Annotated in this window: 44 protein-coding genes and 1 riboswitch (1 of these 45 cut by a window edge); of the genes, 37 read left to right on the forward strand and 7 right to left on the reverse strand. The window is 29.8% G+C overall.

The window, feature by feature from the left end; translation table 11 throughout:
* From argH to T483_RS0105295, 4 genes are all read right to left on the reverse strand, one after another.
* Positions 1 to 779, reverse strand: partial view of an argininosuccinate lyase gene (argH, locus tag T483_RS0105280; protein ID WP_026885903.1) — the 5' portion only. It extends 607 nt beyond the left edge of the window; only the first 779 of its 1,386 coding nucleotides appear in the window; the start codon lies at positions 777 to 779; the stop codon falls past the left edge of the window.
* Entirely contained in the window at positions 779 to 2,002 is a 1,224-nt protein-coding gene (locus T483_RS0105285) for an argininosuccinate synthase (RefSeq protein ID WP_026885904.1), read from the reverse strand. The genes argH and T483_RS0105285 overlap by 1 nt, the downstream gene beginning before the upstream one ends.
* Before the next feature lie 345 nt (positions 2,003 to 2,347).
* Positions 2,348 to 2,728 carry a DUF4363 family protein gene (locus T483_RS0105290; protein ID WP_026885905.1) on the reverse strand — a complete coding sequence of 127 codons (381 nt, stop codon included), beginning with the start codon at positions 2,726 to 2,728 and terminating at the stop codon, positions 2,348 to 2,350.
* A complete protein-coding gene (locus tag T483_RS0105295; RefSeq protein ID WP_026885906.1) occupies positions 2,725 to 3,423 on the reverse strand; it encodes a DUF421 domain-containing protein in 699 nt (232 codons plus the stop codon). The genes T483_RS0105290 and T483_RS0105295 overlap by 4 nt, the downstream gene beginning before the upstream one ends.
* A 395-nt stretch (positions 3,424 to 3,818) precedes the next feature.
* On the opposite strand from T483_RS0105295, the gene T483_RS0105300 reads away from it, so the two are divergent.
* From T483_RS0105300 to sdaAA, 9 genes are all read left to right on the forward strand, one after another.
* The gene (locus T483_RS0105300; protein ID WP_026885907.1) at positions 3,819 to 5,474 is read left to right on the forward strand and encodes a nucleoside kinase; all 1,656 of its coding nucleotides are present in this window, start codon (positions 3,819 to 3,821) and stop codon (positions 5,472 to 5,474) included.
* Between the two features lie 652 nt (positions 5,475 to 6,126).
* Positions 6,127 to 6,840: an MIP/aquaporin family protein gene (locus T483_RS0105305; RefSeq protein WP_026885908.1), complete on the forward strand. Its 714-nt coding sequence runs from the start codon at positions 6,127 to 6,129 to the stop codon at positions 6,838 to 6,840.
* A gap of 84 nt (positions 6,841 to 6,924) precedes the next feature.
* Entirely contained in the window at positions 6,925 to 7,482 is a 558-nt protein-coding gene (locus T483_RS0105310) for a glycerol-3-phosphate responsive antiterminator (protein WP_012060666.1), read from the forward strand.
* 293 nt (positions 7,483 to 7,775) lie between these two features.
* The gene (glpK, locus tag T483_RS0105315) at positions 7,776 to 9,275 is read left to right on the forward strand and encodes a glycerol kinase GlpK (RefSeq protein WP_026885909.1); all 1,500 of its coding nucleotides are present in this window, start codon (positions 7,776 to 7,778) and stop codon (positions 9,273 to 9,275) included.
* Between the two features lie 331 nt (positions 9,276 to 9,606).
* Entirely contained in the window at positions 9,607 to 11,034 is a 1,428-nt protein-coding gene (locus tag T483_RS0105320) for an NAD(P)/FAD-dependent oxidoreductase (RefSeq protein WP_012060664.1), read from the forward strand.
* 17 nt (positions 11,035 to 11,051) lie between these two features.
* The gene (locus tag T483_RS0105325; RefSeq protein ID WP_012060663.1) at positions 11,052 to 12,305 is read left to right on the forward strand and encodes an NAD(P)/FAD-dependent oxidoreductase; all 1,254 of its coding nucleotides are present in this window, start codon (positions 11,052 to 11,054) and stop codon (positions 12,303 to 12,305) included.
* A gap of 1 nt (position 12,306) precedes the next feature.
* On the forward strand, positions 12,307 to 12,660 hold the full coding sequence (locus T483_RS0105330) for a DUF1667 domain-containing protein (RefSeq protein ID WP_026885910.1): 354 nt from the start codon (positions 12,307 to 12,309) through the stop codon (positions 12,658 to 12,660).
* A gap of 283 nt (positions 12,661 to 12,943) precedes the next feature.
* The gene (sdaAB, locus tag T483_RS0105335) at positions 12,944 to 13,624 is read left to right on the forward strand and encodes an L-serine ammonia-lyase, iron-sulfur-dependent subunit beta (RefSeq protein ID WP_026885911.1); all 681 of its coding nucleotides are present in this window, start codon (positions 12,944 to 12,946) and stop codon (positions 13,622 to 13,624) included.
* A gap of 1 nt (position 13,625) precedes the next feature.
* The gene (gene sdaAA / locus T483_RS0105340) at positions 13,626 to 14,504 is read left to right on the forward strand and encodes an L-serine ammonia-lyase, iron-sulfur-dependent, subunit alpha (RefSeq protein WP_026885912.1); all 879 of its coding nucleotides are present in this window, start codon (positions 13,626 to 13,628) and stop codon (positions 14,502 to 14,504) included.
* Between the two features lie 452 nt (positions 14,505 to 14,956).
* On the opposite strand, the gene T483_RS0105345 is transcribed toward sdaAA, so the two are convergent.
* Positions 14,957 to 15,241, reverse strand: a complete 285-nt coding sequence (locus T483_RS0105345) for a putative quinol monooxygenase (protein WP_026885913.1) — start codon at positions 15,239 to 15,241, stop codon at positions 14,957 to 14,959.
* A 419-nt stretch (positions 15,242 to 15,660) separates the two neighbouring features.
* On the opposite strand from T483_RS0105345, the gene T483_RS0105350 reads away from it, so the two are divergent.
* The 25 genes from T483_RS0105350 to T483_RS0105470 all read left to right on the forward strand — a co-directional run bounded on the left by T483_RS0105350 (position 15,661) and on the right by T483_RS0105470 (position 51,049).
* The gene (locus tag T483_RS0105350; RefSeq protein WP_026885914.1) at positions 15,661 to 16,350 is read left to right on the forward strand and encodes a response regulator transcription factor; all 690 of its coding nucleotides are present in this window, start codon (positions 15,661 to 15,663) and stop codon (positions 16,348 to 16,350) included.
* Positions 16,347 to 17,903 carry a sensor histidine kinase gene (locus tag T483_RS0105355; protein WP_026885915.1) on the forward strand — a complete coding sequence of 519 codons (1,557 nt, stop codon included), beginning with the start codon at positions 16,347 to 16,349 and terminating at the stop codon, positions 17,901 to 17,903. Before T483_RS0105350 ends, T483_RS0105355 begins: the two co-directional genes overlap by 4 nt.
* A 283-nt stretch (positions 17,904 to 18,186) precedes the next feature.
* The gene (locus tag T483_RS0105360) at positions 18,187 to 19,191 is read left to right on the forward strand and encodes an FAD:protein FMN transferase (RefSeq protein ID WP_080696921.1); all 1,005 of its coding nucleotides are present in this window, start codon (positions 18,187 to 18,189) and stop codon (positions 19,189 to 19,191) included.
* A 427-nt stretch (positions 19,192 to 19,618) separates the two neighbouring features.
* Positions 19,619 to 20,851: a 4Fe-4S binding protein gene (locus tag T483_RS0105365; RefSeq protein ID WP_026885917.1), complete on the forward strand. Its 1,233-nt coding sequence runs from the start codon at positions 19,619 to 19,621 to the stop codon at positions 20,849 to 20,851.
* Positions 20,852 to 20,916: 65 nt separating this feature from the next.
* Positions 20,917 to 21,027, forward strand: a riboswitch (TPP riboswitch).
* Positions 21,028 to 21,217: 190 nt separating this feature from the next.
* The gene (thiW, locus tag T483_RS0105370; RefSeq protein WP_026885918.1) at positions 21,218 to 21,757 is read left to right on the forward strand and encodes an energy coupling factor transporter S component ThiW; all 540 of its coding nucleotides are present in this window, start codon (positions 21,218 to 21,220) and stop codon (positions 21,755 to 21,757) included.
* A 30-nt stretch (positions 21,758 to 21,787) separates the two neighbouring features.
* Positions 21,788 to 22,594 carry a bifunctional hydroxymethylpyrimidine kinase/phosphomethylpyrimidine kinase gene (gene thiD / locus T483_RS0105375; RefSeq protein WP_026885919.1) on the forward strand — a complete coding sequence of 269 codons (807 nt, stop codon included), beginning with the start codon at positions 21,788 to 21,790 and terminating at the stop codon, positions 22,592 to 22,594.
* A gap of 116 nt (positions 22,595 to 22,710) precedes the next feature.
* A complete protein-coding gene (gene thiC, locus T483_RS0105380) occupies positions 22,711 to 24,021 on the forward strand; it encodes a phosphomethylpyrimidine synthase ThiC (RefSeq protein WP_026885920.1) in 1,311 nt (436 codons plus the stop codon).
* A 217-nt stretch (positions 24,022 to 24,238) separates the two neighbouring features.
* On the forward strand, positions 24,239 to 25,069 hold the full coding sequence (gene thiM, locus T483_RS0105385; protein WP_026885921.1) for a hydroxyethylthiazole kinase: 831 nt from the start codon (positions 24,239 to 24,241) through the stop codon (positions 25,067 to 25,069).
* Positions 25,070 to 25,158: 89 nt separating this feature from the next.
* Positions 25,159 to 25,788, forward strand: coding sequence for a thiamine phosphate synthase (gene thiE, locus T483_RS0105390; protein WP_026885922.1), 630 nt, complete (start codon positions 25,159 to 25,161; stop codon positions 25,786 to 25,788).
* Positions 25,789 to 25,988: 200 nt separating this feature from the next.
* A complete protein-coding gene (gene torT, locus T483_RS0105395; RefSeq protein ID WP_026885923.1) occupies positions 25,989 to 27,320 on the forward strand; it encodes a TMAO reductase system periplasmic protein TorT in 1,332 nt (443 codons plus the stop codon).
* 10 nt (positions 27,321 to 27,330) lie between these two features.
* Positions 27,331 to 29,280, forward strand: a complete 1,950-nt coding sequence (locus T483_RS0105400; protein WP_026885924.1) for an ATP-binding protein — start codon at positions 27,331 to 27,333, stop codon at positions 29,278 to 29,280.
* Positions 29,281 to 29,352: 72 nt separating this feature from the next.
* Positions 29,353 to 31,059 (forward strand): hybrid sensor histidine kinase/response regulator, encoded by a 1,707-nt coding sequence (locus tag T483_RS0105405; RefSeq protein WP_026885925.1) that lies wholly within the window; start codon positions 29,353 to 29,355, stop codon positions 31,057 to 31,059.
* A gap of 234 nt (positions 31,060 to 31,293) precedes the next feature.
* The gene (locus T483_RS0105410) at positions 31,294 to 32,517 is read left to right on the forward strand and encodes an FprA family A-type flavoprotein (protein WP_026885926.1); all 1,224 of its coding nucleotides are present in this window, start codon (positions 31,294 to 31,296) and stop codon (positions 32,515 to 32,517) included.
* Between the two features lie 310 nt (positions 32,518 to 32,827).
* Positions 32,828 to 34,081, forward strand: a complete 1,254-nt coding sequence (uvsE, locus tag T483_RS0105415; protein ID WP_026885927.1) for a UV DNA damage repair endonuclease UvsE — start codon at positions 32,828 to 32,830, stop codon at positions 34,079 to 34,081.
* A gap of 112 nt (positions 34,082 to 34,193) precedes the next feature.
* On the forward strand, positions 34,194 to 36,728 hold the full coding sequence (locus T483_RS0105420; RefSeq protein ID WP_026885928.1) for an FAD-dependent oxidoreductase: 2,535 nt from the start codon (positions 34,194 to 34,196) through the stop codon (positions 36,726 to 36,728).
* A gap of 336 nt (positions 36,729 to 37,064) precedes the next feature.
* Complete coding sequence (locus T483_RS0105425; protein ID WP_026885929.1) at positions 37,065 to 37,583, forward strand: hypothetical protein; 519 nt, start codon at positions 37,065 to 37,067, stop codon at positions 37,581 to 37,583.
* A gap of 417 nt (positions 37,584 to 38,000) precedes the next feature.
* Positions 38,001 to 39,287 (forward strand): GntP family permease, encoded by a 1,287-nt coding sequence (locus tag T483_RS0105430; RefSeq protein ID WP_026885930.1) that lies wholly within the window; start codon positions 38,001 to 38,003, stop codon positions 39,285 to 39,287.
* Between the two features lie 75 nt (positions 39,288 to 39,362).
* A complete protein-coding gene (locus T483_RS0105435; RefSeq protein ID WP_026885931.1) occupies positions 39,363 to 40,505 on the forward strand; it encodes a glycerate kinase family protein in 1,143 nt (380 codons plus the stop codon).
* Positions 40,506 to 40,958: 453 nt separating this feature from the next.
* Positions 40,959 to 41,987, forward strand: coding sequence for a CdaR family transcriptional regulator (locus tag T483_RS0105440; RefSeq protein WP_026885932.1), 1,029 nt, complete (start codon positions 40,959 to 40,961; stop codon positions 41,985 to 41,987).
* A gap of 500 nt (positions 41,988 to 42,487) precedes the next feature.
* Positions 42,488 to 44,269 carry a DNA helicase RecQ gene (recQ, locus tag T483_RS0105445; RefSeq protein WP_026885933.1) on the forward strand — a complete coding sequence of 594 codons (1,782 nt, stop codon included), beginning with the start codon at positions 42,488 to 42,490 and terminating at the stop codon, positions 44,267 to 44,269.
* Positions 44,270 to 44,885: 616 nt separating this feature from the next.
* On the forward strand, positions 44,886 to 45,896 hold the full coding sequence (locus T483_RS0105450; RefSeq protein ID WP_026885934.1) for a glycoside hydrolase family 43 protein: 1,011 nt from the start codon (positions 44,886 to 44,888) through the stop codon (positions 45,894 to 45,896).
* Between the two features lie 373 nt (positions 45,897 to 46,269).
* A complete protein-coding gene (locus T483_RS0105455; protein WP_026885935.1) occupies positions 46,270 to 49,020 on the forward strand; it encodes a calcium-translocating P-type ATPase, PMCA-type in 2,751 nt (916 codons plus the stop codon).
* A 264-nt stretch (positions 49,021 to 49,284) separates the two neighbouring features.
* Positions 49,285 to 49,905 carry an HD-GYP domain-containing protein gene (locus tag T483_RS0105460; RefSeq protein ID WP_026885936.1) on the forward strand — a complete coding sequence of 207 codons (621 nt, stop codon included), beginning with the start codon at positions 49,285 to 49,287 and terminating at the stop codon, positions 49,903 to 49,905.
* 156 nt (positions 49,906 to 50,061) lie between these two features.
* Positions 50,062 to 50,634 (forward strand): HD-GYP domain-containing protein, encoded by a 573-nt coding sequence (locus T483_RS0105465; RefSeq protein WP_431603142.1) that lies wholly within the window; start codon positions 50,062 to 50,064, stop codon positions 50,632 to 50,634.
* A gap of 157 nt (positions 50,635 to 50,791) precedes the next feature.
* Positions 50,792 to 51,049 (forward strand): hypothetical protein, encoded by a 258-nt coding sequence (locus T483_RS0105470; protein ID WP_026885938.1) that lies wholly within the window; start codon positions 50,792 to 50,794, stop codon positions 51,047 to 51,049.
* 93 nt (positions 51,050 to 51,142) lie between these two features.
* On the opposite strand, the gene T483_RS0105475 is transcribed toward T483_RS0105470, so the two are convergent.
* Positions 51,143 to 51,835, reverse strand: a complete 693-nt coding sequence (locus tag T483_RS0105475; protein ID WP_026885939.1) for a PHP domain-containing protein — start codon at positions 51,833 to 51,835, stop codon at positions 51,143 to 51,145.
* Positions 51,836 to 52,306: 471 nt separating this feature from the next.
* On the opposite strand from T483_RS0105475, the gene T483_RS0105480 reads away from it, so the two are divergent.
* The 3 genes from T483_RS0105480 (at position 52,307) to T483_RS0105490 (ending at position 55,840) form a co-directional block, all read left to right on the forward strand.
* Positions 52,307 to 53,269: a CAP domain-containing protein gene (locus T483_RS0105480; RefSeq protein ID WP_026885940.1), complete on the forward strand. Its 963-nt coding sequence runs from the start codon at positions 52,307 to 52,309 to the stop codon at positions 53,267 to 53,269.
* A gap of 628 nt (positions 53,270 to 53,897) precedes the next feature.
* On the forward strand, positions 53,898 to 54,605 hold the full coding sequence (locus T483_RS0105485) for a GntR family transcriptional regulator (protein ID WP_026885941.1): 708 nt from the start codon (positions 53,898 to 53,900) through the stop codon (positions 54,603 to 54,605).
* Between the two features lie 368 nt (positions 54,606 to 54,973).
* Entirely contained in the window at positions 54,974 to 55,840 is an 867-nt protein-coding gene (locus tag T483_RS0105490) for a Cof-type HAD-IIB family hydrolase (RefSeq protein ID WP_026885942.1), read from the forward strand.
* Between the two features lie 127 nt (positions 55,841 to 55,967).
* Here T483_RS0105490 and T483_RS0105495 read toward each other — a convergent pair whose 3' ends face one another.
* Entirely contained in the window at positions 55,968 to 57,671 is a 1,704-nt protein-coding gene (locus T483_RS0105495) for a methyl-accepting chemotaxis protein (protein WP_026885943.1), read from the reverse strand.

The raw sequence follows: 57,671 nt of genomic DNA on the forward strand, positions 1-57,671 counted from the left end.
GTACACCAAAGAATTATTTCTTCTGAAAATCTTGATAAATGCATCATTATCATTGAAAGACAAGAAAGTGTTTCAATGGCGTAATCTCTATCAGATACAGAATCTAAACTGTTTAGTGTAACTTTTGAAAAACCAAGATCACGAGCAACAGCTTCTCTATCAATAGGGTATGTGGATGTTGCTAGTGCTCCAGATCCAAGTGGCATCTCATCAACACGCTTATAACAATCAGAAAGTCTTCCTAGATCTCTTTTAAACATTTCAGCATAAGCTAAAAGATGATGAGCAAATGTAATTGGCTGAGCCTTTTGCATATGAGTATACCCAGGCATTATTGTATCTATGTTTTCCTTAGCTTTTTCTAAAAGAACTTCTTCCAAAGCTATGATATCTTGATTTAATGACTTTATAGCTTTCTTTAAATATAGTCTTAAATCTAAAGTTACTTGGTCATTTCTACTTCTTCCAGTATGAAGCATTTTTCCATATTCACCAATGTAATATGTTAAAGTACCTTCAACAAAACTGTGAATGTCTTCAGAAGTTTCATCAATTTCTATAACTCCATTGTCCATTCTTTTTAATATTTCTAGAAGACCAGAAGTAATTCTATCGCTAGCTTCCTTAGAAATTATATTTTGATTTCCAAGCATGGAAGCGTGAGCGAGACTGCCTTCAATATCTTCTTTATACATTCTGCTATCAACATTTATAGAAGAATTAAAATCATTAACTAATTTGTCAGTGCCTTTTTTGAATCGTCCGCCCCAAAGCTTCATTACATTTCCTCTTTCTTAATTTTTTCTTGCATTTTAGCTTTTACAACTGTTGGTAGACCGTATAAATTAATGAATCCAGCAGAATCCTTTTGATCGTATACTCCATCTTCTCCGAAAGTTGCATATTCTTCACTATATAGTGAGTATGGGCTAGTCATGCCGGCATTGACAATATTTCCTTTGTATAATTTTAATTTTATTTCTCCTGTAACTGTTTCTTGAGTTTTATTAACAAATTCAGTTAATGCTTCTCTAAGAGGAGTAAACCATTGACCGTTATATACTAAATCAGCAAATTTTAAAGCTATTTGTTCTTTATAATGAGCTGTCTCCCTATCTAAGCAAAGTTCTTCTAAATCCTTATGAGCTTTGTAAAGAATAGTTCCTCCTGGAGTTTCATAAACACCTCTTGATTTCATACCAACAAGTCTGTTTTCTACCATGTCAGTAATACCAATAGCATTTTCTCCACCAATTTTATTTAATTCGTCTAATAATTCAACGCTGTTCATTTTCTTACCATCTAAAGCAACAGCAATTCCTTTTTCAAAAGATAATGTAATGTAAGTTGCTTCGTTCGGAGCAGCTTCTAGTGATTTACAAAGTTCTAAAATCTTTTCATATTGTGGTTCATTTTCAGGAAACTCTAAATCTAAACCTTCATGACTTAAATGCCAGATGTTTTTATCTTTACTATAGTTTGTTTCACGATTGATTTTTAATGGAACATTTTTAGCTTCTGCATATTCAATTTCATCTTCTCTTGATTTAATGTCCCAAATTCTCCATGGAGCTATTATTGGCATTTCTGGAGCAAATGCTTTAACTGCCATTTCAAATCTTACTTGGTCATTTCCTTTACCTGTGCATCCGTGGCAAATTGCATCTGCTCCTTCTGCTTTAGCAATTTCAACTAACCTTTTTCCGATTATTGGTCTAGCAAATGAAGTTCCAAGAAGATATTTTCCTTCATATATAGCACCAGCTTGAATAGTAGGGAAGATATAATCATCAACGAACTCTTGAGTTAAATCTTCAATATATAACTTTGATGCTCCCGTTTTTATTGCTTTTTCTTCTAATCCATCAAGCTCGTCTTTTTGCCCTACATTTCCGCATACAGCAATTACTTCACATCCGTAATTTTCTTTAAGCCAAGGGATAATAATTGATGTATCTAGTCCTCCTGAATAAGCTAAAACCACTTTATTATATTTTATCATTTTAAAAGCCCTCCTAAATAATCATGGAAAATGCATAAACATACATGCAATGCTATTTTCTTAAATATAATCAATAAATTAATCTAATTTATAATGCCTAACTGATGTTTATAATTATACAGTTTTATAAAAAAATAATCAAGTAAAAAATGAAAAAATATTCATAAAAATATTAAAAATATACACAATAAAATAATGTTTATGCAAAAAAACAATAATTTATGCAATTAACATTGAGTTTTATGCATAAATTATTGTTGTGCATAACTCTGCAAATAAAATGAATGTTTATTATACTATTAAATTTATGTAGGATATAATAAAATTTGTAATGCCAAAGTTTTATTAGAAAATATTTTCTAAGCTTGGAGTTTGCAGCTTCTTTAGATGATCGGTATTATGTTTCACTAAATGTAGAGATGTATGCGCTTCAGTTGAATCTTTGTGAACAAGATATGTAGACAACTTTAATGCTTCATTTAGCAAATTATCAAACTCCTGATGGCTAAGATAAAGAGATGTTAAAACATTATTATCTTGAATAGTATTTAATAATTCAAGAGACTGATAATATGCATCTTCCATTTTGTCACTTGCAATGCTAAGCTCGATATCTTCAGTTTGCATTTCAATTTTATCGCATAAATTAATGACAGATTTATTTAAAAAATATACACATGACATAGTTAGGAGAAACAAAAGTATTGATATTATAGCATTTCTCATTTCGCATCCTCCTTTTCGTATTTATCAAAAAGTTGATATTTGAATTTACCTTCTGTATCGTATAAAGCTATAAGAACATGCTTTATTGATTGAATATTATGCTTTTTTAAAAGAGTTGATATCCATTCTTCATCTTTATTCATGGAAGTCAGAGAGTTTTTATTTATTTCACCATCGGAAATTAATACTTTTGGCATTTTTGCTTCAGTATTTTGAGCATTATTTCCTGAATTAGATTTATTAGAAGAATTATAATCTGTTGGCAGTATAGATATTTGGCCATCATTTTCTAAAATTGCATATTGAATTTCATCAAGATTAAAATAATTGGCAAGTCGCAACTCTTCTAATAATTCATCTATATTTAATTGTTGTTTTTTTAGAGTTGAGTAATTAATTTTTCCCTTATGAACTAATATGCAAGGTTCCCCATCTACAAGTTTTCGGGTATATTGAAATTTTAATCCTATTTGGGTTAAAAGCGTTTTTAAAAATAACAATGTTATAATTGGTATAATTCCTAATAATAATGGTAACCTTGTATCTTGCATTGGCAATGATGCTAAATCTGAAATCATAATTGTTATTACAAATTCGTAAGGCTGAAGTTCGCCTATTTGTCTTTTTCCCATTAACCTCATAGTTAATACAACTAATAAATATAAAACGGCAGTCCTGATTGATACTACAAACATTAAAAAATCACCTCGAAAGTAATATTTGCAAAAATAAAATTAATATACGCACCATAGAAAAAAGCAGCTATGCTGCAATTAAGATCATTTCACCATAGAAAAAAGCAGCTATGCTGCAATTAAGATCATTTCACCATAGAAAAAAGCAGCCATGCTAAATATAAGAACATTTCATGGTAGATTTAGAATTGGTATTTTATTTTATAGACCTAATAAAAAAGTTTATCTTTTTTGGAAATAGTGTATATAATATATTTGAAATGATTATTATGGTACCCAAATATTTAAATACAATTAAAATAAGAGACTGTACAGAGACAGAAATCTTGATTTTTAAATTGTGAAATTAAAATCTAAAGGGATAATCAAATTATATAAAGGAAGGTTTGAATAGTATGGAGTGTAGAGGGATTGAATTTAAAGAGAAGAAAATCCAATCTAAAAAAGGGATGACTTTTTATGAATTAATTATGGATAATTACAAAGATAAGGTTAAAGATATAGCTATATGTAAACTAAATGGAAGATATTGTGAGCTGACTGAAGTGATAGAGGATGACGGGGATGTAGAACTAATAGGGTTTGATACAGAACTTGGAATGAAAATTTTCACCAGAACTTTACAGTTTATATTTATAAAGGTCGCATTGGATTTATTTCCAGAATCGAAAATAACAATAGACCATGCTATAAGTAAGGCGGTATACGGAGAAGTTCATAAAGAAAATCCATTAAGTAAAGGTGAAATTGATAAGATAAAGGCTAAGATGCAAGAAATAATAGATAGAAATGTACCAATTAAGAGTATGAGAACGTCAAAAGATGAAGCTATTAAGATTTTTGAAGGATATAAGATGGACGATAAAGTTAAGCTTTTAAAGTATTGTGATATAAAGCATGTTCATCTTTATGAGCTTGAAGGAAGGTATGATTATTTTTATGGTCCTATGGGATATTCAACAGGCATAATAAATAAATTTGATGTATTTAAGTATGAATCAGGATTCATTTTACAGAGACCAGAAGAGACTAACCTAAGTGAACTTGCTGAATTTAGAGAAGAGAAGAGCCTAACAAAAATTTTCATAGAGACTCAAAGATGGCTAAACATTTTAGGAATTGAAGATGTAGGAACTTTAAATGAAAAAGTGCTTAACAATGAATTAAGAAATATAATTATGGTTTCAGAGGGGCTTCATGAAAAAAAAATAGCTAATATAGCTGATGATGTTTTAGATAGAAAAGATGTGAAAATTATACTTATCGCTGGCCCATCATCCTCAGGAAAAACTACTTTTGCGAATAGGTTAAGTATACAATTGAGAGTGAATGGATTAATACCTATACCATTATCTTTGGATAACTATTTTGTAAATAGAGAAGAAACGCCAAAAGATGAGAATGGAGATTATAACTATGAATCTATTGATGCATTGGACTTAAGTTTGTTGAATGATAATTTAGAAAGATTAATGAGCGGAGAAGAAGTGGATCTTCCTAGTTATAATTTTAAAACTGGGAAAAAAGAATGGAATGACTATAAAGTTAAATTACCTAAAAATGGAGTTTTGATACTTGAGGGGATACATGGTTTAAATCCAAATTTAATTTCAAACAATTTAAATAGAAATGTATTTAAAATATATATATCAGCATTGACGCAACTAAATATAGATAATCATAATAGAATTTCCACAACGGATGTAAGAAAAGTGAGAAGAATAGTTAGAGATTCATTGTCAAGGGGATATAAGGCGGAAGAAACTTTAAAAATGTGGAAATCTATAAAGAAAGGAGAAAAAAATAATATATTTGTTTATCAAGAAGGTGCGGATGTAGCATTTAATTCTACATTGGTTTATGAACTTGGCGTTTTAAAGCCATATGCATTAAAAGAGCTAGATGAAATAACGGAAGAAAGTTCAGTTTATTCAGAAGCTATAAGATTAAAATCGTTTTTGAACTTTTTCAAAGAGATTAATGTTGATGAAGTGCCAAAGAATTCTCTTTTAAGAGAATTTATCGGAGGGTCAGCTTTTTATGAATATTAAATTAAGTATGTTATTTCATTAATATTATTATATAGAACTATAGATAGATTTGAACATTTATCTATAGTTTTTGTGTTCTTAAGATAAATTTATAATAGATAAAATATTAACAATGTTTGATTGTAAAAATAAGGATTAAAAGAAGAAAATAAGAAATAATAATTAGGTATAAAATAAGATGCATTGGCAGTCAAGTAATTAAGAAGGAATGAGCAAATAATACATATTAATTTTAATTGTTATATTATTAACTAAGCTTGACACTATAAAGCAAATATGTGATACTAAATTTAACAAGAAAACAATTACATTGCAGTTCTGAAAAAATTTTAGAAATGTAGGCTATAGAGAAATAGAGAATAAAGCCACATAAAACCAAGTTTACTTAGGGAATGTTATGATTACCTAGTAAATTTAAAACTTATGTTTTAAACAGTTAGAAATATACTATTGTTTAAAATGTAAGGAGTTTTATGTGGCTATTCTTATGGCCAAAATTACTCAATGTACATTAATTTAGAACTTTTAAATTAAACCAGTCATACTAAAATAAAATATGAATATTATGTAATGAGTTGTTTTCTAGTAATATTAACCGTTCTAGAATGTAAAAAAACAAACAAGTATTGTGAAGTAGAAGGGAGATAATGTTATGACAATTTTTTTCGCAGAATTAGTAGGTACTTTATTACTTATTTTATTAGGTGACGGTGTTGTAGCCAATGTCGTATTAAAAAAATCAGGCGGATCTGGATCAGGATTAATAGTAATTGCAATGGGATGGGCTTTTGCGGTAGGAATTCCAGCATTGATTTTTGGAAGTTATAGTGGGGCTCATTTTAATCCAGCATTAACAATTGCGTTAGCAGTAATAGGTAAAGTAGCGTGGGCTCAAGTTCCGATTTATTTAGCTGGACAATGTATTGGTGCATTTTTAGGAGCAGTTTTGGTATTTATTGTTTATAATGATCAATTTAAAGCTACTGAAGATAAAGGAAGCAAACTTGGTGTATTTTGTACAGGCCCTCAAGTAAAGAATACTTCAATTAATTTCATAACTGAGCTTGTAGGAACATTTGTACTAGTTTATGCAATTTTAGGAATGGGAGATCAAAATCTATCAAATGGAATGGGAACATTGTTTGTAGCATTTTTAATTTTGGCTATTGGTGTAAGTTTAGGAGGCCCAACAGGATATGCAATTAATCCAGCAAGAGATTTAATGCCAAGAATCGCACATGCAGTATTACCTATACCTGATAAGGGAGATTCTAATTGGGGATATGCATGGATTCCTGTTGTTGCCCCAATTGTAGGAGGAACTTTAGCTGCATTATTTTATGTAATGTTACATGGAATATTATAAAAGTTAATTAATAGTTAGAATTGACAGAGACAAACAACTATGTAATACTAAGAATAAAAAAGAAAACAATTACATGGAGGGCCAATGAATATAAAAGAGTTATTAGAAGAAAATCCAATTATAGCAGCAGTAAAAAATGAAGAACAATTAAATCAGGCGTTAGATTCAGAAGCTCAAGTTATATTTGTTTTATTTGGAGATGTAATGAATATTAAAGAGATAAGTGAAATTATAACATCTAGAAATAAAATAGGAATAATCCATATAGATTTGGTTGAAGGATTTACGAATAAGGAAATTGTTGTAAAGTATATTAAAGAAGAAACTAAATTTAGTGGAATAATAAGTACAAAGCCACAAGTTGTAAAACTAGCAAAAAAGTATAATTTACTAGGAGTTCAAAGAGTTTTTATATTTGATACACTTTCTTTAAACAATGTAAAAAATCATATGATTTCTGAATGCGATGCAATAGAGGTACTGCCGGGAATAATTCCAAAGGTAATTGAAATCATTTCAAAGTATTCTAGCAAACCAGTTGTTGCTGGGGGGCTAATTGAAACTAAGGAAGAGGTAATGCAGGCATTAAATTCAGGGGCAACATGCGTATCTACAACTAAAAAAGAAATTTGGAATATGTAGGCTGAAGAGAATTAGAGAATAAGGCTACATAAAACTAAATTTACTTGGGAAATACTTAATGGACTGAGTAAATTTAAAATTTATACGAAGCAATAAAAATTAATATCATTGCTGCCGTATAAATGGAGGTTTTATGTGGCTTTAATTGTCGCCGAAATTACGTCTAGAGCCCTAACTCAATTTTCAAGAGTCAACTATTTGTTAAATTCATTTCCTAAAATATAAATAATAAATTTATCCTTTTCTAGGTAAATATTAGAATATATAAATATTAGAAAGCAGGGTGTTTTTGTATGAAAAAGTATATATTAGCATTAGATCAAGGAACTACAAGCTCAAGAGCAATAATTTTTGATAAAGAACAAAATATATTAGGAGTAAGTCAAAAAGAATTTACTCAAATTTATCCAAACCAAGGATGGGTTGAGCATAATCCTTTAGAAATATGGGCAAGCCAATATGGAGTTTTACAAGAAGTTATTGCAAAGACTAATATAACTCAAGAAGAAGTAGCAGCTATAGGAATTACTAATCAAAGAGAAACAACAATAGTTTGGGATAAAAACACTGGAGAACCTGTATATAATGCAATAGTATGGCAATGTAGAAGAACAGCAGGTATAATAGAAGAACTTAAACTAGACCAAGAATTTAGTGAATATGTAAAAGAAAATACAGGATTACTTTTAGATGCATATTTTTCAGCAACTAAAATAAAGTGGATTTTAGACAATGTTGAAGGTGCTAGAGATAGAGCGGAAAAAGGTGAATTATTATTTGGTACAGTAGATACTTGGTTAGTGTGGAAACTTACAAATGGTAAGGTTCATGTAACTGATTATACTAATGCTTCTAGAACAATGCTTTATAATATAAAGGAACTAAGATGGGATGAAAGAATTCTAGAAAAGCTTAACATTCCAAAATCAATGTTACCAGAAGTTAAGAATTCATCAGAAGTTTATGGATACACAAATCTTGGAGGTACAGGAGGCGTTAGAGTTCCAATAGCTGGTATGGCAGGAGATCAACAATGTGCTCTATTTGGACAAACTTGCTTTGAAGAAGGTAGTGTTAAAAATACCTATGGAACAGGATGTTTCTTACTTATGAATACAGGAGAAAAAATGATTCATAGTAAAAATGGATTGGTAAGTACTATTGCAGTAGGTATAGATGGAAAAGTACAATATGCACTAGAAGGTTCAGTATTTGTTGGTGGTGCTGTTATTCAATGGATTAGGGATGAACTTAAGTTGGTTACTGATGCAGCAGATACAGAGTACTTTGCACAGAAAGTAGAAGACAATGGTGGCGTATATGTTGTTCCAGCATTTACAGGACTTGGTGCTCCATATTGGGATATGTATGCAAGAGGTGCTATCTTCGGACTTACAAGAGGTGCTAATAGAAATCATATAATAAGAGCTGCCCTTGAATCTATTGCATATCAATCTAAGGATCTTATAGATGCAATGCAAGAGGATGCAGGATGTAAACTAACAAGACTTAAAGTTGATGGTGGAGCAAGTAGAAATAATTTATTAATGCAATTCCAAGCTGATATAACAGGGGCAGAGGTTGTAAGACCTATTATAACTGAAACAACAGCTCTTGGTGCAGCATATTTAGCAGGACTTGCTGTAGGTTTCTGGCAATCAAAAGAAGAAATCGCTGAAAAGTGGGCTGTAAGTCAATCTTATTCTCCAAATTTAGCAGAAGAGAAGAAGGAAAAATTATATAAAGGATGGAAAAAAGCAGTTAAGAGAGCAGAAGGCTGGGAAGAGGAATAGAATGATACTTTAATAAGTATTTATATATTTCAAATTAGCTTAACCTAATCACAAATTTTAAGAATTATAATGTACCCTAAATGTTTATACCATCTAGGGTACATAGTTTAAAGTAATATTTTAAAATAAAGTAGTGTTGTAAATTTTGGATAGTAAATAAAATTAAGAATTTAGGATAAGTAGTAGACAAGTATACATTTACATGATATAATGTATATATAATTTAAAATAAATGCTGAGAGAATATAGAGTCAAGCATGAAAACGTTGGTGGATTACACCTTGTTTTTAGCTTGACTTTTTTTATGCGCTATTAATAAGGAGGATGTAATATGTATGATGTAGCAATAATTGGATCAGGGGTTATTGGAAATTCTATTTTTAGGGAACTAACTAAGTACAATTTAAAAGTAGTTGTTTTAGAAAAAGAAAAAGATGTATCGATGGGAACAAGTAAAGCAAATTCAGCAATAGTTCATGCTGGATATGATCCTAAGGAAGGTACTTTAATGGCAAAATATAATGTAGCAGGAAATGAGATGTTTGAAGATCTTTGCAAAGAGTTAAGTGTACCTTTTAAGAGAAACGGATCTCTGATAATAGCTTTTAACGATGAAGATATGAAAACAGTACAAGCTCTTTATGAAAATGGGACAAAAATAGGCGTAAAAGATTTACAAATTTTAAGTAAAGAACAGGTTCTAGAAAAGGAACCAAACCTTAATCAAGAAATTTTTGGAGCTTTATATGCACCAACTGGTGGTATAGTAGGTCCGTTTGAATATACAATTGCACTAGCAGAAAATGCAGTAGCTAATGGAGGCGAAATTAAGCTAGAAAAAGAAGTTGTTGCAATAGAAAAAAATGACACATTCAAAATTACAACTAAAGATGGAGAAATAATAGAATCAAAATTTGTAATAAATGCAGCTGGACTTTATGCAGATAAAATTCATAATTTAGTTTGTAAAGAAAGCTTTAAGATAGTACCAAGAAGCGGGGAATACTTTGTAATGGATAAAACTCAAGGAAATGTAGTCAGCCATACAATATTCCAATGTCCATCAAAACTTGGAAAAGGAGTTTTAGTTACTCCAACTGTTCATGGAAATTTATTAGTTGGACCTGATGCCAGAGATATAGAAGATAAAGACGATGTTGGAACACTAGCAGAAGGATTAAATGAAGTAAGAGACGCTTCAATGCGTACAACTAATAAAGTTAATTTTAGAGAAATAATAAGGAGCTTTGCAGGTCTTCGTGCTAATCCAGATACAGGTGATTTTATAGTAGAAGAAAATGATGAAGTCAAAGGTTTCATAGATGTTGCCGGAATGAAATCACCTGGTCTTTCTTCAGCACCAGCTATAGCTCTTGATGTTGTAGAAATATTGAAAGAATCAGGATGTAAGTTAGATAAAAAATCAGACTTTAAGGCAAAAAGAGAACAAATTCATTTTATGGAATTATCAGCTAAAGAAAAAGCTGAATTAATAAAGAAAAATCCGCAATATGGAAGAATGGTTTGTAGATGTGAAAGCATAACAGAAGGTGAGATTGTAGATGCAATAAAGAGAAGTATAGGGATACCATCCTTAGATAGTATTAAAAGAAGATGTAGACCAGGAATGGGAAGATGTCAAGGTGGATTCTGCGGACCAAGAGTTCAGGAAATAATAGCAAGAGAATGTAATGTTCCACTTGAAGATGTAGTTCAAGAAAAATCAGGTTCATATATATTATTAGGTAAGACAAAATAGAAGGATGAGGTGTTATTATGAGTTATGAATTAATAGTAGTAGGTGGAGGACCAGCTGGTCTTGCAGCAGCATATGAAGCATATAATAGTGGAATTAAAAAAATATTAATTTTAGAAAGAGATAAAGAATTAGGTGGTATATTAAATCAATGCATTCATAATGGTTTTGGGCTTCATACTTTTAAGGAAGAACTTACAGGGCCAGAATATGCAGGAAGATTTATTGAAATGATTCAAGATACTAATGTTGAAGTTAAACTAGACACTATGGTATTAGAAATCGGAAAAGATAAAACTGTTTATGCAATAAATACAGAAGAAGGCTATATGGAACTTAAGGCCAAAGCTATAATTCTTGCAATGGGTTGCAGAGAAAGAACTAGAGGTGCTATAAATATTCCTGGTGATAGACCAGCGGGTGTATTTAATGCAGGTGCAGCGCAAAGATATATAAATGTAGAAGGATATATGCCTGGTAAAGAAGTCCTTATTTTAGGATCAGGAGATATTGGACTTATAATGGCTAGAAGAATGACTCTTGAAGGAGCTAAAGTTAAAGCTGTAGTCGAATTGTGTCCATATTCAAATGGATTAAATAGAAATATAGTGCAATGTTTAAATGATTATGATATTCCTCTATATTTATCACACACAGTTGTAGATATTGTAGGAGATAAGAGACTTGAAAAAGTAGTAATAGCAGAAGTAGATGAAAATAAGAGACCTATTAAAGGAACTGAAAAAGAATTTGATGTAGATACACTACTACTATCAGTTGGATTAATTCCAGAAAATGAAATATCATTTAATGCCGGACTTGAACCTGATAGAAGAACTAATGGTTTAATTGTTAATGAGAGTATGGAAACTTCAGTAGAAGGAATATTTGCATGTGGTAATGTAGTTCATGTCCATGACTTAGTTGATTTTGTAACTCAAGAGTCAAAACATGCAGGTTTTTCTGCTGCTAAATATATTAAGGGTGAACTTAAGAAAGACAAATATGTAAACATAATAAATGGTGCAAATATAAATTATACAGTCCCACAAAAAGTTAATGCAGAAGCTGTTGATGATAAATTAACTGTATTTATGAGAGTAAATAACATATATCATAATAAGGCATTAGTTGTAAGATGCAATGATGAAGTTATAGCTAAATTTAAAAGAGCTCACTTAGCACCATCAGAAATGGAAAAGGTAGTTTTAAGTAAGGTGCTATTAGAGAAAGTTAAAGGTGATATAACAATATCATTAGAGGATGGTGAATAAAATGGAAAAAGAATTAATTTGTATATGTTGCCCTAAGGGATGTCATTTAAAAGTAGATGCTGAAAATAAAAGTGTACAAGGTAATGGCTGTAATAGAGGTATTGAGTATGGAATAAATGAAGTTACAAATCCTGTAAGAGTAATAACTTCAACTGTTAAAGTGGAAAATGGAGAATTACCTGTAGTACCTGTTAAAACAAATAATCCAATTCCTAAAGGACTTAATTTCAAATGCATGGAAGAAATAAATAAAATAACAATAAAGGCTCCTGTTAAAATAGGAGATGTTGTAATAAAAGATGTTCTTGGAACTGGCGTTGATATAGTTGCGACAAGAAATATACATGAAAAATAGAAGCTAATGAAAATTTGGTTAAAAGCATCATCAATATTTAATATTGATGATGCTTTTATTATGGATTATATTTTAAAGATTACATATTCCAATAATAATTAGATTTAAAATTCTAGTAGGCCAAGTGCTAAATTAAGATTAATATGTAGAAACTAAATTGAAACATATATATGTAATCAAATTTATGATATTATTTTAGTTAGAAAAAGCTAGGAGTATAAATATATTGGTAAAGAAAAACTAATGATATATATAACAAATAAAAGGGAGGATATTTCTCAAAATGAAAGGGATAGGAGTTTTCGATATTTTAGGTCCTATTATGATAGGCCCATCAAGTTCACATACAGCAGGTGCAGCGAGGCTTGGAAAAATAGCAAGAAGTATAGCAGGTGGAGATGTATCAGAGGTGACATTTTTGTTACATGGTTCATTTGCTAAGACATATAAAGGGCATGGAACAGATCGAGCTTTAGTTGCTGGTATTTTAGGAATGGAACCAAGTGATGAAAAACTTAGATATTCTATGGAGATAGCAAAAGAAAAAGGTATTAAATTTTTATTTAAGGAGGCAGAATTAGGTGATGTTCATCCTAACACAGTAAAATTTATTATGAAAACAATTGGTGGTCAATATTGCGAAGTTATGGGATCATCAATTGGCGGAGGGAATATTCAGGTAGTAGAAGTTAATAATAATAGGGTTGATTTTACTGGAATGTATGAAACTTTAATAATAGCTCATAAAGATGCGCCAGGTGTAATTAATAGTGTTACAAGTATATTATATAGTGAAAATATAAATGTAGCTTTTATGAGAGTTTTTAGGCAGCAAAAAGGGCATGAAGCTATAATGATTTTTGAGATGGATAATAAAGTGAACAATATTTTAATAGAGAAAATTAAGAAAATAGAATTAGTACATAATGTAATTTCAATAAGCCCAGCAAAGGAAGGTGAATAATATGTTTGCAAAAACAGGTATGGAATTGTTAGAAATATGTGAAAAACATAATATTTCATTAAGTGAATATGCAATAAGATATGAAGTAGAAGAAAAAGGATTGTCAAGAGACGAAGTAATAGAGAAAATGAGGAAAAATTTGAGCGTCATGATCTCAGCAGCTAATGAGGGAATGGAGAAAGAAGTTTATTCTGTTAGTGGCTTAATTGGTGGAGATGCTTTTAAGATACATAATTATGCTAAGAAAGGAAAAGCTTTGACAGGTGATGTAACCAATATGGCTATGGCTATGGCACTTTCTTCATCGGAGGTTAATGCGTCTATGGGTAAGATAGTTGCATGTCCGACAGCTGGTTCTTGTGGAATATTACCAGCAGTAATTTTAAGTGCTGGAGAAAAACTTGGATTAGATGAAGAAGGACTTATAAATGGATTATTTGCGGCAGCTGCTGTAGGAATGATTATTGGTTTAAATGCAACATTGGCAGGAGCAGAAGGTGGATGTCAGGCAGAATGTGGGTCAGCTTCCGCAATGGGAGCAGCTGCTGTTGTTGAGATGATGGGAGGAACTCCTGAGATGAGTTTAGATGCAGCAGCAATAGTAATTAAAAATGTACTTGGCCTTGTTTGTGATCCAGTTGCGGGACTTGTTGAAATACCATGTGCCAAGAGAAATGCACAAGGAGCAATAACTGCTTTATGTATGGCAGATATGGTAATGGCAGGTGTAGCTTCAAAAATACCATTTGACGATACAGTAAGTGCTATGTACAAGGTTGGAAAAAGCTTGCCAGAATCACTTAGAGAAACAGCTTTAGGTGGAATAGCTGTAACTAAAACAGGATTGAAGCTTAAAGAACAGGTTTTTGGAAAAGAATAATGCACATATTAAGGTATTCTACAGAACTTAAGGTAAATCGATAAACAATGGAAATAGAATATATGTATTCTATTTCCTTATTTTACTACAACTTCAGGTATTTCATATATACCTGGGTTATTTAAGACATAGATACCGAACCTAAAGTAAAATACATATTTTTAATTATAGTCTACACTAGAAAGGAAGGTCATGTTTTGTAGAAGCGTTGCATTAAGTTTTTAGCTGTAGATATTTCTTTAGTAGAAGTTGTTTCATTTATTGCCTGTCACGAGCTTGCCTCGGGAGCATGGAGAAATGGTGCAACTTCTTCTAGTGGAAATTCACAGCTAAATACTTCAGTAACTTGGAACAAATGAATGATCTTCTTTTTGGTATTTACATATATAACTTTAAGGTTACTTTAGGTATCTAGTGATTAACAATACCTTATGAAGGTGTCTTTTGGATTTTTATATTTCTTTGTATAAATTTACTTCCCCATTGCCTAAACGAAGTTCACCTAGTAAAGGAACTATTCTTGTAAAATGCTCACTGTTATTATGCAAATTAATTGCTTCTTCATCTTTCCATTCTTCTATAAAGGTGAATATAGAACTATCATTAATATCTTGAAACAAGCCATATGATATACAGCCTTCTTCTTTTCTACTTTTATCAACTAACTCTTTCGCAAGTCTTAGATATTTTTCTGTTTGTTCATTTTTAATAACACTTTTGGCCACTATTTTTATCATATTAATCCTTCTTTCTATAATATTTATTAAAATTAGTATATCACTTAATTAAGAAATATTTTAACTTTATTAGTAATAGATGATATAGAAGAATTTAGTGCATATAAAAATTTACTATACATGTTGCAATAATAAATTTTCATTTAAAGCTCTAGTAATATGAGGGCTTGATTAAGGCCAGAATGTAGAAATTTAATTACAATAATATATGTAAATTTCTTGATTTATTGTTCCAGTATATGAATTTGTATATAATTAACTATAAAATTACTAAACTAACTATAATATAATATCTTGAAATAAGCTATCTATATAAAAATGTTTAAAAAGATTTATAAATAATTTTGATTGCAGTTTATTGACCTAAAAGACTTTTGAAGTTAAGAAAAACTATTTTATTAATAGAGGAGAGGAATTTAATGAACTTAGGAGTAAGAGATCAGATTACTATTCTTATAGTTGATGATGAAAAAAGTATAGTGGACTTTATTAAAATGGGGTTAGAAGGTGAAGGGTATTTAGTATATGAGGCATATGATGGGAATCAAGCAATCGATATAGCAAGTAAAATAAACCCTAATATAGTGATATTGGATATTATGTTGCCGGGAATGGATGGATATGAGGTATGTTCAATTATTAAGAAGTCTATAAAAACATCAGTTATTATGCTAACAGCATTGGACGAAGTTGATGATAAGGTGAAAGGGTTGGATATTGGAGCGGATGATTATATGGCAAAACCTTTTAGCTTCAAGGAGCTTTTAGCACGCATTAATGCTAGGATAAGAAATAGTTTTCCGGAGCTAAGCGATATTACTAATATAGGAAATTTTAAAGTGGATGATAAAGCTCATGAAATAACTTATTGTGAAAAAGTATTAGATCTACCTCCAACGCAATACAACTTGTTGAGTTTTTTACTTATGAATAATGGAATAGCATTGAGCAAATCGCTTATACTTGAAAAAGTATGGGGATATGATTTTAATGGAGAAGATAATATTGTTGAAGTATACGTAAGGTACTTAAGAGATAAAATTGGAGACAAAGATCATAATATCATTAAAACTGTCCGCGGTGTTGGATATAAGCTGGTGGCACAATGAAAAAATTAAGAAATAAATTAAAAATAAAGAGTTTGAAATGGCAGTTGTTATTTAGGTTTCTTGTGATATTAATTTTATTACTGGGAATCATGGGACTTTTTCAGTATATAAGTATGAAAAATTATTTATACAAAACAAAGGTGCAAGTACTTCATGAGAGGTTTCATAATCTAGACTTTAAGAAAATGTCAAAAGAAAACATGGAGGATATAACCGAAAGTGATACTAAAGAAATTTTAAGGAATTTATGGGATAAAAATATGAGTGTAGCTCTAATAAATAAAAATGGAGAGCTGTTAGGTCAAAGAAGCAATATAGATACACCTAGAGATGATGATGACGGTGACGATGATTCAAAGGAGCCAGATGAACGAAAGAGGAAAGAGATACCAGTACCAGTACTTTCTAGAGAGAAATATATAAAGATTTGCAATGAACAAGGGAATTTAGAACATACATATGAAGTAGTAAGAGATGAAAACAATAATTATCAAATGGTTGCATGGATAAAAGTTGGGGATTTAGATTCACCATCAGGGTTAATACAGTTGAGTACGCCAATAGACGATATTACAAGTATCTTAGATAGGCAAGAGTATGTGCATATTAGTCTTTCAATTATGATTCTCATAGTGGGAACAATACTTGGAATTACTATTTTTAATCGAACATTGAAGCCGTTATATAAGATAACTGATACTGTTGAAGGAATAAGTGTAACTGATCTGCATACAAGACTAACGGAAGAAAGTGGTCAATTAGAAATTAATAGATTATCAAAATCCTTTAATATTATGCTTGAAAGAATAGAGACATCATTTGAAAAAGAACAGCTTATCAAAGAAAAAATGAGACGATTCGTGTCTGATGCATCACACGAATTACGTACACCATTAACCTCAATTCATGGTTTTGTTGAAGTATTATTAAGAGGGGCAGCAAAAAATCAGGAAAAATTAGATTTGGCTTTAAACAGCATATTGATAGAAAGTGAAAGGCTTGCAAAACTGGTAAATGATCTTTTAATATTAACTAGGCTAGATCAGCAGCCAATTGTTGAAATAAAAAAGGAGAATTTGAATGATGTTATAAATGAAATAATTCCTCAACTGCAGATACTTTCTAAGGATAAAACTTTAAATATAGAGTTGAAGGATTATGTAGATGTATATATAAATAAAAATCAAATTAAGCAGGTCATATTCAATATAACTCAAAATGCTGTAACTCATACTGATAAAGAAAAAGGTGTTATAACAATTTCTACAGGTATAGAAGATTACAAAAATAAAACCTTCGCGGTTTTGAAGATATCTGATAATGGAACTGGAATACCTAAAGAGCATTTAGATAAAATATACGATAGATTTTTTAGAAGTGATTATCACAGAGCTAGGGAACAAGGGGGATATGGATTGGGTCTTTCTATAGTAAAATCAATAATTGATAGTAATCGTGGAAAAATAAGAGTAGAAAGTGAGCTTGGAGTTGGGACAACATTCTCAATATATTTAAAATTAGAAAATAAGGCAGATGGACTTGATGTTCCTTGATTGTATCAAATAAGAAAAGAGGTTACGAAATAGATTTATAATATTATTTTGTAACCTCTTTTTTAGTATATTTCTTTATTCTATTGACTAAAATATCAACGCATCTTTAGTTTAAGGCATCGCTAAGAAAATCTGGGTGAGTAGTCTTAAATAGTTCTCAGCAAATTCTAAGCTCTAACTAAGGATACATTAAGGCTTTTTTGTTATAATTCCAACAATGAGGAAATTTATATATTTTAGGTGGGTGGGGATTATTATAAGTACAGTAAGTATTTTTATATTAATGGTTGTGATAATAACAGTTATTTTATTTTTTGTATTTGTAACTGGTAAAATTGAAAAACATGAAGTATCTAAGAGTAGTTATGCTCTTGGAACTTTGATCAACTTAAGAGCAAATGGAAATAAGGCTAAAAGGGCAATAGATAAAGCTCTAGAAAGGTTAAATGAAATTGATGATAGAATGTCAGCTTTCAAAGAAAGTAGTGATATATCAAAAATAAATTTTAATTCAGGAAATAATGGAGAGAAAGTAAATAATGATACTTATTTTGTAGTTAAAAAAGCCATAGAATACAGTAGAATTTTAGAAGGTACTTTTGATCCAACAATAAGACCATTAGTAAAGTTATGGAGTATAGGTACAAAAGAAGAACGAATTCCGGAAAAATCTAAAATAGAAAAGGTATTAAAACTTATAGATTATAACGATGTTATTTTTGATGACAAAAATAATTCAATAATGTTAAAACATGATAAACAAGCTTTAGATGTCGGAGGTATTGCAAAAGGATTTGCAGCTGATGAAATAAGAGATATTTTTTATCAGTATAATATTAAAAGTGCATTAATTGATTTAGGTGGAAACATTTCTGCTCTTGGAAGTAAGGAAGACGGTTCAGCTTGGAAAGTTGGAATTCAAAACCCATTTAAGCCTAGGGGAGAATTTATAGGAATATTAAGCATAAAAAATAAATCAATAGTAACCTCAGGTAATTATGAAAGATATTTCATAAAGGATGGAAAGAAATTTCATCATATAATTGACCCTAAAACAGGATACCCATCTGAAAGTAAAATTATAAGTGCAACTATTATATCAGATAATTCAATTGACGGAGATGGCTTGTCAACTGGTGTTTATATAATTGGTATTGATAAGGCTATGAAGATTATAGAGACTATAGAGGGCATTGACGCTATATTTATTAAAGAAGACAAGAAAATATATAAAACATCAGGTATTGATGAAAGTATTTTTACATTAACAGATAGTGAATTTTTTTAGATATTGTGTCTGGAGCTAAATATAGAAGTAAGGGCATAATTGAGGCAATAAGAAAGCTTTAAATCAAGCAAAATGATAAGAAGAGATAATACTGATTGAAACAAACCTCGTTAAGTTGGAATATAACTTATTAGCAGGGATAAATTCAATTTGTACTATCTTTTTTTAGTTAGATTTTTCGTACAATTTAACCTTTTCCTTAATTCTAAAATGTTTTAATTGCCATTTCTCAGCGAATTCTCAGCTTAGATTAAGGGTGCGTTAAGGTTCTATTGCTATAATTCACTTAATTAAAGAAATTGCAATAGCAGATAATGAAGTGAAAATAATATTTCTGTTGGAAATTAATTGGAAAATATGATTAATGATAATTAAAATAAAAATTTATTATTGCTAAATATAGAGAGTTAGAAAAGGGGAAAGAAATATGGCAAGTAAAATAAAAAAATCGCAGATTATAAGGCATATTATACAATTGATTGCATTTATTCTGTTACCGGGCCTTTATTCAATGACATTCAGTGAAGTAAAAACTGCATATCAAATGATTATCAATGGTAATGTTAACTTTTTGGAAGCATTACCAAGCTTAATAGAATTTATAGCTATTATGCTTTTGACTATAGTATTAGGAAGATGGTTCTGCGGTTGGATATGTGCATTTGGTGCATATAATGACTTAATATATTTTATATCAAAAAAAATATTCAAAATAAAGTTTAGAGTAGATGAAAAAGTTGATTCTATACTTAAGTATTTCAAATATTTAGTATTACTTTTTATAATAGCTATTTCATGGACTATGGGAAGCAGTATACTGGAAAGCACAAGCCCTTGGGATGTATTTGGTCAAATAACTGATGTATCTACTATTTTTTCGAATTTACTTGTTGGATTGATATTTTTAATATTAATCACAATAGGAGCAGCGTTTATTGAGAGGTTTTTCTGCAGATATCTATGCCCTTTAGGTGCAATATTCTCTATTATTTCTAAGATTGGAATAGTTAAGATTAATAAGCCAAAAGCTGATTGTGGTAAATGTAGAGCTTGCACAATGGGGTTACCGCTCTATAAGGTAGATTGTGTCAAAGGTGGAGATTGTATAAATTGCTTAAAATGTACTGAAGTATGTTACAGAAATAATGCTAATGTAAATGTACTTGGAAGAGATTTAGATGCTAAGTTAACAGGATCAGTAGCTATGGCTACATTTTTAGGTATATATGGACTTACTAACTTCGCCGGTAATGCAGTAACTAAATCTGGAATCGCAGCTAAGAGTAATGCAGTTTCAAGCAATATAAATTCACAAACTGAAGCTGCACCAGAAAGTTCAAAATTAAATCATGAAACTACAAGTTCAAATACAGTTCAAAATAATGCAAGTGAATATAGGGACGGAACATATACAGGAAGTGGAACAGGCTATAGAGGAGGAACGACTAAGGTTTCTGTGACTGTGTCGGATGGGAAAATATCAAGTATACAAGCTATATCTAATCAAGATACTCCAAAGTTTTATCAAAGAGCAGAGGGAACTATGATTAAGAGTATAATTTCAAAACAATCAACATCAGTAGATACTGTATCTGGGGCAACTTATAGTTCGAAGGGCATCATGAGTGCGGTAACAAATGCTTTGAATGAAGCAAAATAATAAAATATACTTGACGTTTGAAACTTAATGGTATAACCTTTAAATTGTGAAAGAAAATTTTATAATTGAATAACTAGGGGAGCTAATATTTTGGCTGAGATTGGAAAGATTGATTTCCTAGACTCTTATAACCTGATTTGGATAATACCAGCGTAGGGAAGTATATTAATATTATTTGTGTAAGTATTGATATGATTTGTGCATAATTTATTGATGTATCCCTTGTGGATACATTTTTTTTGTGCAAAATAATTAACTTCTTTTAAGGTTAATCAATTTAAATGTCATTGTTAAGGTGATTTAGTAAATTTATTTCACATTAAAAAAGTAAATTTATTGATTTTATTATTAAAGGAGTGATTTTTAATGAAAGAGAAGAGTAAAGCACAGAAGATGGCGCTAAGTGGCATATTAATTGGTATTTCTGTTATTTTTGGAACATTTTCAATACCCATTGGAGCTGCTAAAATATCTCCAATACAACATTTTGTAAATGTAGTTGGAGCAATAACACTTGGACCGGTATATGCGCTTATGAATGCATTTGTGACATCACTAATAAGAAATTTTATGGGAACAGGAAGTTTATTGGCTTTTCCAGGAAGCATGGTAGGAGCATTACTTGCAGGAATTCTTTATAAAAGATTTAGGAAGCCAGGCATTGCAGTAATTGGAGAAATAATTGGAACTGGAATATTAGGAGCATTATTAGCTTATCCTATAGCTACAATGGTGTTAGGAAAACAAGTAGCAATTTTTGTATATGTTGTTCCGTTTATATCAAGTTGTAGTGTTGGAGCGATTATAGCGTACTTTTTTATAAAAGTTCCTGTCATTAAAAAAATACTAGTAGATAATGAGTTTCAAGTAAAGAGAGAGGAAACTAATAACATAGATAAGATTTAAATGAAATATTACAGGTGAAAGGATGAGTTTATGTTTAGAGCATTAACTATTGCAGGATCAGATACTTGTGGAGGAGCAGGAATTCAAGCAGATTTAAAAGCTTTCTCAGCAAATGGAGTATATGGAATGAGTGTTATCACAGCGGTAACGGCTCAAAATACTATGGGGGTTTTTGGAATTCAAGATATAAATCCTGAAATGATTGAATCTCAGATAGATGTTATTTTTGAAGATATAAGAGTAGATGCTATAAAAATAGGAATGGTTTCTAAAATTGAATCTATAAAAGCTATATCAAAATCTTTGAGAAAAGTTGATAAACTACCAGTGATAGTTCTAGATCCAGTTATGATTTCTAAAAGTGGATTTAATCTGTTATCGAAGGATTCAAAAGATACTTTAGTTAAGGAATTATTTCCATTAGCAACATTAATAACTCCTAATTTGCCAGAGGCAGAAGAAATTTTAGGGATGAAAATAGAAAACTTAGATGAAATGAAGGAAGCAGCTTTGAGACTTAAAGAACTTGGTCCGAAGGCAGTTTTAGTTAAAGGAGGGCATTTAGAAGGGGAAGCAACAGACTTGTTATATGATGGAAAGAACTTTCTTATTCTAAAACAAGAAAGAATAAATACTACCCATACTCATGGAACAGGATGTACTTTATCTTCAACTATAGCAGCAAATTTAGCTAAAAATATGACAATAGAGGAAGCAGTTAGAAGTGGTAAAGAGTATATAACATGTGCAATCGAACATGGTTTTGAGCTTGGTAAAGGTGTAGGCCCTACTAATCATTTTTACGAGCTATATAAGAAAGCAGGAATGATTGAATAATTTTTGGAATTTTATTTACAGGTATTTATCAGGCAGTATTAATTAATACTATATAACTCAAGTTAAATTTTATAACTAATAAATTAAATAATAATGGTATGAGGAGAGGGAAAGAAATGAATTATAAAACACAAATGGAAGCAGCTAAAAAAGGTATAGTTACAAAGGAAATGAAAATAGTAGCGGAAAAAGAAAGAATTTCAGAAGAAAAATTAATGAAACTTGTTGCAGAAGGTAAAGTAGCTATACCGGCGAATATCAACCATAAATCACTTAGCCCTGAGGGGATTGGTGATGGATTAAGAACAAAGATAAATGTTAACTTAGGGATATCAGGAGACTCGGTTGATTATTGCAGAGAGATGGAAAAGGTAAAAATGGCAATTGACTTTGGTGCTGAAGCAATAATGGATTTAAGTAATTATGGAAAGACTCAAGAGTTTAGAGGAAAGCTTATAGAATATTCTCCAGCTATGATAGGAACGGTTCCAATGTATGATGCAATTGGATATCTTGAAAAAGATCTTTTAGATATAAAAGCTAAGGATTTCTTAGATGTAGTTTTAGCGCATGCAAAGGCTGGGGTTGACTTCGTAACTATTCATGCAGGTATAAACAAAAGAACAGTTGCATTATTTAAAGAAGATAAAAGAAGATTGAACATTGTATCTCGTGGAGGATCTTTATTATTTGCTTGGATGGAAATGACAGGAAACGAAAATCCATTTTATGAATATTATGATGAATTATTAGAGATTCTTAGAGAATATGATGTAACGATAAGTCTTGGAGATGCTATGAGACCTGGCTGCATTGATGATTCAACAGATGCTGGACAGATTACAGAACTTATAGAGTTAGGATTACTAACAAAGAGAGCTTGGGAAAAAGATGTGCAAGTTATGATAGAAGGACCTGGACATATGGCAATGAATGAGATTGCAGCTAATATGGAAATTGAAAAAAGATTATGCCATGGTGCACCATTCTATGTACTTGGACCTCTTGTTACAGATATTGCGCCGGGATACGATCATATTACTTCTGCTATTGGTGGGGCTATTGCAGCAACACATGGAGCTAACTTTCTGTGTTATGTAACACCAGCTGAGCATTTGAGACTTCCAGATTTGTCGGATGTTAGAGAAGGAATTATTGCATCTAAAATTGCAGCGCATGCAGCAGATATTGCTAATGGACTTCCAGGTGCTAGGGATAGAGATAATGCAATGGCAGATGCTCGTCAAAAGCTTGATTGGGAAGAAATGTTCAAGATTGCTATTGATGGGAAGAAAGCTAGAGAATATTTTGAAAGTGTACCACCAGAAGATATGCACAGCTGCTCTATGTGTGGAAAGATGTGTGCAGTAAGAACAACTAACAGAATTTTAAATGGCGATAAAGTGGAGCTTTTCGATAAGAAGTAAGATTTATGTAAATTATAATTGTAAGAGGTAAGCAACCGTAAAGAAATAATACCATGTTGTTTCGGTACTAAAAATATGAATATATAAAAATTTGTTATAAAATATATAAGAATTCTTGAATATTATACTGGAAAAGAAATTAATAAAGCTTTTACTTTTGAAAGGAGGTATTTTAGTGAGAATTATTAAAAGAATGAATTCTTACTAAAAGATATTTATGAGTAATGAAATATCAATAAAAATAGGAAATTTATTAAATGAGGTTAGAAATAAGAAACCACTTGTACATAATATAACAAATTATGTTACAGTTAATGATTGTGCGAATATTTTACTTGCAATAGGTGCATCACCAATTATGGCTGATGACATTAGAGAAGCAGCGGATATTACTAAAATTTCATCTGCTCTTGTAATAAATATTGGGACATTAAATGAAAGAACTATTGAGTCTATGATTGCATCTGGTAAGAAAGCAAATGAATTAAATATTCCGGTTGTGTTTGATCCAGTTGGAGCAGGGGCATCAGAATTTAGGAATTCAACAACAAAGAGATTATTAGAAGAAGTGAAAATAAGTGTTTTACGCGGAAATATGTCTGAGATTAAATTTATAAGTGGATTAGGATCTACAACTAAAGGTGTTGATGCTTCAGAAAATGATGCAAGAACAGGAAATGATGAGGGAGTAGATGTGGCTAAAAGTTTGGCTAAGAAGCTTAACTGTACTGTAGCTATTACAGGTGCAACGGATATTATATCTGATGGAGAAAGAGTAGTTATACTTGAAAATGGCACTAAGATGTTATCTAATGTCACAGGAACAGGCTGCATGACAACTGCATTAATTGGAGCGTTTTGTGGGGCAGGTTCGGATTATTTTATAGGAGCAGTTTCAGGTATTATTTCCATGGGAATATCGGGTGAAATTGCTTTGGATAAAGCAGGGAAGATTGGAACAGGAAGTTTTCATATTGCAATTATAGATGCCATAAGCAATTTGACTTCTGATATTATTGAAAAGATGAATAAGATAAAGGAAATATAATAAACAATATTTGCGTGTATATCATTAAAATGAGATACACGCATTAATGTATCCACTTACTTAAAATATAACTTAAGGAGAGAAGTTTCATGAAATCTAAAATAGATTATAGTATCTACCTTGTAACAGATAGAGATTTAATGAGCACAGAAACGTTAGAAGAAGCTGTAGAAAAATCTATAATTGGAGGATGTACATTAATTCAATTGAGAGAAAAAGATTGTTCATCACTCGACTTTTATAATACAGCCGTGAAAGTTAAAGAAATTACAGATAAGTACAATATTCCATTAATAATAAATGATAGAGTAGATATTGCACTAGCAGTAGATGCGGCTGGAGTACATGTTGGACAAAGTGATATTCCTGCAGCGATTGTAAGAAAAATTATAGGAAATGATAAGATACTTGGAGTTTCAACGGGATCTGTGGAGCAGGCACTTGAAGCAGAGAAAAATGGAGCTGATTATTTAGGGGTTGGTGCTATGTATTCAACTGGCACTAAAAAAGATGCAAATTCAACTAGTATGAATGAATTAAGAAAAATCAGAGAAAATGTATCTATACCTATAGTTGTAATAGGTGGAATAAATAAAGATAGAGTTAAGGATTTTACAGGAATAGGAATTGATGGACTTGCAATAGTTTCTGCTATTATAGCAAAGGAAGATATTATTACAGCTGCTCAGGAATTAAAAACTGAATTTCTTAAAATTTAATTATTAGAGATAGAACACTTTAGAGGCACTTATCACTGGAATTTCTGGTATAGTGCTTTTATTTTATTCGTATTTATACTGAGTATAAAATATATTTTGCAGAATATTGTCATATAGTATGTTTTGACAAATTATAGTAAAAAAATTAAACTTAAGATAGCATAAAGATTATAGTAGAATAGCAAGTTTGATGGAGTTTAATGGCGATTAAAGTAATACTGCAGGTAATCTCCATAGAAAGCTTGAAAGTAAGGATGTGCTTTGCTACGAAAGTTGAAAAATATATCAATGGAAAGTTAGGACTATCAATTTTAATAACGTCAGTAGTATTTATATTGGGATTAGCATATATAAAAAATCACAAAAACATAAGATCTAATGATATTGTCAGAAAAGAAAAAGAAGAATACGTGGAAAGAGAACGCGTACCGAAGAGTATAACTACAGTGGAGACAAATGATGATAGAATTCTGACACAAATAGGTAAAAAAAAGTTAATAGTAAATAGCTATTATAATATTGATGCTGCTTCAAATAGTAAAGAGGGTGATCTTAGAGGCGTTGTAAAAGAAAAGTGGAGGCATATTAAGCCTAAGAAGGAATATACGATAGGCGTTTTGCTACCTCATTTTGAAGATCAATATTGGGTCTCAGCGAATTATGGAATAATAAATTATGCAAGGGAATTAGGAGTGAAGGTAAAGTTATATGCAGTTGGGGGATATATAGAGTTTGGAAATCAAAAAGAAGAGCTGATGGACTTAGCAGAGGATGATAAAATTGATGGAATAGTGTTTGCTACATTAGATAATAAAAAATTTAATTCAGATATAGAGAGCATTGTTCATAATAATAAGCCTATTGTTGCACTAGTAAATGATATTAATACTCCTAATATTAGCGCAAAAGCAATAGTTTCCTATTATGATATGGGATATAAAGCAGGAGAGTATGTTGTTGAAGATTCAGCAGGTAAAGATATAAAAATTGCATTTTTTCCTGGGCCAAAAGAATCAGGATGGGCATCAGATACATTAAATGGTTTTAAAGATGCAGTTTCAAGGTTAAAGAAAAATGATCAAAAGATAGATATTAGCAATCCTTTTTATGGAGACACTAGACCTGATGTGCAGCGATTACATATAACAAGTGTTTTAGAAAATAGTGATGATTATGATTATTTAATTGGTTGTGCTCCAGCAGTAATCGAAGCCGAAAAATTTATTGCTAAACACAAAGAGAAATTTAAAAATATAAGAATTGTATCAACATACATAACAAGTGATGTTTTTAATTTAATAGAAAAGGGAGCTGTATTAGCTTCTCCATCAGATCAAACTATCCAACAATGTAGAATAGCACTAGATATGATTGTAAGAATTTTAAATGGAGAAAAGGCAGGAATAGATTTTCCATTCCAAAGTGGTCCGTGTGTGCCTATAATTTCAAAGGATAATATTTCACAATTTAAGTATGAAGATCTATTTGGAAGTAAAGAGTATATTCCAGTATTAAATCATATGGGTAAATAAGGGTTAAGTTATGAGCATAAAAAAGAAATTTAGGAATATGAAGATTAAGCACAGATTTACAATTTCAACATTAACAGTAGTTATAATTACCATGTTAATATTTGAAATAATAAGAATAATAATGCTAGTTGTAGGAATAAATAGGGATTCATTGCAGAAAGTAGAAACAATAACTAGGTTAGCAGCACTTAGCTATCAAGATCCAATTTGGAATTTGAATATTGTAGGAATTAAAGAAATTAGTGATGCATTATTTGAGGATGAGGAAATTGGTTATATTCAAGTTAAAGCTAAAGGTAATGGAGAAATATACAATAAGTATAAAAAGGATGATATATATTCTGAGCAAAATTTGATTATAAAGAAAGTTAATGTTTTAAAAGATGAAATACCAATAGGTGAGATCACTATAGGTATTACAAGGTATTATAAATCAAGAGTTATTGAAAATTACATAATTGCAACAATCATAAGGACTTTGGTAATGGTTTTTCTTCTTTGGTTAGCGATTAGTATTGTTTCTCGTATTGTTACTAAGTCGATATATGAGTTGGGTATAGGAACTGATGAGATATCAAATGGAAACTTGACTCACAGATTGTTCATTAATTCAAGAGATGAAATAGGGGAATTGGCTATTAAATTTAATAATATGGCTCAAAGTTTATATAATATGATTCAGCAGAGGAATGAAGCAATAAATGAACTCAAATCTTCAGAAGAGAAATTTAATAAAGCATTTAATTATAGCGCAGATGTAATTGCCATTGTAAGGCTTAGTGATAAATTATACATTGAGATAAATCAAGCATTTTTATGTACTTTTGGATATAAACGTGAAGAGATAATTGGTCATTACTCCGATGAGTTTAACTTGTGGGAAAATGAAGAACATCGCTTGAAGGTGATTCAAATATTAGATAGTGGAGGCATGTTGCGTAATGAAGAGATAACTTGGAACACTAAATATGGAGAAGTTAGAGTTGGATTATTTTCAACGGAAATAATTGAAATTGACTGTATAGAATGCATAATATTTGTTTGGAATGATATTACAGAACGTAAAAAAATTAGCGAAGAGTTGAAACGCGTTAATGATGAATTAGAAGATAAAGTTAATGAAAGAACAAAACAACTTATGCAGACTCTTGCTGAGTTAGAAGAACAACATAATAAGCTCAAATCAGCTCAGTCAAAATTGATTCAATCAGAAAAGATGGCTAGTCTTGGTACTTTAGTAGCAGGGGTAGCACATGAAATTAATAATCCTATTAATTATATATATTTAAGTTCAAAAGTTCTGAATATGGATTTATGCAATTTTAAAGAAGAACTTATCGAATTATTGGATGATGCGGATGATGATGTTTTAAATTTTTTCGAACAATATTTTAACAAATTTTCTAAATCAATAATTAATATTCTAGATGGATCTAATCAAGTAACAACCATAGTTAACGATTTGAGATTATTCTCTAGGCTTGATGAGGCAATTAAAAAAGAGATAGATGTTTCAGAAGCTTTGGAAACAACAATAAGGTTGGTTAAAACCCAATATACTAAACAAATTAAATTTATAAAGAACTTTCAAACTCATAGGAAGATAGTGTGCTATCCTTCACAATTAAATCAGGTATTTTTAAATATAATTGTAAATGCGTGTCATGCTATAGTTGAAAAACAAAATGACTTAGTATGTGAGAATAATGGATTAATAGTAATAAGAGTTTTTGACAATAACAAAGAAATTATAATCGAATTTTGTGATAATGGGTGTGGTATGACTAAAGATGCAATATCAAGAATATTTGAACCATTTTTTACAACTAAACCAATGGGACAAGGAACAGGGTTAGGTATGTCTATATCATATGGTATTATTGAAAAACACAATGGAAGTATTGATGTGGAATCTAAGGTGGGGGAAGGATCAACTATAACTATTCATATTCCTTACTAAAGATATTAATAATAAAATCAATAAGGCACCATAATCTAAAATTATATTTTGATTTCAGTAAGGAGAAGATAAATGAAATTTGTTATAAATAAGGACAAGCTTAGAGAACTTAATAAAACAGATGATAAAGATAAAAAATATACAATACTATTAATTGATGATGAACTAGCAAATCTTGAGGCTTTAACAAGACTCTTAGAAGAAGAGTATGATGTAATTAAAGCAGAAAATGGGTTTGAAGCGTTAAATATACTTAAAGATGAATCATGTTCTAAAAAGATTAATTTGATTATCTCAGATCAGCGCATGCCAGGAATGACAGGGGTTGAATTATTAAAGCAAACAATCTCTATTGTCCCAAATGCAATTCGTATTATTTTAACTGGATTCATGGATGTGAAAGATATTATTGATTCAATTAATGAAGGGCATATTTATAAATTTCTTTTAAAACCATTAGAGGCAGATGAGTTGTTAATTTCCGTAAAAAGGGCCTTGGAGACATATGACTTGAAAATGAAAAATATTAAGCTTATAGGCGAGTTAAAGCAAACAAATAAGAAATTAAAGAAGAGTGAAGTTTATTTAAGCACTATTTTTAATTCGGTAAGTGATGCAATATTGATTCATGATTTTAATGGAATCATAATTAAAGTTAATGATACTGCTAATAGGCTATATGGATATTTACATGACGAACTAATTGGTATGAGTATAAAAGATATTATCTCAAAAAATTCACCGTACATATATGATGATATACTTAAATTGATTAATGATAGAAAGAGAAATAAAATCAATATTCCAGTAACGCTTGAAGCTATTTCAATAGATAAATATCATAAAGAGTTTTGGGTTGAGAGTAATAGTCGTGCAATAATATTTAATGAGCAGAAGGTCGTTATTGCAACTGTAAGAGACATAACTGAGAGAAAAAATATTGAATTAAAATCAAAAGAAGAGGCTTTGGAATTAGAGAAATTAAGAACTGAATTTTTTGCTAATATTTCTCACGAATTGAGAACACCACTTAATATAATACTAGGTGTGATACAAATTCTAAGAAGAGATCTTTTAAATAAAGAGAAACCGATTGATAAAGGAAAGATAATTAATAATATAGATATTGAAAGACAAAATTGTTTTAGATTACTTCGCTTAATAAATAATTTAATTGATTCGACTAAATTAGATGCAGGACATTTTCAGATTGATATGATTAATTGTAACATTGTCAGTGTTGTAGAAGAAATCACTCTGTCAGTGGCTAGTTATATAAGTAATAATAATATAAACCTTGTATTTGATACCGATGTTGAAGAAAAAATTATTGCTTGTGATCCTGATAAGATTGAAAGAATTATGTTAAACTTACTCTCTAATTGTATAAAGTTTACAGATGATGATGGAAGCATATTTGTAAACATATTTGATGGAGAAGAATATATAACCTTATCTGTAGAAGATACAGGTATAGGAATCCCAGAAGAAAAAGTTGATATTATTTTTGATAGATTTAGACAGGTAGATAAATCTTTTACAAGAAATTATGAAGGCAGTGGAATTGGATTGTCTCTCGTAAAGTCGCTAGTAGAAATGCATGATGGCACGATATCGGTAGAAAGTAAATATGGGGTAGGAACTAAATTTACGATTAAGCTTCCGGTAAAGGTATTAAATAAAAGTAAAGAAAAAGTTAATATAAGTAACAATATAATTAATACTTGTGTAGAAAAAATAAATATTGAATTTTCAGATATATATAAACAACATTTGTAGAGGAATAAGTAAAAAAGTATGAGAGTATACTTAGAATTTGCAAATATATAGTCAATTAATGAAACAATCAATATCTTATATGTTTTTATGAAAATATATAAGAACTTGTTTATAATATATATGGCGAAATACATTAGTATAACGATGTTAAAGGTATTATTAATTGTTTGTTATACAAAAAAAGGTGTATAATGTTCTGATTTGAACGAAATATATCTAGGGAGGGATTTTTACATGGAGATATTAGAATTGAAAAAAAATTTATACTGGACAGGAGTATTAGATGCTAATTTAAGAGTATTTGATATTATCATGGAAACAGAATTTGGAACTTCTTATAATTCTTATTTACTTAAAACAAGTGAAAAAACAGTACTATTTGAAACTGCAAAGGCTAAGTTTTTAGATGGATATTTAAATGCATTAAATAAGTTAGTTGATATTAAGGATATTGACTATATTGTAGTAAACCATACTGAGCCAGATCATGCAGGAAGTATAGAAAAACTTATTGAATTGAATCCTAATATTAAGATTATTGGAAGCCAAGTTGCTATAGGATTCTTGAAGAACATTGTTAACAGAGAATTTAATGGAATAATAGTTAAAGAAAATGAGACTTTAAGCTTGGGTGACAAAACTTTACGTTTTATGTCAGTACCAAATTTACATTGGCCTGATACAATGTATACTTATATTGAAGAAGATAAGACATTAGTTACTTGTGATTCATTTGGTTCTCATTATAGTTTTGATGGAATTCTACTAAGTAAGGTTACAGATAATGATGGATATTTAAGAGCTCTTAAGTATTATTTTGATTGCATCATTGGACCTTTTAAGAATCCATTCATGATTAAAGCATTAGATAGGATTAAAGATTTAGAAATTGATATGATTTGTACAGGGCATGGTCCGGTTCTTGATTGTAGAATAGATGAAATTATGGAATACTATAAGAAATGGTCTAATGTTTCAAATCCAAATCCTAGAAAGACAGTAATCATACCATACGTAAGTGCGTATGGGTATACAAAAGAATTAGCAGAAAAGATTGCAGAAGGAATTAAGGCTAGTGGAGACATAGATGTTAGAGTTTATGATATGGTAGAAGCAGATAAAGACAAAGTTCTTGAAGAACTAGAATTTGCAGATGGTATTTTATTTGGCACACCAACAATAGTTGGTGAGGCTCTAAAGCCAATATGGGATTTAACTACTTCAATCTTTGCAAGAACTCATGGTAATAAACTAGCAAGCGCTTTTGGAAGTTATGGATGGAGTGGAGAAGCTGTTCCTCATATTATAGAAAGACTAAAGCAACTTAGAATGAAGGTTGTTGATGAAGGATTCCGTGTTAAATTCAAACCAAGTGAGAGTGAGTTAAGTGGTGCTTATGATTATGGTTATAATTTTGGATTCCTGCTTTTAAATAAAGAAAATCTAAATAAAAATTAATAGATAATTGTTATTTTATTAGGACTTATTGTAATAAGTCCTAATTTTAATTATTATATTGCAAAATAACAAGCCAAAGATTTAGTTTACACTTTTTTGGAACGATGAAAATGTTTACTTGAATTAATGTCGGATGAATGGCAGAAATGAGACATAACATTGTATAAAGGAAATTAAATGACTTGTTATTTTTGGATTATTGTATATATTTGATACTAAACAAGAGCTAAAGAATCAAAGGTATAATATTTTAAAGAGTACCAAAACAAACGAATGGGTAACTATGATTCTTAGAAAAGGAGTTTAAATAATGAGTATAGGATATGCGTGTTTAACAATAGGAATTCCAGATACTAATTTAAAAAGCTGTATTGCAAAGAATTTAACTGAAGAAAAATTATTGGAAATAATATCATACAACTTAAAATCTCTTAAAAATATAATTGATTATAATATAAAGAATAATATAAAGCTTTTTAGGATTAGTTCAGATTTAATACCATTTGGATCTAGTCCTTTGAACCAATTATCCTGGTGGGATATGTTTTCACAAGAATTTGCGGAAATAGGTAGAAAGATTATGGAAAATGATATAAGAGTATCTATGCATCCGGGGCAATATACAGTACTTAATTCTCCTAATGATGATGTTGTAAAGAGAGCGATTGAAGATTTAAATTATCATGTTAAAATTTTGGATAACTTGGGAGTTGGAAAAAATCATAAAATTATATTGCATATCGGTGGAGTTTACAATGATAAAGAGCAGGCGATAAACAGATTCGCAGACAATTATAAACTATTAAATAATCAAGTGAAAGAAAGACTTGTTATTGAAAATGATGATAAATCGTACAATATAAATGATGTTCTTAAAATAGGGGAGGAACTTAATATTCCAGTTATTTTTGATAATCTCCATAATGAGATAAATTATTATGATAGAGAAAAAAGCGATTCGTATTGGATAAGTGAGTGCAATAAAACATGGAAAGAGAAAGATGGAAGGCAGAAAATACATTATTCTCAGCAAGACCCTTTTAAAAAGGCAGGTTCTCATTCAAATACCATAAAAATTAGTAAGTTTATAGAGTTCTATGAAAGTGTAAAAGGGCAGGATATAGATATAATGCTTGAAGTTAAGGATAAAAATCTTTCAGCTGTAAAGTGTATAAATTCTATAACTGAAAATACTAAAATAAAAAAACTTGAAGAAGAATGGGGAAGATATAAATACAAGGTTCTAGAGAATTCTCCCTCAAATTACTTAGAAATAAGGAAGTTACTTAAAGATAAAACTCAGTATCCAGCAGTTAAGTTCTATAACTGCATTGAAGATGCTATGGAAACGGAAATAACAATTGGAAACTCAATAAATGCTGCATTACATGTATGGGGATATTTTAAGAAGTTAGCAGATGATAAAGAGAAAAGGAACTTTTTGAAAAGCATTGAAGATTATGAAGAAGGAAAAATCTCAATAAATTCAATAAAAAATAAATTGTTTAAGATGGCTGTTAAATATAATGAATCATACCTTTTGAACTCGTATTATTTCATATAAAACAGGTTTATTAATTGTGAATTATAATAATTTTCTAGTATTTGATACAGTTTTACTATAAAAAAAGGTATAATATTTTCATATAGATGAAAGTTATAGGGAGGAATTTTATATGGAAATATTAGAGTTGAAAAAGAATTTTTATTGGACAGGGGTCTTAGATCCTGGTTTAAAAGTATTTGATATAGTTATGGAGACAGAGTTTGGAACATCTTATAATTCCTACTTACTTAAAACAGGTGAAAAAACTATATTATTTGAAACTGCTAAAGCCAAGTTTTGGGATGGGTATTTAAGTGCATTAAATAAATTAGTTGATATTAATGATATTGATTATATCGTAGTAAATCATACAGAACCAGATCATGCAGGAAGTATAGAAAAACTTATTGAAATCAATCCTAATATCAAAATAGTTGGGACACAAGTTGCTATAGGATTTCTAAAGAATATTGTAAATCGTGATTTTTATAGTATAACAGTAAAAGAAAATGATACTTTAGAATTAGGAGATAAAACATTACGTTTCATGTTTTTGCCTAACTTACATTGGCCAGATACAATGTATACATATATTGAAGAGGATAAAACACTGATAACTTGTGATTCGTTTGGGTCTCACTATAGTTTTGATGAAATATTATTGAGTAAGGTTAAAGATAATGAGGGGTACTTAAGAGCTACTAAATATTACTTTGATTGCATTATTGGGCCTTTTAAGACGCCATATATGGTTAAAGCACTAGATAGAATTAAAGATTTAGATATTGATATGATATGCACTGGACATGGTCCAGTTATAGATTGTAGAATTGATGAAATTATAGAACTTTATAAAAAATGGTGTACTGTAGTTAATCCTAACCCAAGAAAAACAGTAATTATACCTTATGTTAGTGCGTATGGATATACTAAAGAGTTAGCGGGCAAGATATCGGAAGGTATTAAAGATAGTGGGGATATAGATGTAAGATCGTACGATTTAGTAGAAGAAGATAAGGAAAAAGTAGTTGAAGAATTAGGATTCGCTGACGGAATTTTATTTGGAACACCTACTATAGTTGGTGAGGCTTTAGAACCAATTTGGGATTTAACTATAAAGATGTTTGCCAGAACACATGGAGGAAAACTTGCTAGTGCTTTTGGAAGTTATGGATGGAGCGGTGAAGGAGTTCCTCACATTATAGAAAGATTAAAGCAACTTAGGATGAAGGTTTTGGATGATGGATTCAGAATCAAATTTAAGCCTAGTGATAGTGAATTAAGTGAGGCTTATGACTACGGATATAATTTTGGATGTATACTTCAAAATAAAGAAAATCCAAAGAAAAAATCGGCAAAAAGAACATTAGTAAAATGTTTAGTATGTGGAGAAATATTTGATTCAAGTCTTGAAATATGTCCAGTTTGCGGTGTAGGAAAAGAAAATTTTGTACCAGTTGAAATGGATGATAGTAATTATAAAAATAATACAAATGAGATTTATCTAATTATTGGAAACGGAGCAGCCGGTATAAGCGCTGCAACGGCCATAAGAGAAAGAAATGAAACATGTTCTATAGTATTAGTTTCTAATGAAAATGTGCTAGGTTATAATCGTCCAATGCTTACAAAGTCAATGATAGCTAAATTTAATTCAAAACAAATTGCAGTTCATGATGAAGCTTGGTATAAAGAAAATAATATTACAAATGTTCTTGATAGAGAGTTAATTGAGATAAATACTAAGGATAAAGAGGCGCTTTTTAAAGATGGAATTAAATTAAAGTATGATAAATGTATATATGCTTTAGGAGCTGAATGCTTTGTTCCACCAATTCCAGGGAAAGATAAGGAAGAAGTTATAGCAATTCGTAGACTTTCTGATACAGATAAAATTACAGAATTGCTGCCAAAGGTAGAGAATGCAGTTGTAATAGGTGGAGGAGTTCTTGGTCTTGAAGCTGCATGGGAATTAACAAAAGCAAAATGCAAGGTTACAGTATTAGAGCTTGCTGATAAATTAATGGGACGTCAATTAGATTGTGAAGGCGGAAGATTTCTCGAAGAAATAATTAAAGATAAAGGAATTGACGTGAGATTAGGCGTGAAAATTCATGAGATAGAAGGTGAAAATTCAGTTACTGGAGTTAGAATTAATGGAGGAGAAGTTATTGCAGCTGATTTAGTTGTTATATCTTGTGGTATTGTACCTAATTCTAAAATAGCTCAGAAAGCAGGAATTGATGCTAACAGAGCAATAATAGTAAATGAAAAAATGGAGACTAATGTTTCTGGTATTTATGCATGTGGAGATTGTGCAGAATATGATGGAATAAACTATGGAATATGGCCACAAGCTATAGAAATGGGAAAAGTAGCAGGTGCTAATGCAGCAGGAGATTCATTAACTTATGAGACAGTAGATGCAGCATTAACATTTAATGGAGCTAATACTTCATTATATGCAATTGGTGACAATGGTAAAAATCCAGAAATTCAATATAAAACAGTTGAATTTAAAGATCCAGTTAAAAAGACATATACAAAATATTATTTTGCAAACAATCGTTTATGCGGAGCTATTTTAATTGGAGATACTAGTAATTTGGCGAAAGTGACTCAAGATGTAAAAGAAAGTAGATTATTTAAAGACATGTTTAAATAGAATTTTAAGATAATTCAAATTTGGAGATAACGGAATTAATTTGAGTTTGATTATTTTATTCTAAAGCTGCCGACGAAAGTTGGCAGCTTTTAATTTTTGAATTACAGATTTGATGGAGGTTATAGAAATATGAATTAAGTTTTAGCATAAAAGTATTCTATTGGAATGAAAAAATTTACATAATGGAATTTAATGTTGATTAAGTAAAATTACTTTACTGAGTAATTGGTAATAATAATAAAATAAAAAAATTAGAGAGTAGCTTTAGTAAAAAGCAGTTAACTTTAATGGGAGGTACTGCTTCTTCTTTAGTATTTTAATATAAGGATTGATCAAATGAAACTTAAAGTGCTTGAAATTGTGTTATTTAGTGTATTAGGAAGTTTGCTTTCAGTGTCGCAAATAGTATTGAGTTTTCTTCCCAATATTGAGGTTGTGACTTTACTTATAATATTGTTCTCAATTGTTTATGAACAGAAAGCTATTTATATAGTTTTTGTTTTTATAGTTACCATGGGATTAATTTACGGTTTCGGATTGTGGTGGATAGGATATCTAATATTATGGCCGCTATTAAGTATATCAACTTGTATAGTTAGAAAGTTTATTGAAGGAAGGTATTTAATTTTGTCAATTTATTCAGGAATATTTGGATTACTATTTGGATTCTTCTATGCTATACCGAATATAATTTTTATAGGATTGAATGAGGGGATAGCTTTTTGGATATCAGGAATTGAATTCGATATAATTCACGGAATCGGAAATTATTTCATAATGATGTTTTTTGGAGAAAAATTGATTGGTTTATTAAATAAGCTAAGCAGTAAATATTTAGCTAGTATAAAGAATTAATCAGCAAAGAATAGATGATCTTGTTTAAAGTTAGGTTATTGTTATAATGCACAATAACCTAAACAAATTAAAAAAGCAAAATATTTAGAATAGTTGTTATTATACTATTAAAATGTAAGTTTCCAGCGCTTAATAATATTGAATTAATGAAAAAGTCTGGCATCAGTGGCAGTTTTATTTAACAGAAGGCATAGATCATTAAAAGTTGTCTGTAGTATTGGAATTCAACTAATAAAGTGGAATATAAGATTTAAATTATTGAGTTTATTGTTCAAATACACAAAAAAAAATGTCAAGTAAACAATATCAAGGTCTTACTAAATATATTATTATGTATATGTTAGTAAACGTTAACTCGGTTACACGGTATAATAAAGTATAAATTTGTATAATTATTAAATTTGAGGAGGAAGTAAAATGGCAATTATTCATTGGAGTGGAGCGATTATCGGATTAGTAATCGCTATAATACTAATTTTAAGGAAAGTGAATCCTGTATATGCACTTTTTGGAGGGGCTGTTATAGGCGGATTAATTGGTGGAGCAAGTTTAGCTAATACAGCACAAGCTATCATTGAAGGTACGAATAGTGTAATGGGGGCAGTTGTTCGTGTAATAGCAGCAGGAGTGCTTGCAGGTGTACTAATTGAATCTGGAGCAGCAGAAAAAATTGCTGAGACTATAGTAGAAAAACTTGGAGAGAAAAAGGTTCTTTTAGCAATTGCGCTATCAAGTATGATAATCACAGCGGTTGGAGTTTTTATACCGGTTACAGTTATTATAGTTGCACCGATAGCACTTCCTGTGGCTAGAAAAGTTGGAATCACTAAGTCATCTATACTTTTAGCTATGATAGGAGGAGGTAAGGCTGGAAACATAATTTCTCCAAATCCTAATACAATTGCGGTAGCTAAGGGATTTAATGTTGAATTAGCACAGGTAATGATAGGGGCATTTATACCAGCTGTAATTGGGCTTATAGTTACATATTTTGTTGCAACGTTAATTAGTAAAAAAGGAGAAATGATTAAAGAGTCAGAAATACCAACTAGAGTAGATAACAAGATAAAACCAAGTTTTGGAAGGGCAATGGTGGCACCAATAGTTGCTGTAATATTATTAGCACTTAATCCTGTAGCAAATATGTTGCACATGAAATTCTTAGCAACTATTCAAATAGATGCAATGTATATATTGCCTATAGCAGGATTAGTTGGATTGTTTGCAATGGGACAACGTAATAAGATTCTTGAGTATACAACATCAGGATTAAATAGAATGACGCCAACTGTGATGATATTAATTGGTGCAGGAGCAATAGCAGGTATTATTTCTAAATCAAATCTAAGTGATGCGGTAGTATACTGTATTCAACAAACAGGAATTTCAGGAATGTTTTTGGCACCTATATCAGGTATATTGATGGCAGCAGCTACGGCTTCAACATCTACAGGTGCGATTGTAGCGACAGGAACTTTTGCCAAAGCAATACTAGCTGTTGGTGTTGCGCCTTTAAGTGCAGCAATTATGATCAATACAGGAGCTGTAGTTATCGATCATCTACCTCATGGAAACTTCTTTCATGCGTCAGCGGATGCAGTAAAAATGAATATAAAAGAACGTATGAAATTAATGCCGTATGAATCTATAGTTGGAGGATCTATGGTTATTGTATCAATAATAATATACGGTTTTATAAGATAATAAGATAAATATAAGTAAAATTCATTCAATTTAGCAATCTCACAAAATATAAAAATTTAGTTAGGAGCGTTGAAAATGAAAAAAGATTTAGTTATTGTATTAGCACCTGATTCTTTTAAAGAGAGCATGACAGCAAAAGAAGCTTGCGAGGCAATGGAAAGAGGAATAAAAAAAGCAAATAGTAATATAAAATGCTTACATGTGCCTATGGCTGATGGTGGAGAAGGAACTATGCAGTCATTAGTAGATGCTACTAATGGAGAAATATATTCATTAAAGGTAATGGGGCCCCTTGGTAATGAAGTAGAAGCACAGTATGGTATTTTGGGAGATAAAGAAATAGGGATATTGGAAATGGCTAGTGCAAGCGGAATACATTTAGTGCCACAAGAGCAAAGGAATCCTTTACGAACTACCACTTATGGTACTGGACAGCTTATAAAAGCGTGTTTAGATAGAGGTGTAAAAAAACTATTAATAGGTATTGGAGGAAGCGCTACTAATGATGGTGGGGCAGGAGTTATACAAGCACTTGGAGGAAAACTATTAGATGATAAAGGTAATGAATTAGCTCTTGGTGGTGGAGAATTAGGAAAACTAAAGAGTTTAGATTTAAAGAACTTTGATCAAAGATTAAAAGAAGTTGTAATTGAGGTAGCCTGTGACGTTAATAATCCTCTTTGCGGTGAAAAAGGAGCTTCGAATGTATTTGGACCACAAAAGGGAGCAACACAGGAAATGATAGAAATATTAGATAATAATTTAAGACATTATGCAGACGTAATAAAAAAAGAATTGGGAAAAGATGTTTTAAATGAACCAGGAGCTGGAGCAGCTGGAGGACTTGGAGCTGGACTTATGGCATTTCTAAATGGAACTCTTAAAAAAGGTATTGAAATGGTGATAGAATATGCGTCATTAGAAGAAAAAGTGAAAGAAGCAGACATGGTATGGACTGGAGAAGGAAGTATAGATTTTCAAACTCAATACGGTAAAACACCTTTAGGGGTTGCTACAATTGCTAAAAAACATAATAAACCAGTAATTGCATTAGCGGGAAGAGTTGGCGAAGACATAGATGTTCTATATGAAAGTGGAATAGATTCAATATTTGGAATAACTAAGGGTGCAACTTCTTTAGAAGAAGCTTTAGTAAAAGGTCAGGAGAATATTGAAAAGACTGCTGAAAACATAGTAAGACTTATGAATATACTTTAATTAATTCAATATAGGTATAATATTAAAAGTGCGTTTTATTTTAAGACGCACTTTTAATTTATATATGTTGCTATAGATATCTAAACTATAAATTAGACTTATTATGTAGAAATATCTTCATAGCTTTTCGGAACAACTATTATATATGGAATAAATCAGAACTATGTATTATAGGTTCACTTATTGATTTGATGATCTAATTGTTATATAGTTAGCTTTGTTTTATTTTTAAAAAGTATCATAATAAGTAGTATATAGATAAATAATTTAGAAATTAGGTTTATACTTTGCAATAAGTACATATTAGAAAGTAGAAATATTTTTATAGTTCTGTAGAATAACAATGTTTTTACTTTCGCTAGAACTCATATTATAAGTTGTTTATCTATAGTATATTGAAAAAATGCTTTGTGTTTTTATAATATAATTATAGCCTAGAAAGGAATGAGTGATATGACGCTATCTAAAACCATAGCACAAAAAATTGTTTTAGAAATGATGAATGTAATTCCTTACAATATAAATGTTATGGATGAGAATGGAATAATCATAGGCAGTGGAGATATTAAGCGAATAGGGAATGTACATGAGGGAGCTAGGGAAGCGATAGATAATCAACAAATAAACGAAGTGTATGAAGAAGATTATAGAATGAAACCTGGAGTTAACGAACCTATTATTATCAACAATAAAGTAATAGGAGTCATAGGAATAACTGGGCATCCAGATGAGGTAAGAAGATTTAGCAAGCTTGTCCGTGTAACAGCAGTTTTATTAATAGAACAATCTAAAGCAGATGAGGAGATTCAGAATAAAAGGTTAAATATGCAGAAATTTTATAATGAACTAGCTCATAGAAAAACAAAATACGATGAAAGTTTCCATCAAAGAGCTAAAAGTTATGGGATAGATCTTACGAAAAAATGCAGCGTTATTCTTGTAGATGGAAATATAAATTCGCGAAGTTTTAAAATATTATATCAGAAGTATTCGAATTATAGTGAGGTTAATAATAGAATAGCGTTTTTCGTTACATCTAGGGATTTATATAATACATTGTTAGAAAACTTGAAAATAAATAAAGATGTAAATAGGATAAGCATTGGAGCAAAGGAAGATGTCGCAGCTATTTCACTAGAAAGTGCAGAATTAGCAATGGAATTTGGTGCAAAGATAAAATCAGCAAGTTTAGTCTATAGCTATGATGACTTGAAATTTTTCATTAATTTATCTCATGATAATAAGCTACCTTTGGTATCAATGATGTCAAACCTTGATAAGACAGGAAATAAATTAGAACTTATTCAAACTATACAGGTATACATTGAGGAAAATGGCGATATTGGGAATGTGGCCAATAGGCTAAATATACATAGAAATACTCTAAATTATAGGCTAGAAAAAATAAGAAAACTAACAGGAAAAAATCCGAAGAATTTATTAGAGTTATTCGAGCTATTATGCGGATTGATTTGGCGATAAGTATTTAATGTAGAGTTATTTAAATAAGAATAAATTAGATAAGGCTAGAAGTGATAGCAGATTTTTATTTAGAGTATTACTTTGATCACGTAGATGTTAATACATCAATTGCATTAGAAAATAATTTATAACTATAGAATATAGCGTTTAACTTTTGAGATTAAAAAAGTTAAACGCTGTTTTGTGTTTAAGATTTTAACTATGTGGTATATACTAGTATTAAGGTATAATCAAAAATAACAAGTACATTTACAAGGTCTGTTTTCCAGCATGGGAAGCTCGACTCACATGCACTCGCTGAGTAAGTGATTCACACCCAATCATAGATTTGGGTTCTCTGCTCATCAGTAGATTGGGCTAATAGGTTTATTGTGAGATAGATCTACTTTCTTGCCTGATGAAGAATAATCGTGGCATTTTGGACTCGTTATTTTCTTTTATATGCCTAAAGAGAAATTTATAAGTAGAATTTATTATACATAAAAGAAAGGGAAGCAAAGATGGATAATAAACAAAAGATATTTTATGCTTTAAAAAAATACTACGGATTTGATACTCTAAGAAGAGGGCAATTCGAGATTATAGATAGTATTTTAAAGGGTGTAGATACTTTTTGTCTTATGCCTACAGGGGCAGGAAAATCTATTTGTTACCAGATTCCAGCTATAATTATGCAGGGGGTAACTATAGTTATTTCTCCTTTAATATCACTTATGAAAGATCAAGTGGACAATCTAGCCGGAGTTGGAATAAAAGCTGCATACATAAATAGTACTCAGAATGTGGACACTATAAGAAATATATTAATTGAAGCGTCTATGGGAGAGTACAAAATAATATATATATCACCAGAAAGATTGGAATCTAGAATATTTAGAGAATTGGTTAAAGATCTTCATATATGCCAAATTGCAATAGATGAAGCGCATTGTGTATCTCAGTGGGGGCATGACTTTAGACAAAGTTATCTAGGAATATCGGATTTTTATAAAAGTCTTAAAATTAAGCCTATAATATCAGCGTTTACTGCAACAGCAACAAGTGAAGTTAGAGAAGACTCGATCAAATTATTGGGATTAGAGAAACCGTATATATATAAAGGAGATATTAATAGGGAAAATCTAAACATTAATATACTTAAGGAAGTAGATAAGATTGAAACTCTTAAGGACATAATCAGAAAAAATGAAGGCCAGTCTGGTATTGTATACTGCGCGTCAAGAAAAGAAGTTGATAATCTATATTATTATCTAAAAGACTTAGGATTCTATGTTGGTAAGTATCATGGTGGACTTAAGGATGAAGAGAAGGAAAAGTTTCAAGAAGAGTTTCTATATGAGAATTTGGATATAATTATTGCAACAAATGCATTTGGGATGGGAATAGATAAGTCAAATATTAGATTTATAGTTCATTTTACTTTTCCTCAAAATCTAGAATCATATTATCAGGAGATAGGAAGAGGAGGAAGAGATGGAGAAAATTGTGACTGCTATTTATTTTATTGTGAAGAAGATATAAGTAGAGTAGAATATATTATTAACAAAAGTTCTTCCATGAATAGAAGAGAAATTCAACTTAGAAAGTTTCAATTTATGATTGATTATTGCAATTTAAAGGAATGTTATAGAAAATATATATTGAATTATTTTGGAAATGATCGAAAATTAAATTACTGTAATAAATGCAGTAACTGCTTAAATGATGATGAATTAAAAGATTTTACGAAAGAGAGCCAGATGATTTTGTCCACAGTTTTTAGAACAAAAGAACAGTATGGCATATCAGTTCTTGTGGATATTTTGAAAGGTTTTAAAGGGCCTAAAATAATACAAAACAATCTAGACCAAGTTACAACATACGGAATAATGAAGGAATATGGAAGTACGTTTATAAAAGAGTTAATAAAAAAATTATTAGATGAGGGATATGTTGATTTGAAAGAAGGCACATATTCAATGTTAAAACTTAATTCTAGATCAATTAGGGTTTTGAAAAGTAAAGAATCAGTTGTATTTAAGATATTAGATAGTAGAGAGCCTATAATAAATAGCGAGCTATTTGAAGCTTTAAAATCTTGGAGGAAAGATAGGGCTTATAAGGATAAGATAAAGCCTTATATAATATTCTCAGATACAAGCTTAATTGCAATATCTAATAGCAAACCTAGGACATTAGATGAATTATTGGAGATTAGAGGAGTGGGAACAAAAAAAATTGAAGCTTATGGGGGAGAGTTATTAAATATAATAAGGATGTTTGCACAAAAGGAAGCTAATTAACAAAAGAATTTAAATTCATCATTTTTACAGTTGTTCAGTTAATTTATAATACGTAAATATTAGATAAAACTACTTTAATTAGTTTGGATGGGATAGTGTTCGATTTATATGGATATAAAATAAATATTACAAATAAGGCGATGAAATAGGATAATACAGGATTCTAAAATTATAAATTGCTATCATAGCTATGAAACACATAACTATGATAGCAATTTATTTTTCTATAGATATTTTTATATTGAAATGGATGCTTATACTTTAGTCTTAATAAACACTAGATTTACCAAGATTTTGAATGCAAATTTATTACAGAATATATGTGAATTGATTAAAGATAATAATTTTATATATATTTATTTTAAATATATATAAAATTATTAATTATATAGTAAAATAAAGTGTTGATAAAAGAGCGGCGCTTGTATATAATTAAATCATATAATATACGTATATTGAGCATATATAGGAACTTTACATCAAGTGTATATAAAAATAAGATCTTATCAAAATTATTAGAGAAAGGTTTTATTTATATAAGTTTGAAATATACACTTATATTTTAATGAAATATAAAATTATTATTTATATTATCTTTAAGTTAAGGAGCATTTTTATGGAAGAAAAAAAATATGTAAATCCAATAGTTATTCAAAGAGCGGATCCATTTATTTATAAGCATATTGATGGATACTATTATTTTACAGCATCAGTTCCAGAATATGATTGTATTGAAATAAGAAGATCAAAAACATTACAAGGATTGGGTGATGCAGAAGTTTTTATAGCTTGGAAAAAACATGATAGTAGTGAAATGAGTAATTTAATATGGGCACCAGAAATCCATTTTATTCAGGGTAAGTGGTATATATATTTTGCAGCCGCACCAAACAATGAGGTGACTGGAATTACTTTTAATCATCGAATGTATGTAATTGAAAATAATAATGCAGATCCACTAACTGATAATTGGATAGAAAAAGGACAAGTCAAAACAAGATGGGAATCTTTTTCTCTAGATGCAACAACATTTGAGCACAATGGAAGACTTTATTACGTATGGGCGCAAGAGGAGAGGGAAATAGAACCTAAATCGCATTCTAATTTATATATTGCTGAAATGGAGAACCCATGGACACTAAGGACTAAACCAGTACTTTTAACTAAACCGGAGTTAGATTGGGAGACTATGAGATTTTGGGTTAATGAAGGACCAGCAATATTAAAGAGAAATGGTAAAATATTTTTGACATATTCAGCAAGTGCTACTGATGAAAATTATTGCATGGGAATGATTATAGCAGAAGAAAACAGTAATCTATTAGATTCATCTTCTTGGATAAAATGTAAAGAACCAGTATTTAAAACAGCGATGGAAAATGGTCAATATGGACCAGGTCATAATAGTTTTACTATATCAGAAGATGGAAAAGAGGATATTTTAGTATATCATGCTAGAAATTACACTGAAATTATAGGAGATCCTCTATACGATCCAAATAGGCACACTAGAATTGAGGTAATTAAATGGAATGAGGATGGTACTCCAAACTTTGGTATTCCATCTAAAGATGAAAATATTTCGGAACTAGAAAAAATAAAATATAAAGAATTAAGCAGAGTGTAAATATACACTACAATTAAAATAAAAAGCATACTTTTGTTTTGTTAACTAGATTCTATAACGAGTAAGAATCTTAGTAAAACAAAATAATGGTATGCTTTTATTATCATATAGAATAGGCAGAAATAAACTAACTTTAAATTTATTTGAATATGTAAGTTCTAAAAAGCTATTTTATTTAGAAGTCATATGCAAATAAAAAGTATCTGAAATTGATACTGTTCTAGTAAAATAGGTTATAATGAATAATATAGACTAGTAGTCAAGTCAATATTTAAGCTAACTTAATATTGGCTCTATTTTATGTTAAAATATTATTTATAGATTTTAGAATTATGTCTGAAGGATTTTTGTATTAATAAAAGGAGTTTAATTAATGAAATATTTTAATAAAGATATAGAATCAGTTTTAAAAGAACTAGATTCTAATTTAGAGATTGGTTTAAATGACTCATCAGTAAGAGAGAGATCTGAGAAGTATGGAAAGAACGAGTTTACTCATGAAAAAGAAGGAAATATATTTGAGGAAATAAAAAATGCGTTACTGGAACCAATGATGCTTATTCTTTTAATAGCAGCTTTAGTTAGTGCGATAATTGGAGAATATTATGATTCAGTTGGAATAGTATGTGCTGTTGCAATTGGAATAACTATTGGAATAATTACAGAAGGAAAATCAAAAAAGGCAGCAGAAGCTTTGGCTAAAATGACAGAAGATATTGTTGTAAAGGTACTGAGAAATGGTAATGTAACTCAAGTTGGGAAAAATGATCTGGTTCCAGGAGATATCATATATCTTGAAACAGGAGATATGATACCTGCAGATGGAAGATTCGTTGAGACAATAGACTTGAAAGTTAGAGAAGATATGTTGACTGGTGAATCAGAAGAGGTTACAAAAAACGCTAAAGCAATTATTGATATGGAAGAAGTAAAATCAAAGGAAGAGAAGAAAATACAGGATCCAATTCCAGCAAAGCAAATTAACATGGGATTTGGTGGAACTCTAATTGCTTATGGCAGAGCGACAATGGTTGTAACTTCAACTGGCGATAATACCGAAATGGGAAGAATAGCTCAAACTCTTCAAATAGAGGAAGAAGAAACACCACTTCAAAGAAAATTAGGAGATTTGGGCAAAACAATTACTAAGATATCAAGTGTTATAGCAGGGTTACTATTTATATTTATGGTCACAAAAATGATCTTATCTGGAAATTTGAATATAAATACATCGGGAATAATACAATTTTTAAATTCAATAGATCCTATTAAAACTGCTTTTGTTGTATGTATTGCTTTAATAGTTGCAGCTGTACCAGAAGGATTACCAACTATGATTAATATGACACTAGCAATAACAATGCAAAAGATGGCTAAGATAAATGCTTTAGTAACTAAAAAAGAAGCTTGTGAAACTATAGGATCTGTTAGCGTTATTTGTTCAGATAAAACAGGTACTTTAACTGAGAATAGGATGACTGTAGAGAATCTATATTTAAATGGAAAATTCTTTGATGATAAAAATGATATAGATGATTATTTTATAAAAAATTGCCTCGTAAACTCAACGGCAGATATAAGTTTTGAAGGAGATAAGTTGAATTACTTAGGCAATTCTACAGAATGTGCATTACTTTCATATCTGGAGGAATATGATTATAAGCAGGAAAGAAAAGAAAGTGAAGTGATTCATCAAATACCATTTAACTCTGAAAATAAATTTATGGCTACCGTTATGAAGATTAAAGGTATGAATGTAGTACTTGTAAAGGGAGCTCCAGAAATATTGCTATCAAATGCTACCAATGAAGTTATAAATAATAAATTCATAGATATTACAAAAGATAGAAAAAATGAAATAATAAAAGAGATACAAAAACTACAATCTAAATCTATGAGAATTCTGGGCTTCGGATTTAGAATTATTGAGGATGTAGAAGCAGAGGCAGCGATTACAAGTGAGATAAGTATTTTGAAACCTAAACTCTTAGATACAAACAATGGACTAATATTTAGTGGTTTTGTTGCCATAAGAGATCCACTAAGGGAGGATGTAGCTAAAGCCATAGAAACTGCTAAAAGAGCAGGAATTGAAACCAAGATGCTGACTGGAGACAATATAAATACAGCCATGGCAATAGGAAATGAGCTTGGAATGCTTGAGGGTGGAAAAAAAGCAGTGGAAGCTACATACATTGATACTTTAAATGATAAAGAATTAAGAAATGAGATTGGAAATATAGCTATTGTAGCTAGAAGTAAGCCAGAGACAAAAATGAGAATTGTTGAAGCTCTTCAAGATAATGGAGAAGTAGTTGGAGTAACTGGGGATGGTATAAATGATGCGCCAGCATTAACAAAGGCAGACGTTGGAATAGCTATGGGGATTTCTGGATCAGAAGTTTCAAAAAATGCTGCAGACATAATATTAACAGATGATAATTTTACCACTATCATTGATGGAATAAAGTGGGGAAGGGGTGTGTATGAAAACTTTCAAAGATTCATACAATTTCAGATTACTGTAAATATAATAGCATTTTTAGTTGCAATAATATCACAAATATTAAATTTTGAAATGCCATTTACTACAATTCAATTATTATGGATTAATATAATAATGGATGGACCCCCAGCACTAGTTCTAGGTTTAGAACCAATTAGAAATAATGTATTTAATAGAAAACCTGTAAATAGAAATTCAAGTATAATTACAAAAGGTATGATAATGTCAATAATACTAAATGCAATATATGTTACATCAATCTTACTTATACAGATGAAGTACAATATTTTAGGAGCATCAACAGAAAAAAACGGGTTTGCAAGTGAGATGGAAACTGTTTTATTTGGATTATTTGCATTTAGTGCATTATTTAATGCGTTTAACTGCAGAGAATTTGGAGCAGAGAGTATATTGCCTAATTTTTTTAAGAATAAGATAGCTATTCAAGTAATATTTATAACTGGATTGGCTCAAATAATATTTACTCAAGTATTTACTACTTTCTTTAGTTCAGTTGCTTTATCAGTGATAATGTGGAGCAAAGTTTTAGCATTAGCATTTATGGTTATAGTAGTAAATGAAGGTATAAAATTTATTATAAGAATGGTTAGAAAGTAATTAAATAATGTTATTTAAAAGTTGAGGGAAGTTAATTTAACTACCCTTATTTTTTTTTCTTGAAAATAAAAGTAATAGTGATAAAAGTAAAAATTGAGCAGAATATGGATGGAAAATATAAATATTTATCATGAAATGATACTGAAAGTTAAATATTGATTAATAGGTAAAATAGGATATAATATAATTGATAATAATTTTCAATGGAAGTTAATTTAGGTAAATGTAATATAATTTAGAAGTTTAATTTAAGGAGGTAAGATTATGAATATGTTATTTAGTAGTGAAGTTTATCACGATATAATAGAGAGTATGGTTGCAGCACTGGATGCAAAAGATATTTATACTGCGGGACATTCGACTAGAGTTGGAAATATGGCGAATAAGCTTGGTATGTATTTAGGGATAAAGAATGAAGAATTAGAGATCTTGCACATTGCAGGGCATTTGCATGATATAGGTAAGATTGGTGTTCCTGACAGTGTTTTAAATAAGAGAGGTAAACTTGATTTGGAAGAGTGGGAGCTTATGAAGAAGCATCCAGAGATAGGATATAAAATATTAAGCAAGGTAAAAAGTCTGGATGATATTTCAAAAATAGTACTATATCATCATGAAAGATGGGATGGAAGAGGATATCCAAATGGATTATATAAGGAAAATATACCATTAGGATCTAGAATAATAGCAGTTTGTGATTCTATAGATGCAATGAAAAGTAATAGGCCTTACAGAAAATTAATAAGTGATGAAGAATGTCGGAATGAAATAATTAAAAATAAGGGGATAATGTATGATCCTGAAATAGTAAATTGTATTGTTGAAAATTGGGGTGAAATTACACAAGAATATAATTCTGCAAGTGAGTACTATATTGTAATTTAATCGTCAAGTTTTTATAAATAGTTAAAGATTATTTTAAATTATCTTAATTGAATTAAATAATTATATTCAAACACAATGAATTTTATGATATTATATTTAGTAAGACTAGCAAAATTAGTAAGGTGGTGAGAAATATTGGATCAATATAATGATGATATGTATCATGGTGTTGTAAGAAGTATGGTTGCGACCTTGGAAGCAAAAGACTTTTATACATATGGTCACTCGACTAGAGTAGCAGATATGGCCTATAATTTAGGAAAAGTCTTAGGAATGACAGAGGAAGAACTTGAATTAATACACATAGCAGGAGATCTGCATGATATTGGCAAAATTGGAGTACCCGATAGCGTTCTAAATAAACCAGATAGCCTAGAAGTGGATGAGTGGGAATTAATGAAAAAACATTCATATATTGGATATAATATACTTAGTAAAGCGAGCACTTTTGAAGATATTTCTAGGATAGTTTTACATCATCATGAGAGATGGGATGGAAAAGGGTATCCTAAAGGATTAAAAGAAGAAGAAATACCACTCGCCTCAAGAATATTAGCTGTCTGTGATTCTATAGATGCAATGAAAAGCGATAGACCATATAGAAAATCCATAAGTGATGAGCTATGCAGGGATGAAATAAAGAAGAATGAAGGAATAATGTATGATTCTAAAATAGCCGAATGTATGCTCAAAAATTGGAATAAAATAGTGAATGAACTTTATAATTAAGATTGTAACTATGTATAGATTTTTTCTATAGTATAGTTACAATTTTTTATTTAGAATTTTATTCAGAATTGGAAGTTTTTTGTATATAATAGATTTAAATTAATATTATATAGATAAAGCAGAAATATAAATTTTAAATTACATAAGAGGTGATTGAATGTTAGACTTTAAAAAAGAGATAATGAATGGATCCTTTAACAAAATTAGTAAAGCAGATAAAGAAGCAAGCAGTATTAATGTAAATATTAAGTCAAACGATAAAAGTGTCGATATTAAGGTTTCAGGAAAAGGACTGCTTTTAGCTGGATTTATAGCAGTGGCCCCAACTGCAATATGTGTCTTAGGAACTACTATAACAGCATACTTATTAGCCAACCAAATATATAAAAGAAGAAAAAAGGCTGAAGAAATATAGTTTATAGAGTAAGAAATTAGATATATGTAGCACATTAATAATCTAATTAAACATATATCTAATTCTAAAGATTAAATAATTTTAGTAAAGTATTTATAAATATGGAAATTTACCACCAACTAAAAAATTATATATCTCAAATTCGTTTAGATAAACATCACCTATTATCCCATGAACTCTATAAAATTCTTTGCAACTATGAAAATCTGATCCTGCTGTATAAAGCAAGTCTCTATCACTAGCTACCTTCAAGAAATATTCAGTATCCTCTTCTGTATTACTGAAGTATTTAGCTTCAAGTCCATCAAAGTTCATTTCTATAATTTTTTTGAAATCAGATCTTCTCAAAAGGACAGGATGTGCTAAAATGACTGTAGCTCCAAAAAACTTTAGAATTTCTATGCCAGCTTCTACAGAAAGCTTATCTTTAGTGCTACAAAAGTCTAACTTTTTTCCTAATAATTTTTTTATATTCGAAACCTTATGGTTCTTTACATTTTTTAATACTTCAACTAAAAGTTCATTTTTGTAGCTATCATCTTTAAAATAACCTAAAACATGAACTCTGGAAGAATTGTATTTAGTTGAAAGTTCAACACCAGGAATAACTCTTACACCAAGCTCTTCGCCAGCCATGATAGCTTCATCTAAACCAGATGTACTATTATGATCTGTTATAGCAATAATATCCACTTCTCTTTTTTTTGAGAGTATGACAATTTCCTTTGGGGAGCATTTTCCATCAGAGAAAGTTGAGTGGATATGAAAATCACCTTTTTTATACATTATAACGCCTCTGAAATATTATCTATTTGTAATATATGAGTTTATAAATTAGATGTTAAAATGATTAATCTTTATATTTATATTAAAATTAACCTAATTAAAAACTGGTGTTAACATAAGTTTTTTATATTATAGATATACTGCAATAATAAATTTGTAGTTAAATTTCTACTGAAGGTATGAAATTAAGGTTTTAGAAAATTTGTAAATAAGGTTATCTAATAATTCAAGCATTTAAATTGGGTATATATACATTTATATAGTTACTTTATGATGAATTAGAAAAGTAAACTATATAGTTTGTTTAACTAGTATTAAATATCTGAGAATAAAATGACTTGAAAAATGTCGAATTTATGGTAAAATTGTTATATGGACAAACTTTTATATGTATTTCTGAAAACGGTTTTACAAGGGGTATGCTAACTCTATTGCAAGATAACAGAATAACAAAAGAAAAGAGGAAAACTAATGAAGAAAACTTTTTTTACAAAAACGATAAGCGCAGTTATTGTAGCAGCAACAATTTCTACACTATCACCGTTAAAAGCATCCGCGGAATGGATGCAGAATGATGATAGAACATGGAGCTACAAAGAAGGCAATAAAGTAACTAAAGGATGGAAAAGTATTTCAAATGAATGGTATTATTTTAATGAAAATGGAAGAATGAAAACAGATTGGACTTATGACAAAGGAAACTGGTATTACTTAAGTAATTCAGGAGTAATGCAAGAAGGTTGGAATAATATCAATGGAATCTGGTATTATTTTAACAATATCGGAGTGATGCAAATAGGTTGGATACAAGATAATAATAAGTGGTATTATATGAATAGTAATGGAGCAATGCAAACAGGAATTCAAAATATTGCGGGTAAGATTTATTGCTTTGATGAATCAGGAGAACTAATAGAATCGTCAAATGATTCAAGCCAACTGTTAACTAATTCAGGATATAGCAGCCAGGCAAGTGCTTATAATTCAGCAGATAATAATACTGTTGATATAAATGGCTTACCTGAATTACCGAAAAACTATTCTATAGGTATACAAACAATGGCAGAAAATAAAATTTTTGAGTTGATGAATCAAAAAAGAACTGAGGCAGGTTTAAAGCCATTAGTTATGGATAATGAGTTAGTTCAGGTAGCCAGGTATAAGAGCAATCATATGCTACAATACAATTATTTTGACCATACTACTCCAGAGGGCAATAATTGGACAAGCTGGCTAAAAGCAATTAATTATGAATATACTACAACAGGTGAAAATATAGCATATAACAATTATGAACCGGTTGAATTATTTAATCAATGGTGGAATTCACCAGGACATAAAGCAAATATGATGAATCCTTCTTATACTAAGGTTGGCATAGGTGTAATTAGTGGTAATGATAAATATATGGGAACTCAAACTTTTTCGAACTAATTCTTTGAATAGCATATTCTTATATAAAATATACATATGGTACATAAATTAAGTGAGAACTGCTGATTATAAAAAATAATTAGCAGTTTTATATAAATTGAGCAAAGATTCATCTCTATGGTATATTATCAACGGTTAAGCATGTGTAATCAGTAATAATATAGAATTATTATCGTAACTTATATACTTATTTGAATTATTATATTAATTAAATTGTACGCGCTTAAAGCAAATTGTTTAAACCTTTACAAAGGGTGCTTTATATTATATAATAAATCATACCAACGAATTATAGTAATAGTTAAATTATTTCGTTAGATGAAGGCATTAGCAAATATAAAATTTAAGTGATGAGAAGGAAAAATGGCAATACACGAATAACTATAGTAGATAAATTATAGGAAGAAAAAAGCGGATTTGTGTGATAATGATATTCATTAAAGGAAATTATTAAATATTAAACCCAATATTTCGAGTGAAAATGAAAAAGGAAATATTGGGTTTAATATTTGATATAAATGGTTTTTATATGCTTTAAGAAATGCCATAGACTAGGATTAACATATTATGAACTAGAAGAAGATACTAGTCAAAACACTTATTTAAGATAAAGTGAGGAATTACAGAGATGCAAACAAAGTATGAAATGGTAGTTAATATTCTAGAAAAAGAGATGTTGGAAGATAAATATAGTTTGACTAAAAAACTTCCTACAGAAGAGGAATTGATAAAAAAATTTAATGTTAGTAAAAATACTATAAGAAAAGCTATAGAAATATTAGTGAGTAAAGGCTATATTTATAGAGTCCAAGGCAGTGGTATATTTTTGAGGGAATTTGCAAAACTTGGCTGCGCGCAAATAAGAGATATTAATGGTTTATCTAAGCAATATTCTAAGGAAAAGTTAGAAAGTAAGGTTGCTGAATTTTCGTTAATTAACGCAGATGAAAGATTATCAGATAGAATGAAATGTGATATTGGCACGAAAATATATTATGTTAAAAGAGTAAGATATTTAAATGGAGATCCAATTGAAATAGAGGAATCTTACTATAATAAAGATATTATTCCTTATTTGAATGAGGAAATATGTAGTAAGTCTATATTTGAATACATTACAAATGATTTGAAATTAAAAATAGGATTTGCGGATAGAATAATAACTTCTGAAAAGTTAACTGAAGAAGAAGCAAGTTTTTTGAACTTAGAGAAAGATGACCCGACTTTAGTTTTAAATAATACTATATTTTTAAGTAGTGGAATAGTATTTGATATTTCTGTAGAGAAATTTAACTATAGAAATATGAAATTTATAAGCTTAACTAGCATTAACTAGTAATTTAATATTATGTTGTAATAGAAACTTTACATTTAAGATTCTAGTAAAATAAGTATTCAAATAGGGCTATAACAATGTATACATTAAATTTATTTACATGAAGTAGTAATTTAAATAATTAATAGTTCTAAGTATTTTATATGAATAAAAAGCCTGCACTTTGCATTAGATAAAGGGTAGGTTTTTTCGCCGTAATCTGCATAATATAAAAAAGATGCTTAATAAAGTTAGGAATTAATAAAACTTATCTTCAAGTAAACACTAATGAAAGATTAAATTATGTTGCTTATTTTTACAATTGGATAAACTTTGTTATAATATTATGGTATGAGAAATTTAATAAAATAGCGAGGAGATGATCCCAAATGATAAAACTTATTGCGTCAGATATGGATGGGACACTGTTGAATACAAAACATAAAATAGATAAAGAGACCGTATCTGCTATTAAGAGTGCTGAAAAGGCAGGAATTGTATTTGCAATTTCAACAGGAAGGGAATATGATACGGTTAAACCTCTTTTGGTGGAAAATAATATAAGATGTCAATGTGTACTTATGAATGGTGCAGAGTATAGAGATGAAGATGGAAATATTCTAGAAGAGATAAATATAGAACTAAAAACTGCAACTAAAATTATAAATATACTTCAAAGAGAAAAAGTATCTGCAAGAATATTTACTAATAAAGGAATATATACTACAGATACTAAAGAGGAAGCTTTAAAGGAAATGGCATATAGAACTTTATCCTTTAATCCTGAGCTTAGTCCAGAAGAAGCCTTGGAACTTGCCAAAGTTCAACCATATTTTGTTCAACTTAATTATATTTCTGACTTGGATAAATTTTTAAGTAGCGGTATAGAAGTTAGAAAATTTGTAGCTTTTCATAAAGATATAGAGCTTATAAATAAAATGAAAAAAGTTATAGGAGAATTAAAAGGAATTGCCGTTTCATCTTCATTTAGAGATAATATAGAAATTACAGATATAACAGCTCAAAAGGGTATTATACTTGCAAAAGTAGCTGAAAAAATGGGATTTAAAAGAGATGAAGTTTTGGTACTAGGAGATAGTTTTAACGATTATTCTATGTTTACAGAATTTAAAGAATCGGTTGCTATGGGAAATGCTATTTCAGAAATAAAAGAAATAGCAAAGTATATAACTGATACAAATGACAATTTAGGCGTAGCAAAAGCAATTTATAAGGTTTTAGAAGAACAAAAATAAAAAGTATAACTTAGAGGTAATTTTATTTGATTACATTTTTGTTAGTAAGGCCATTAAAGGCAAAGAATTGTTATTTTTAAATTCTTTGCCTTTAAATAAATAATATAATCTCATAGATAAAAACCTATTATTTATTTTTTAATGTATATTTTGATATTTCAGTTTTTATTATCTGGGTCTGAGAAGCTAGTTCTTCTGTAGATGCTGCTAGTTCTTCTGCTGTTGAAGAATTAGTTTGAACTACTTGAGAAATTTGATCAGCCCTACCGGTCATTTCAGTTATGGCTTCAGTTTGATCTTCAGAAGCTATAGCTATTTCTTTCACTAGATTAGTTGTATCATCAACATTTTTAACTATTACATCTAGTGCGGCAGCAGTCTCGGTAGCCAGCTTTTCTCCATTAGCTACTACATATAATGAATTTTTTATAATTTTAGCAGTGTTGTTTACTGCTTCAGCAGATTGTTCAGCAAGAGTTTTGACTTCTTCTGCAACTACAGCAAAACCTTTTCCAGCTTCACCAGCTCTAGCTGCTTCGATAGCAGCATTTAATGCTAAAAGATTAGTTTGAGCAGCAATTTCTTCTATTGCTTTTATAATTTCAGCAATTTGTTTTGAACACATAGTTATTTCTTTCATAGATTCCATCAATATTTGCATTTTTTCGTTTCCTTCTTTTACGATATGCTTTACATTAATGGAAAAACTGTTAGCTTTATCTGCATTATTAGTAGTATTATTAACTTTTTGTAGTATTTTTTTAAAACTAGTAAAGAGTTCTTCAACTGCGCCAGCCTGATTTATAGAACCTTCAGAGAGTATTTGGGTAGTTGAAGATAATTGTTCGGAACCATTAGAAATTAATGAGATTGATTGATCCATATTCTGAAATATAATATTTAAAGAATCAATAATATTTTTTATTGAATTTTGTATAGGAGTAAAATCGCCTATATATTCTATTGAAGTATCTAATTGTATATCTAGATCCCCATCTGCTAATCTTTCTAAAGTGCTTGTTATATCGTTAATATAAGAGAGTAACATACCTATAGAATTAGCTAAATCGCGAGACATTTCACCCATTTCATCTTTTGCGTTATATTCAGTATTTATTTTAAGATTTCCACGGGCTAAGTTTTTGGCAATATCCTTAATGTGATTAATTCCTTCAAGTAATACATCGTTTAATACCCTGGCCAACAATAGTGATATTACAATTAATATAAGCATAATAAATGTAATAGAAATTAGTGATATACTTCTATAAGTATTTGAATTAGTAACAAAGGAATTAGCATCTGATTGGGATGCTTTAAAAAGCTTAAGTATACATTCTTCAGATTCTTTGATTTGTGAAGAGTAAGCATCTTGGCAGACCTTCATTACGGCTGGATTGGTTTTTGATTTAAGTAAATCACTTAATTTTTCTCTCTTATCATCTAAATCCTTTACACTTGATAAAAATTCATTTAGTGAGGATTGATCTCCTTTATGTATTTCTTTTAAAATTTCTATGTTTTTCGTAAGAGTCATGGATTCTGTATCGGCTTGTTCTAGATAAAAGTTCTTTATTCCTGGATCTGTTTCTGTGATTGATCTAAACATGTCCATTTTTATTGTTTGTAAGTTTACTCTAATATTAGAAATAGTTTCAGAAACCTTGTATGGACCATTATATAGTGAATTTGTTTGTGATGAAATGAACAATATTATGCATATCACGACTGCCATAAGAAAAGAAGTAAGTCCTAAAATTATTGAGAAAGTTATTTTAAATTTTGTATTAATAGGATAGTTACTAATAACTTTTTTTAATTTATTATACAT

It is taken from the genome of Clostridium beijerinckii HUN142, from assembly GCF_000621745.1.
Taxonomy (GTDB): Bacteria; Bacillota; Clostridia; order Clostridiales; family Clostridiaceae; genus Clostridium; species Clostridium beijerinckii_A.

Bases quoted from the DNA above. Each gene is read 5' to 3' on its own strand.
- T483_RS0105485 (WP_026885941.1), top strand. From the start codon at position 53,898: ATGCAAACAAAGTATGAAATGGTAGTTAATATTCTAGAAAAAGAGATG.
- thiM (WP_026885921.1), top strand. From the start codon at position 24,239: ATGAGTAATGAAATATCAATAAAAATAGGAAATTTATTAAATGAGGTT.
- torT (WP_026885923.1), top strand. From the start codon at position 25,989: ATGGCGATTAAAGTAATACTGCAGGTAATCTCCATAGAAAGCTTGAAA.
- T483_RS0105400 (WP_026885924.1), top strand. From the start codon at position 27,331: ATGAGCATAAAAAAGAAATTTAGGAATATGAAGATTAAGCACAGATTT.
- T483_RS0105310 (WP_012060666.1), top strand. From the start codon at position 6,925: ATGAATATAAAAGAGTTATTAGAAGAAAATCCAATTATAGCAGCAGTA.
- T483_RS0105435 (WP_026885931.1), top strand. From the start codon at position 39,363: ATGAAAAAAGATTTAGTTATTGTATTAGCACCTGATTCTTTTAAAGAG.
- T483_RS0105285 (WP_026885904.1), bottom strand. From the start codon at position 2,002: ATGATAAAATATAATAAAGTGGTTTTAGCTTATTCAGGAGGACTAGAT.
- T483_RS0105360 (WP_080696921.1), top strand. From the start codon at position 18,187: ATGGTTGTGATAATAACAGTTATTTTATTTTTTGTATTTGTAACTGGT.
- sdaAB (WP_026885911.1), top strand. From the start codon at position 12,944: ATGAAAGGGATAGGAGTTTTCGATATTTTAGGTCCTATTATGATAGGC.
- T483_RS0105410 (WP_026885926.1), top strand. From the start codon at position 31,294: ATGGAGATATTAGAATTGAAAAAAAATTTATACTGGACAGGAGTATTA.
- T483_RS0105425 (WP_026885929.1), top strand. From the start codon at position 37,065: ATGAAACTTAAAGTGCTTGAAATTGTGTTATTTAGTGTATTAGGAAGT.
- thiD (WP_026885919.1), top strand. From the start codon at position 21,788: ATGTTTAGAGCATTAACTATTGCAGGATCAGATACTTGTGGAGGAGCA.
- T483_RS0105430 (WP_026885930.1), top strand. From the start codon at position 38,001: ATGGCAATTATTCATTGGAGTGGAGCGATTATCGGATTAGTAATCGCT.
- T483_RS0105450 (WP_026885934.1), top strand. From the start codon at position 44,886: ATGGAAGAAAAAAAATATGTAAATCCAATAGTTATTCAAAGAGCGGAT.
- T483_RS0105300 (WP_026885907.1), top strand. From the start codon at position 3,819: ATGGAGTGTAGAGGGATTGAATTTAAAGAGAAGAAAATCCAATCTAAA.
- T483_RS0105325 (WP_012060663.1), top strand. From the start codon at position 11,052: ATGAGTTATGAATTAATAGTAGTAGGTGGAGGACCAGCTGGTCTTGCA.
- T483_RS0105320 (WP_012060664.1), top strand. From the start codon at position 9,607: ATGTATGATGTAGCAATAATTGGATCAGGGGTTATTGGAAATTCTATT.
- T483_RS0105465 (WP_431603142.1), top strand. From the start codon at position 50,062: ATGTATCATGGTGTTGTAAGAAGTATGGTTGCGACCTTGGAAGCAAAA.
- T483_RS0105365 (WP_026885917.1), top strand. From the start codon at position 19,619: ATGGCAAGTAAAATAAAAAAATCGCAGATTATAAGGCATATTATACAA.
- T483_RS0105480 (WP_026885940.1), top strand. From the start codon at position 52,307: ATGAAGAAAACTTTTTTTACAAAAACGATAAGCGCAGTTATTGTAGCA.
- thiW (WP_026885918.1), top strand. From the start codon at position 21,218: ATGAAAGAGAAGAGTAAAGCACAGAAGATGGCGCTAAGTGGCATATTA.
- T483_RS0105440 (WP_026885932.1), top strand. From the start codon at position 40,959: ATGACGCTATCTAAAACCATAGCACAAAAAATTGTTTTAGAAATGATG.
- thiE (WP_026885922.1), top strand. From the start codon at position 25,159: ATGAAATCTAAAATAGATTATAGTATCTACCTTGTAACAGATAGAGAT.
- sdaAA (WP_026885912.1), top strand. From the start codon at position 13,626: ATGTTTGCAAAAACAGGTATGGAATTGTTAGAAATATGTGAAAAACAT.
- T483_RS0105295 (WP_026885906.1), bottom strand. From the start codon at position 3,423: ATGTTTGTAGTATCAATCAGGACTGCCGTTTTATATTTATTAGTTGTA.
- T483_RS0105455 (WP_026885935.1), top strand. From the start codon at position 46,270: ATGAAATATTTTAATAAAGATATAGAATCAGTTTTAAAAGAACTAGAT.
- thiC (WP_026885920.1), top strand. From the start codon at position 22,711: ATGAATTATAAAACACAAATGGAAGCAGCTAAAAAAGGTATAGTTACA.
- T483_RS0105495 (WP_026885943.1), bottom strand. From the start codon at position 57,671: ATGTATAATAAATTAAAAAAAGTTATTAGTAACTATCCTATTAATACA.
- T483_RS0105405 (WP_026885925.1), top strand. From the start codon at position 29,353: ATGAAATTTGTTATAAATAAGGACAAGCTTAGAGAACTTAATAAAACA.
- T483_RS0105345 (WP_026885913.1), bottom strand. From the start codon at position 15,241: ATGATAAAAATAGTGGCCAAAAGTGTTATTAAAAATGAACAAACAGAA.
- T483_RS0105350 (WP_026885914.1), top strand. From the start codon at position 15,661: ATGAACTTAGGAGTAAGAGATCAGATTACTATTCTTATAGTTGATGAT.
- T483_RS0105490 (WP_026885942.1), top strand. From the start codon at position 54,974: ATGATAAAACTTATTGCGTCAGATATGGATGGGACACTGTTGAATACA.
- T483_RS0105290 (WP_026885905.1), bottom strand. From the start codon at position 2,728: ATGAGAAATGCTATAATATCAATACTTTTGTTTCTCCTAACTATGTCA.
- recQ (WP_026885933.1), top strand. From the start codon at position 42,488: ATGGATAATAAACAAAAGATATTTTATGCTTTAAAAAAATACTACGGA.
- glpK (WP_026885909.1), top strand. From the start codon at position 7,776: ATGAAAAAGTATATATTAGCATTAGATCAAGGAACTACAAGCTCAAGA.
- T483_RS0105475 (WP_026885939.1), bottom strand. From the start codon at position 51,835: ATGTATAAAAAAGGTGATTTTCATATCCACTCAACTTTCTCTGATGGA.
- T483_RS0105420 (WP_026885928.1), top strand. From the start codon at position 34,194: ATGGAAATATTAGAGTTGAAAAAGAATTTTTATTGGACAGGGGTCTTA.
- T483_RS0105470 (WP_026885938.1), top strand. From the start codon at position 50,792: ATGTTAGACTTTAAAAAAGAGATAATGAATGGATCCTTTAACAAAATT.
- T483_RS0105460 (WP_026885936.1), top strand. From the start codon at position 49,285: ATGAATATGTTATTTAGTAGTGAAGTTTATCACGATATAATAGAGAGT.
- uvsE (WP_026885927.1), top strand. From the start codon at position 32,828: ATGAGTATAGGATATGCGTGTTTAACAATAGGAATTCCAGATACTAAT.
- T483_RS0105330 (WP_026885910.1), top strand. From the start codon at position 12,307: ATGGAAAAAGAATTAATTTGTATATGTTGCCCTAAGGGATGTCATTTA.
- T483_RS0105305 (WP_026885908.1), top strand. From the start codon at position 6,127: ATGACAATTTTTTTCGCAGAATTAGTAGGTACTTTATTACTTATTTTA.
- T483_RS0105355 (WP_026885915.1), top strand. From the start codon at position 16,347: ATGAAAAAATTAAGAAATAAATTAAAAATAAAGAGTTTGAAATGGCAG.